The sequence below is a fragment of the Actinokineospora sp. NPDC051303 genome (assembly GCF_055586285.1).
The window spans coordinates 1-56,842 of record NZ_JBVJIN010000002.1; the positions used below are offsets into that span (position 1 = coordinate 1).

Annotated in this window: 50 protein-coding genes and 1 tRNA gene (1 of these 51 cut by a window edge); 24 read left to right on the forward strand and 27 right to left on the reverse strand. The window is 70.2% G+C overall.

Annotation, left to right across the window (positions count from 1 at the left end; all coding sequences use genetic code 11):
* Window positions 1-507: 507 nt before the first annotated feature.
* Complete coding sequence (locus ACZ6SD_RS01720; RefSeq protein ID WP_465314961.1) at window positions 508-1,326, forward strand: hypothetical protein; 819 nt, start codon at window positions 508-510, stop codon at window positions 1,324-1,326.
* A gap of 20 nt (window positions 1,327-1,346) precedes the next feature.
* Here the strand turns inward: ACZ6SD_RS01720 and ACZ6SD_RS01725 are convergent, their stop codons facing one another.
* From ACZ6SD_RS01725 to ACZ6SD_RS01745, 5 genes are all read right to left on the reverse strand, one after another.
* Window positions 1,347-1,772, reverse strand: a complete 426-nt coding sequence (locus ACZ6SD_RS01725; protein WP_465314962.1) for a heat shock protein transcriptional repressor HspR — start codon at window positions 1,770-1,772, stop codon at window positions 1,347-1,349.
* Window positions 1,769-2,950 (reverse strand): molecular chaperone DnaJ, encoded by a 1,182-nt coding sequence (dnaJ, locus tag ACZ6SD_RS01730; protein WP_465314963.1) that lies wholly within the window; start codon window positions 2,948-2,950, stop codon window positions 1,769-1,771. Before dnaJ ends, ACZ6SD_RS01725 begins: the two co-directional genes overlap by 4 nt.
* Before the next feature lie 21 nt (window positions 2,951-2,971).
* Window positions 2,972-3,625 (reverse strand): nucleotide exchange factor GrpE, encoded by a 654-nt coding sequence (gene grpE / locus ACZ6SD_RS01735; protein WP_465314964.1) that lies wholly within the window; start codon window positions 3,623-3,625, stop codon window positions 2,972-2,974.
* A 49-nt stretch (window positions 3,626-3,674) separates the two neighbouring features.
* A complete protein-coding gene (gene dnaK / locus ACZ6SD_RS01740) occupies window positions 3,675-5,531 on the reverse strand; it encodes a molecular chaperone DnaK (RefSeq protein WP_465314965.1) in 1,857 nt (618 codons plus the stop codon).
* Between the two features lie 152 nt (window positions 5,532-5,683).
* The gene (locus tag ACZ6SD_RS01745; protein WP_465315237.1) at window positions 5,684-6,484 is read right to left on the reverse strand and encodes a DUF4097 family beta strand repeat-containing protein; all 801 of its coding nucleotides are present in this window, start codon (window positions 6,482-6,484) and stop codon (window positions 5,684-5,686) included.
* 389 nt (window positions 6,485-6,873) lie between these two features.
* Here ACZ6SD_RS01745 and ACZ6SD_RS01750 point away from each other — a divergent pair, with 389 nt between their 5' ends.
* The gene (locus tag ACZ6SD_RS01750; RefSeq protein ID WP_465314966.1) at window positions 6,874-7,683 is read left to right on the forward strand and encodes an alpha/beta hydrolase family protein; all 810 of its coding nucleotides are present in this window, start codon (window positions 6,874-6,876) and stop codon (window positions 7,681-7,683) included.
* A 3-nt stretch (window positions 7,684-7,686) separates the two neighbouring features.
* On the opposite strand, the gene ACZ6SD_RS01755 is transcribed toward ACZ6SD_RS01750, so the two are convergent.
* Window positions 7,687-8,259 (reverse strand): TetR/AcrR family transcriptional regulator, encoded by a 573-nt coding sequence (locus tag ACZ6SD_RS01755; RefSeq protein ID WP_465314967.1) that lies wholly within the window; start codon window positions 8,257-8,259, stop codon window positions 7,687-7,689.
* A gap of 199 nt (window positions 8,260-8,458) precedes the next feature.
* Between ACZ6SD_RS01755 and ACZ6SD_RS01760 the strand changes: the two genes are divergently transcribed.
* Together ACZ6SD_RS01760 and ACZ6SD_RS01765 are read left to right on the forward strand one after the other, a co-directional pair.
* Window positions 8,459-10,717 carry a (Fe-S)-binding protein gene (locus ACZ6SD_RS01760; RefSeq protein ID WP_465314968.1) on the forward strand — a complete coding sequence of 753 codons (2,259 nt, stop codon included), beginning with the start codon at window positions 8,459-8,461 and terminating at the stop codon, window positions 10,715-10,717.
* 109 nt (window positions 10,718-10,826) lie between these two features.
* Window positions 10,827-11,993: an MFS transporter gene (locus tag ACZ6SD_RS01765; protein ID WP_465314969.1), complete on the forward strand. Its 1,167-nt coding sequence runs from the start codon at window positions 10,827-10,829 to the stop codon at window positions 11,991-11,993.
* Here ACZ6SD_RS01765 and ACZ6SD_RS01770 read toward each other — a convergent pair.
* Together ACZ6SD_RS01770 and dcd are read right to left on the reverse strand one after the other, a co-directional pair.
* Entirely contained in the window at window positions 11,990-14,191 is a 2,202-nt protein-coding gene (locus ACZ6SD_RS01770) for an esterase-like activity of phytase family protein (RefSeq protein ID WP_465314970.1), read from the reverse strand. The two genes, ACZ6SD_RS01765 and ACZ6SD_RS01770, sit on opposite strands and share 4 nt — an antisense overlap.
* A gap of 64 nt (window positions 14,192-14,255) precedes the next feature.
* Window positions 14,256-14,840: a dCTP deaminase gene (gene dcd / locus ACZ6SD_RS01775; protein WP_465314971.1), complete on the reverse strand. Its 585-nt coding sequence runs from the start codon at window positions 14,838-14,840 to the stop codon at window positions 14,256-14,258.
* A 79-nt stretch (window positions 14,841-14,919) separates the two neighbouring features.
* On the opposite strand from dcd, the gene ACZ6SD_RS01780 reads away from it, so the two are divergent.
* A tRNA-Gly gene (locus ACZ6SD_RS01780) sits at window positions 14,920-14,990 on the forward strand.
* A gap of 60 nt (window positions 14,991-15,050) precedes the next feature.
* Here ACZ6SD_RS01780 and ACZ6SD_RS01785 read toward each other — a convergent pair.
* Genes ACZ6SD_RS01785 through ACZ6SD_RS01795 form a run of 3 tightly spaced genes read right to left on the reverse strand, consistent with a single transcriptional unit; the run spans window position 15,051 to window position 17,560 of the window.
* Entirely contained in the window at window positions 15,051-15,935 is an 885-nt protein-coding gene (locus ACZ6SD_RS01785; RefSeq protein ID WP_465314972.1) for a glycosyltransferase family 2 protein, read from the reverse strand.
* Window positions 15,936-15,986: 51 nt separating this feature from the next.
* Complete coding sequence (locus ACZ6SD_RS01790; protein ID WP_465314973.1) at window positions 15,987-17,096, reverse strand: DNA adenine methylase; 1,110 nt, start codon at window positions 17,094-17,096, stop codon at window positions 15,987-15,989.
* Between the two features lie 5 nt (window positions 17,097-17,101).
* Window positions 17,102-17,560, reverse strand: a complete 459-nt coding sequence (locus ACZ6SD_RS01795; RefSeq protein ID WP_465314974.1) for a DUF4304 domain-containing protein — start codon at window positions 17,558-17,560, stop codon at window positions 17,102-17,104.
* Between the two features lie 330 nt (window positions 17,561-17,890).
* Between ACZ6SD_RS01795 and ACZ6SD_RS01800 the strand changes: the two genes are divergently transcribed.
* From ACZ6SD_RS01800 to ACZ6SD_RS01810, 3 genes are all read left to right on the forward strand, one after another.
* Window positions 17,891-18,628, forward strand: a complete 738-nt coding sequence (locus ACZ6SD_RS01800) for a LuxR C-terminal-related transcriptional regulator (protein ID WP_465314975.1) — start codon at window positions 17,891-17,893, stop codon at window positions 18,626-18,628.
* Window positions 18,629-18,774: 146 nt separating this feature from the next.
* On the forward strand, window positions 18,775-20,607 hold the full coding sequence (locus ACZ6SD_RS01805; RefSeq protein WP_465314976.1) for an acyl-CoA dehydrogenase: 1,833 nt from the start codon (window positions 18,775-18,777) through the stop codon (window positions 20,605-20,607).
* Between the two features lie 203 nt (window positions 20,608-20,810).
* The gene (locus ACZ6SD_RS01810) at window positions 20,811-21,098 is read left to right on the forward strand and encodes a GlsB/YeaQ/YmgE family stress response membrane protein (protein WP_465314977.1); all 288 of its coding nucleotides are present in this window, start codon (window positions 20,811-20,813) and stop codon (window positions 21,096-21,098) included.
* A 182-nt stretch (window positions 21,099-21,280) separates the two neighbouring features.
* Here the strand turns inward: ACZ6SD_RS01810 and ACZ6SD_RS01815 are convergent, their stop codons facing one another.
* The 9 genes from ACZ6SD_RS01815 to ACZ6SD_RS01855 form a co-directional block, all read right to left on the reverse strand.
* A complete protein-coding gene (locus ACZ6SD_RS01815) occupies window positions 21,281-23,152 on the reverse strand; it encodes a VanW family protein (protein ID WP_465314978.1) in 1,872 nt (623 codons plus the stop codon).
* Between the two features lie 14 nt (window positions 23,153-23,166).
* Window positions 23,167-23,460 carry a GroES family chaperonin gene (locus ACZ6SD_RS01820; protein WP_465315238.1) on the reverse strand — a complete coding sequence of 98 codons (294 nt, stop codon included), beginning with the start codon at window positions 23,458-23,460 and terminating at the stop codon, window positions 23,167-23,169.
* Between the two features lie 183 nt (window positions 23,461-23,643).
* A complete protein-coding gene (locus ACZ6SD_RS01825) occupies window positions 23,644-25,485 on the reverse strand; it encodes an NHL domain-containing thioredoxin family protein (RefSeq protein ID WP_465314979.1) in 1,842 nt (613 codons plus the stop codon).
* 303 nt (window positions 25,486-25,788) lie between these two features.
* Window positions 25,789-26,244: an SRPBCC family protein gene (locus ACZ6SD_RS01830; protein ID WP_465314980.1), complete on the reverse strand. Its 456-nt coding sequence runs from the start codon at window positions 26,242-26,244 to the stop codon at window positions 25,789-25,791.
* A gap of 77 nt (window positions 26,245-26,321) precedes the next feature.
* Window positions 26,322-28,559: a hypothetical protein gene (locus ACZ6SD_RS01835; protein ID WP_465314981.1), complete on the reverse strand. Its 2,238-nt coding sequence runs from the start codon at window positions 28,557-28,559 to the stop codon at window positions 26,322-26,324.
* A 21-nt stretch (window positions 28,560-28,580) separates the two neighbouring features.
* Entirely contained in the window at window positions 28,581-29,348 is a 768-nt protein-coding gene (locus ACZ6SD_RS01840) for an amino acid ABC transporter ATP-binding protein (protein WP_465314982.1), read from the reverse strand.
* Window positions 29,345-30,178 carry an amino acid ABC transporter permease gene (locus tag ACZ6SD_RS01845; RefSeq protein WP_465314983.1) on the reverse strand — a complete coding sequence of 278 codons (834 nt, stop codon included), beginning with the start codon at window positions 30,176-30,178 and terminating at the stop codon, window positions 29,345-29,347. Before ACZ6SD_RS01845 ends, ACZ6SD_RS01840 begins: the two co-directional genes overlap by 4 nt.
* A 6-nt stretch (window positions 30,179-30,184) precedes the next feature.
* The gene (locus ACZ6SD_RS01850) at window positions 30,185-31,012 is read right to left on the reverse strand and encodes an ABC transporter substrate-binding protein (RefSeq protein ID WP_465314984.1); all 828 of its coding nucleotides are present in this window, start codon (window positions 31,010-31,012) and stop codon (window positions 30,185-30,187) included.
* 128 nt (window positions 31,013-31,140) lie between these two features.
* Window positions 31,141-33,825, reverse strand: coding sequence for an MGH1-like glycoside hydrolase domain-containing protein (locus ACZ6SD_RS01855; protein ID WP_465314985.1), 2,685 nt, complete (start codon window positions 33,823-33,825; stop codon window positions 31,141-31,143).
* Between the two features lie 107 nt (window positions 33,826-33,932).
* Between ACZ6SD_RS01855 and ACZ6SD_RS01860 the strand changes: the two genes are divergently transcribed.
* From ACZ6SD_RS01860 to ACZ6SD_RS01885, 6 genes are read left to right on the forward strand one after another with little or no spacing between them, the layout of a single operon-like run.
* Window positions 33,933-34,400, forward strand: a complete 468-nt coding sequence (locus ACZ6SD_RS01860; protein ID WP_465314986.1) for a hypothetical protein — start codon at window positions 33,933-33,935, stop codon at window positions 34,398-34,400.
* 1 nt (window position 34,401) lies between these two features.
* Window positions 34,402-35,043, forward strand: a complete 642-nt coding sequence (locus tag ACZ6SD_RS01865) for a DUF3558 domain-containing protein (RefSeq protein WP_465314987.1) — start codon at window positions 34,402-34,404, stop codon at window positions 35,041-35,043.
* Window positions 35,044-35,060: 17 nt separating this feature from the next.
* Entirely contained in the window at window positions 35,061-36,299 is a 1,239-nt protein-coding gene (locus ACZ6SD_RS01870; RefSeq protein WP_465314988.1) for a hypothetical protein, read from the forward strand.
* A gap of 2 nt (window positions 36,300-36,301) precedes the next feature.
* Entirely contained in the window at window positions 36,302-37,066 is a 765-nt protein-coding gene (locus tag ACZ6SD_RS01875) for an ESX secretion-associated protein EspG (protein WP_465314989.1), read from the forward strand.
* Window positions 37,067-37,109: 43 nt separating this feature from the next.
* Window positions 37,110-38,228, forward strand: coding sequence for an ADP-ribosylglycohydrolase family protein (locus ACZ6SD_RS01880; protein WP_465314990.1), 1,119 nt, complete (start codon window positions 37,110-37,112; stop codon window positions 38,226-38,228).
* A 31-nt stretch (window positions 38,229-38,259) separates the two neighbouring features.
* Window positions 38,260-38,865 carry an endonuclease V gene (locus ACZ6SD_RS01885; RefSeq protein ID WP_465314991.1) on the forward strand — a complete coding sequence of 202 codons (606 nt, stop codon included), beginning with the start codon at window positions 38,260-38,262 and terminating at the stop codon, window positions 38,863-38,865.
* On the opposite strand, the gene ACZ6SD_RS01890 is transcribed toward ACZ6SD_RS01885, so the two are convergent.
* Window positions 38,851-40,278 (reverse strand): M20/M25/M40 family metallo-hydrolase, encoded by a 1,428-nt coding sequence (locus tag ACZ6SD_RS01890; RefSeq protein ID WP_465314992.1) that lies wholly within the window; start codon window positions 40,276-40,278, stop codon window positions 38,851-38,853. The genes ACZ6SD_RS01885 and ACZ6SD_RS01890 overlap by 15 nt on opposite strands.
* Before the next feature lie 441 nt (window positions 40,279-40,719).
* On the opposite strand from ACZ6SD_RS01890, the gene pdhA reads away from it, so the two are divergent.
* From pdhA to ACZ6SD_RS01905, 3 genes are read left to right on the forward strand one after another with little or no spacing between them, the layout of a single operon-like run.
* On the forward strand, window positions 40,720-41,925 hold the full coding sequence (gene pdhA / locus ACZ6SD_RS01895) for a pyruvate dehydrogenase (acetyl-transferring) E1 component subunit alpha (RefSeq protein ID WP_465314993.1): 1,206 nt from the start codon (window positions 40,720-40,722) through the stop codon (window positions 41,923-41,925).
* Window positions 41,925-42,953, forward strand: a complete 1,029-nt coding sequence (locus ACZ6SD_RS01900) for an alpha-ketoacid dehydrogenase subunit beta (protein ID WP_465314994.1) — start codon at window positions 41,925-41,927, stop codon at window positions 42,951-42,953. Before pdhA ends, ACZ6SD_RS01900 begins: the two co-directional genes overlap by 1 nt.
* Before the next feature lie 3 nt (window positions 42,954-42,956).
* On the forward strand, window positions 42,957-44,423 hold the full coding sequence (locus ACZ6SD_RS01905; protein WP_465314995.1) for a dihydrolipoamide acetyltransferase family protein: 1,467 nt from the start codon (window positions 42,957-42,959) through the stop codon (window positions 44,421-44,423).
* Here ACZ6SD_RS01905 and ACZ6SD_RS01910 read toward each other — a convergent pair.
* The 3 genes from ACZ6SD_RS01910 to ACZ6SD_RS01920 are packed head-to-tail and all read right to left on the reverse strand — an operon-like array spanning window position 44,420 to window position 47,048.
* Entirely contained in the window at window positions 44,420-45,724 is a 1,305-nt protein-coding gene (locus tag ACZ6SD_RS01910; protein ID WP_465314996.1) for a pentapeptide repeat-containing protein, read from the reverse strand. The genes ACZ6SD_RS01905 and ACZ6SD_RS01910 overlap by 4 nt on opposite strands.
* A 36-nt stretch (window positions 45,725-45,760) precedes the next feature.
* On the reverse strand, window positions 45,761-46,363 hold the full coding sequence (locus ACZ6SD_RS01915; protein ID WP_465314997.1) for an SCP2 sterol-binding domain-containing protein: 603 nt from the start codon (window positions 46,361-46,363) through the stop codon (window positions 45,761-45,763).
* A gap of 31 nt (window positions 46,364-46,394) precedes the next feature.
* Window positions 46,395-47,048: an SCP2 sterol-binding domain-containing protein gene (locus tag ACZ6SD_RS01920; protein ID WP_465314998.1), complete on the reverse strand. Its 654-nt coding sequence runs from the start codon at window positions 47,046-47,048 to the stop codon at window positions 46,395-46,397.
* A 92-nt stretch (window positions 47,049-47,140) separates the two neighbouring features.
* Between ACZ6SD_RS01920 and ACZ6SD_RS01925 the strand changes: the two genes are divergently transcribed.
* Entirely contained in the window at window positions 47,141-47,812 is a 672-nt protein-coding gene (locus ACZ6SD_RS01925) for a TetR/AcrR family transcriptional regulator (RefSeq protein WP_465314999.1), read from the forward strand.
* 66 nt (window positions 47,813-47,878) lie between these two features.
* On the opposite strand, the gene ACZ6SD_RS01930 is transcribed toward ACZ6SD_RS01925, so the two are convergent.
* Both ACZ6SD_RS01930 and ACZ6SD_RS01935 read right to left on the reverse strand, forming a co-directional pair.
* Complete coding sequence (locus tag ACZ6SD_RS01930) at window positions 47,879-48,727, reverse strand: MaoC family dehydratase (RefSeq protein ID WP_465315000.1); 849 nt, start codon at window positions 48,725-48,727, stop codon at window positions 47,879-47,881.
* Window positions 48,727-50,091 carry a 3-oxoacyl-ACP reductase gene (locus ACZ6SD_RS01935; RefSeq protein ID WP_465315001.1) on the reverse strand — a complete coding sequence of 455 codons (1,365 nt, stop codon included), beginning with the start codon at window positions 50,089-50,091 and terminating at the stop codon, window positions 48,727-48,729. The genes ACZ6SD_RS01930 and ACZ6SD_RS01935 overlap by 1 nt, the downstream gene beginning before the upstream one ends.
* An 89-nt stretch (window positions 50,092-50,180) precedes the next feature.
* On the opposite strand from ACZ6SD_RS01935, the gene ACZ6SD_RS01940 reads away from it, so the two are divergent.
* From ACZ6SD_RS01940 to ACZ6SD_RS01965, 6 genes are all read left to right on the forward strand, one after another.
* Window positions 50,181-51,461: an acetyl-CoA C-acetyltransferase gene (locus ACZ6SD_RS01940; RefSeq protein ID WP_465315002.1), complete on the forward strand. Its 1,281-nt coding sequence runs from the start codon at window positions 50,181-50,183 to the stop codon at window positions 51,459-51,461.
* Window positions 51,462-51,602: 141 nt separating this feature from the next.
* Window positions 51,603-52,193: a hypothetical protein gene (locus tag ACZ6SD_RS01945; protein ID WP_465315003.1), complete on the forward strand. Its 591-nt coding sequence runs from the start codon at window positions 51,603-51,605 to the stop codon at window positions 52,191-52,193.
* A gap of 53 nt (window positions 52,194-52,246) precedes the next feature.
* A complete protein-coding gene (locus ACZ6SD_RS01950) occupies window positions 52,247-53,440 on the forward strand; it encodes an AAA family ATPase (protein ID WP_465315004.1) in 1,194 nt (397 codons plus the stop codon).
* A gap of 191 nt (window positions 53,441-53,631) precedes the next feature.
* Window positions 53,632-53,775: a hypothetical protein gene (locus ACZ6SD_RS01955; RefSeq protein WP_465315005.1), complete on the forward strand. Its 144-nt coding sequence runs from the start codon at window positions 53,632-53,634 to the stop codon at window positions 53,773-53,775.
* 437 nt (window positions 53,776-54,212) lie between these two features.
* A complete protein-coding gene (locus tag ACZ6SD_RS01960; RefSeq protein ID WP_465315006.1) occupies window positions 54,213-55,175 on the forward strand; it encodes an ROK family protein in 963 nt (320 codons plus the stop codon).
* A gap of 437 nt (window positions 55,176-55,612) precedes the next feature.
* Window positions 55,613-55,933, forward strand: a complete 321-nt coding sequence (locus ACZ6SD_RS01965; protein ID WP_465315007.1) for a hypothetical protein — start codon at window positions 55,613-55,615, stop codon at window positions 55,931-55,933.
* Between the two features lie 60 nt (window positions 55,934-55,993).
* Here ACZ6SD_RS01965 and mctP read toward each other — a convergent pair whose 3' ends face one another.
* On the reverse strand, window positions 55,994-56,842 hold the 3' portion of the coding sequence (gene mctP / locus ACZ6SD_RS01970; protein ID WP_465315008.1) for a monocarboxylate uptake permease MctP. Its footprint extends 786 nt past the window's final position; the window shows 849 of its 1,635 coding nt (coding positions 787-1,635); its start codon lies off the right edge, out of view; its stop codon occupies window positions 55,994-55,996.

The following is a 56,842-nucleotide window of genomic DNA, read 5'->3' on the forward strand; positions in this document are numbered from 1 at the left end:
GGGGCCGAAGGCTCCCCACCCGTCTTTCCCACGACGGGATCTTCCTTCGTAGGGGCCCCAAAGAAACCACTCCACCCCATCGAGCAACCCCACACCCAGCCGCCCCGAGACCCCGCTCATCCCATCGAGCAACCAGCCCCCCAATCGAGCGAACCCCGCTAACGCGAACACCCAACACAAACGACCCACTTACCAAGTGAAACATCACTGGGAAGTGATCAACATGCCCAAGCGAACAGCGACCGCAGCACTGATCATCCTGACCACCGCGCTATCCGGCTGCCACGGCAACGATTCCCCAGCAGTCCCCGACACACCCAGCACAAACACGCCAGCCGACCCCACCACAACCCGAACCAAAACGTCAGCAGGCACCAAACCCACCACGACAACACCCCCAGAACCCGACGACATCCCAGGCGTAAGCACGGTCATCGAGCCAACAGAGATCCCCGGAGTGCCCCCGTCACCCACGGTCGCGGAAACAACCACTCCGCCAATCACGACATGACCGAGCCCGACGGCGCGAGCGCGGCCCGCACCGTATGGGAAACCGCCAGCCTGATCGTCGCGCCGACCACGGCCATCACCGCCGTGCTGCTCTACTTCGGCTGGAACCGCCAGAACGCCCTCTACGGCTATTTCGGCCTCGACCAGGCAGCGCTACGGCTTTCCGTCCAGGACTACCTGCTCCGCAGCGTAGGCGTGATCTTCAAACCCGCCGCGATCGTCCTGGGCTGCCTCATCCTGCTAACCCTCACGAACCGGCTCGCCAAACGATTCACCGAAAGCACCCTGCTCATCCGGGGCCAGCGACTCCGCGTGCCACTCGCGATTCAAGTGATCACCACGCTGGCCCTGCTGCTCTGGGCGGTAGTCGCGCTCTCCGGGCACGCGGAACCGCTGGTAGGGGCGTTCGCGCTCGCCGCGAGCGCCGTCGTCGGAGCCCCGCTGCTCCACGGCCAACGCCTAGGGCGAGTGATCGTCGCCGCCATCGTCGGATTCGCTGTTTTCTGGGCCACCGCCGTCTACGCGGGCCGCAGCGGAACAGCCCTTGCCGAGTACATCAACCGCTATCCCTCGACCCGCCCCGCGCTCACCGTCCACAGCGCGACCCGGTTGGCCTTCACCGACACCCAGGTCACCGAAACCCGACTCACCGACGACCAGGGAAAACCCCACTACCGATACACCGGTCTACGCCTGCTGTCCTACGCCAACAACCGCTGGGTAGTGATCGTCGGCCGCGAACCCGGCCGCGCGCGGCTCACCCTTACCCTGCTCCACGACACCGACACCCTCCGCGTCGACATCCTCAACGACTAGCGAACGACAGCGGCAACCGACTAGCGCCGCTTCTGCGGCCGCCAGACAACCAGCGCGGTCTCCTGCCGAACCGGCACCAACTCATGCCGGTAGGACTTGTGGATAGCAGCCGCCGCCTGCTCAGCCGCCGCGTAAGCCGACGCCAGCTCCTCGGTCAACTCCGCGACCCGGGTCCGCAGCGCGTCGACCTCGTTCTCCAGTTCGATGATGCGCTTGATGCCCGCCAGGTTGACCCCGGCCTCCTGCGAGAGCCGCTGCACCTCGCGCAGCAGGGCGATGTCGCGCATGGAGTAGCGGCGCCCGCCGCCGGGGGTTCGGCCGGGGGAGACCAGGCCGAGCCGGTCGTAGCTGCGCAGCGTCTGGGCGTGCAGGCCGGAGAGCTGGGCGGCCACGGAGATCACGAAGACCGGGGTGTCCTCGTCGGCTCCCGGCGGGAAGGGGTTCATGACGACTGCCTCGCCTTCTGCACCAGAGCGGTCAGTTCCGGCCTCGGGTCGTGCTCGGCGATCTCCGCGTACGACTTGAGGGCCGACTTAGCCTCCTCCGACAGTGTGCCCGGAACCGCCACCTGGAGGGTGACCAGCAGGTGGCCGACCTGGCCGTCGCGTTTGGCCACGCCCTTGCCGCGCACGCGCAGGACCCGGCCGGACGCGGTGCCCGGGGGGACCTGGAGGCTGACGACGCCGTCGAGGGTGGGGACGGTCAGGGTGGTGCCCAGGGCGAGTTCGGTGAAGGTGACCGGCACTTTCAGCGTCAGGTCGTTGCCGCTGCGGCCGAACACCGGGTGCGGGGTGACGTGCACGCGGACGTACAGGTCGCCCGCGCTCGCGCCCTGCCTGCCGGGTTCGCCCTGGCCCGCGAGGCGGATGCGCTGGTCGTCCTCGACGCCCGCGGGGATGCGGACGGTGAGGGTGCGGGTTTTGGTGTTGACGCCTTCGCCGCCGCAGTCGGGGCAGGGGTCGTCGATGATGCGGCCGGTGCCCCGGCAGTCGCGGCACGGCTCGCTGAAGGCGAACGCGCCCTGGCTGCGGCTCACCAGTCCGACGCCGCCGCAGGTGGCGCACGTCTTGGGGGCGCTGCCCGGTCGGGCACCCGAGCCGCGGCAGGTGTCGCAGGTGGCCGGGCTGGACAGCCGCAGGGGCACGGTCGCGCCCTTGACCGCCTCCACGAAGTCGATGCGGACTTCGGTTTCGACGTCCGCGCCGCGCCGGGGGCGGGGGGTGGCGCCCGCGCCGCCGCCGCGGGCGCGGTTGAACAGGTTGCCGAACAGGTCGCCGAGACCGCCGCCCTGGTTGAAGCCGCCGCCGCCCGCCTGGCCGCCGAACATGTCGCCGAAGTCGAAGCCGCCGTTGCCGCCGCCGAAGCCGCCGGGGCGGAAGCCGCCGGAGCCGAACATGGCGCGGGCCTCGTCGTACTGCTTGCGCTTGTCCGGGTCGCCGATCACCCCGTACGCCTCGGACACCGATTTGAACCGGGCCTCGGCGGTCGCGTCGCCCGGGTTGGCGTCCGGGTGCAGCTCACGGGCGAGCTTGCGGTACGCCTTCTTGATCTCCGCGTCCGAGGCGTCGGAGGAGACGCCCAGCTCGCGATAGAAGTCCTTGTCGATCCAGTCCCTGGCACTCACCGGACGTCCCCTCCTCTCGCCTTATTCCTGGTCTTGCGCCGCGGCTGGCGGCGGCCCGGCCTCGGCGTCGGTGACCGCGACGAGCGCGGCCCGCACGACGCGGTCGCCGAACCGGTAGCCCCGGCGCAGCACGCCGGTGACCGTCGGCCCGGCCACCTCGGTGGAGGTGTTGTGCTGCACGGCCTCGTGCACCGACGGGTCGAACGGCTCGCCCTCGTGGCCGAACGGTTCGAGGCCCGTCTTCTGCAGCGTCGCGGTCAGCTTCTCGGCGACGGCCTTGAACGCGCCGGTGAGGTCGCCGTGCGCCTCGGCGCGCTCCAGGTCGTCGAGCACCGAGAGCAGGTCCGTCACGATCTGCGCCTTCGCCGCGGTGGCGACGACCTCGCGGTCGCGGTCGACCCGCTTGCGGTAGTTGGCGTACTCGGCCTGCAGGCGCTGCAGGTCGGCGGTGCGCTCGTCAAGCTGGGCTTGGACGGCGGCCGAGGTGTCGACCACCGGCTCCCCGTCCTGCTCGTCGGCCGCGTGCCTGCCCGCGGGCTCGGCCGGGGCGGCCTGCGCGGCCGCCCCGTTCTCGCCCGGCCGGACTTCCCCGGTCTCCGGGTCGATCCGCCGCCGATCGCGCACCACGACCTGAGGCTCCTCGCCGGAGTTCTCGCCGTTGTGCTGATCAGTCACTCTGCCACCTCGCTGACACTCGTCGGTCGGAAGCTCGAACTGGCCCGGCTCAACGCTTGGCGTCCTTGTCCTCGTCCACGATCTCGGCATCCACCACATCGTCGGCGCCGTCGGCCTTGGCCTCCGACGACGCGGAGCCCGCGCCGTCGCCCGACGCGGCGGCGCCGGTGTCGGCGTAGAGGGCGGCGCCCATGGTCTGCGACTCGGTGGCCAGCTTCTCCATCGCGGCCTTGATGGCCGAGATGTCGGTGCCCTTGAGCGCCTCGTTCGCCTCGGCGATCGCGGAGTTGACCTTCTCCTTGGCCTCGGCCGGGATCTTCTCGTCGTTGTCCTTGACGAACTTCTCCGTCTGGTAGACGAGGGTCTCGGCCTGGTTGCGGACCTCGGCCTCTTCGCGCCGCTTCTTGTCCTCCTCGGCGTGCGCCTCGGCGTCGCGGACCATCCGGTCGATGTCCTCCTTGGGCAGCGCGGAGCCGCCGGTGATGGTCATCGACTGCTCCTTGCCGGTGCCCAGGTCCTTCGCGTTGACGTGCACGATGCCGTTCGCGTCGATGTCGAAGGTGACCTCGATCTGCGGCACGCCCCGGGGGGCGGGCGGCAGGCCGGTGAGGTCGAACGTGCCGAGCTTCTTGTTGTCGGCGGCGAAGTCGCGCTCACCCTGGAACACCTGGATGCCCACGGTGGTCTGGTTGTCGTCGGCGGTGGAGAAGATCTCCGAGCGCTTGGTCGGGATGGTGGTGTTGCGCTCGATGAGCTTGGTGAACACCCCGCCCTTGGTCTCGATGCCCAGCGACAGCGGGGTCACGTCGAGCAGCAGGACGTCCTTGACCTCGCCCTTGAGCACACCGGCCTGCAGGGCGGCGCCGACCGCGACGACCTCGTCGGGGTTGACGCCCTTGTTGGCCTCGCGGCCGCCGGTCAGCTCCTTGACCAGCTCGGCGACGGCGGGCATCCGGGTGGAGCCGCCGACGAGCACCACGTGGTCGATCTCGCCCACGGAGATGCCCGCGTCCTTGACCACGTTGTTGAACGGGGTGCGGGTGCGGTCGAGCAGGTCGGCGGTGATCCGCTGGAACTCCGCGCGGGAGAGGTTCTCGTCGAGGAACAGCGGGTTCTTGTCCGCGTCGACGGTGATGTAGGGCAGGTTGATGTTGGCGCTGTTCGAGCTGGACAGCTCGATCTTCGCCTTCTCGGCCGCCTCACGGATGCGCTGCAGCGCCATCTTGTCCTTGGTGAGGTCGATGCCGTTGGACGCCTTGAACTTCTCGACCAGCCAGTCGACGATGCGCTGGTCCCAGTCGTCGCCGCCGAGGTGGTTGTCACCGCTGGTCGCGCGGACCTCAACGACGCCGTCGCCGATCTCCAGCAGGGAGACGTCGAAGGTGCCGCCGCCGAGGTCGAAGACCAGGATGGTCTGCTCCTTGGCACCCTTGTCCAGGCCGTAGGCCAGCGCCGCCGCGGTCGGCTCGTTCACGATCCGCAGCACGTTGAGGCCCGCGATCTGCCCAGCCTCCTTGGTGGCCTGCCGCTGCGCGTCCTCGAAGTACGCCGGGACGGTGATCACCGCGTCGGTGATCGTCTCGCCCAGGTACGCCTCGGCGTCGCGCTTGAGCTTCATCAGCACGCGGGCGCTGATCTCCTGCGCGGTGTAGCCCTTGCCGTCGATCTCGGTCTTCCAGTCGGTGCCGATGTGCCGCTTGACCGACCGGACCGTGCGATCCACGTTCGTGACAGCCTGGTTCTTCGCGGGCTGCCCGACCAGCACTTCGCCGTTCTTGGCGAACGCCACGATGGACGGGGTCGTCCGCGAGCCCTCCGAGTTGGCGATAACCGTCGGTTCACCGCCTTCGAGGACGGCGACGACGGAGTTGGTCGTCCCCAGGTCGATGCCGACCGCTCGCGCCATTTCTTCCTCCTGCTGTTGCTGTGCTGTCGTTGGTCGTGCGCCTGACTGAGTTGAGCGTACCGGACTCAGTTTCCAGACTTGAGCCGTCCCCGCTCAACCTTCCTGCACCCTCAACGCGCGTCCCGCGGCGAGTGTTCCCGAGGGCCGTCCGCTCAACCGAAGGCGACCGTGACGTCGCCGCTGTCGGCGGTCACGTCGATGCGATGGGCCGCGGCGGGGTCGTGGCCGACGGTGTTGGCGACCTCGCCGCTGTCCGCGGTCGCGGTCACCTGGTAGCCCCCGCGCGGGACGCTGACCTCGACCGAGCCGCTGCCCGCGCGGGCCCGGACGTCGCCCGCCTCGGCCAGCCGGACGGCGATGTCGCCGGATGAGGTGGCCACGTCGACCTTGCCGCGCGCGCCCTGCGCCTCGACGCGGCCGGACTCCACCTGGGCGGTGAGGTCGCCGCGGACGTCGCGGGCAAGCACGTCGCCGGAGTCGGCGTCGATCGTGACGCGCTCGCCGATGTCGGTCAGGTCGACCGTCCCGGAGTTCGCGACCAGGTTGACCGTCCCCGACACCCGGCGCGCCCGCACGTCCCCGGACGACGAGCGCAGGTTCACCGAGGACGCCCCCTCGATGTCGACCGAGCCGGAGTCGACGTCGCCGGACACCGTCACCCCTTCGGGCACGACGACGTCGTAGTCGACCCAGCAGTCGCGGATCGGGCAGCCTTCCAGGACCAGCACGTCCCCCTCGACGCGGTGCGTCGCGCCGGGCTTGGCGCCCGCGTGCGACACCTGCCGGTGCACCGTCGTCGTGTTCCCCGCCCGCAGCCGCACCGCGCCACTGGCGCTGGCGAGCCGCACGCCGCGCACGGTCTGCCCGATCACCGCGTCGTCGGAGTACCCGTGGACGGCGGTCCCGCAGGCCCCCACCGTCGCGGCGATGGCCACCGCCCCCGCGACTGCCATTCCCAGCACGACTCTCCGCTGTGTCCTCGCGGCCATTGCACACCCCTCGTCGGCGAACCTGCTACGGCCCCGACGCTATGGCCGCCCCGCCCCGCGGCGGATCAGGGACGCCCCGGACCCGGCCCCTGAGGCGCCCCTGACCGGCGCGCCCAAGATCGCTATTTCACTATCCCGAAAAGATCAAAAAGAACGGCCATCCTCAACCGGGTTAATTAAGCACCTTGTGAACCCTCAAGTTCTTGTTTGAGGGTAGCTAACTACTTAAAGTCCGCAGCGGGGTCCGCACCATTGATCAACATTTCGAGACGCGCGAACCAGGAGTTCCACCCGTGAGATTCACAAAGTCTTTCCTTGCGATTCCAGCGCTTCTCACCATCGCGGCCGGACTGGTGACACCCACCTCCGCCGCGACCGCTGCCACCACCTCCTACCAGCGAGGACCCAACCCAACCGAGCAGAGCGTGCGGGCCGCCGACGGGCCGTTCAACTATTCCCAGTTCGCCATTCCCGACGCGGAAGCGACCGGTTTCGGCAAAGGCACGATCTACTACCCCAACAACACCAGCGTGGGCACTTTCGGTGGCGTGGTCATCTCTCCGGGATTCCAGGCCGACCAGAACTCGATCGTCTGGCTCGGCAAGCGACTCGCCTCGCACGGGTTCATCGCGGTCACCATCACCACGAATGAACTCAACGACCAGCCGTTCGAGCGCGGCAAGCAGATCGTCGCCGCGCTGGACTACCTCACCGGCCAGTCGCCCGCCTACGTCCGGTCCCGGCTCGACCCGCAGCGGCTGGCCGCGGTCGGCCACTCGATGGGCGGCGGCGGCACGCTCTTCGCCGCCGCGCAGCGGCCCAGCCTGAAGGCGATCGTGCCGCTGGCGCCGTGGGCGATGGACAAGACCTGGTCGGAAATCCAGGTGCCCACCATGATCCTCAGCGGCGCCCAGGACCAGAGCGCCCCGCCCGCGGAGCACGCCGAGAAGTTCTACGCGAGCATCACCCGGCCCGAGAAGGCCTACGCCAAGCTCGACGTCAACCACGTGCGGTTCACCTGGGAGCACCAGGTGATCGGCAAGCTCACCGTCTCCTGGCTCAAGCGGTTCGTGGACCAGGACACCCGCTACACCCAGTTCCTGTGCCCGACCGCGACCGGTGACGTGCTGGTCGACTACCGCGCCACCTGCCCGCTGGGCTGACCTTCAGCGCAACGGCTCCAACAGACGGGCGACCACCGGCAGCAGCTCAGCCGCTGTCGGTGGTTCGTCATCGATGAGCCCCTGCATGAGCAGCCCGTCGACCCCGGCGAGGAACGCCCGGACCCGGACCTCGTCGGGCTGGCGGGCCAGGCTGGTCAGCACGTCGAGCCACAGCCGCGCGGCGGGGCGCAGGGTGGGGCGGCGCGCGGCGAGCAGGCACAGCTCGTACTCGGCCATGGTCCGGCCGCGGCGGGGGCCGAGCGCCTCGGCGAGCATCTCGGCGACCGCGCCAGCGGGGCTGCTGCCCTTGATGCGGCTCGACTCGATCTGGTCGCGCACCTCGACGGCCATGCTCTCGGCGGAGAGCAGCAGGGTGGCCACCAGCAGGTCGTCCAGCCCGGGGAAGTGGTAGGTGATCGACGCGGGCGGCACGTCGGCCTCCTTGGCGACCGTCCGGTGGGTGACTCCGGCGACGCCGTCGCGCTCGATCACCCGCAGGGTGGCCTCGATGATCGCGGCGCGCCGCCGGTCGCCGCGGGCCTTGCGGCCGTCGACCCGGCGGTAGCCGCGGGTCACCGGGGGACCGGCGCGCCCGCGTGGGCGATCGGGGGCAGGATGGGTGCGCACATGTCGGCCAAACTACCTGAACTATCGTCCAGATAGTTTCGGAGACGTGCGCCACACCTGCGACCCCGGACTTCTCAGACTGGTTACTCACGAGTAAGAAGGCGTAAGGTTCCGCCCCAAACCGAACTGAACGGAAGGTCACCACGACATGGGTGCCGTGCAGCTAACCCTGGGCCTGATCGCGGTCGCGGTCAGCCTCGTGGCCTGGAGCATGTTTATTCGCACGATCGTGCGGATGGTCTCGATCGTGCGTCTCGGGCAGCCCGACGCCACCCGCAACGGCCCGTTCATCCCGCGGCTCAAGACGCTGATCACCGAGTTCGCCGCGCACACCAGGATGAACAAGTTCCGGCACGTCGGCTTCTGGCACTGGCTGGTGATGTGGGGCTTCCTCATCGGCTCCGCCGCGCTGTTCGAGGCCTACGGCGAGGTGTTCGTCCCCACCTGGGGCTGGCCGATCCTCGACCACATCAACCTGTGGCACCTGCTGATGGAGCTGCTGGGCCTGGGCACCATCGCGGGCGGCGTGGCCCTGGCGATCATCCGCCAGCGCAACCACCCGCGCCGCGCCGACCGGCAGTCGCGCTTCCAGGGCTCCAACTTCTGGCAGGCGTACTTCGTCGAGGCCGTGGTGATCTTCGAGGGCATCGGCATCCTCGGCGTCCGGGCCAGCAAGGCCGCCCTCGGCGCGCACGAGCTTCCGCTGTGGGCCGCGTTCGTCAGCAACCCGCTCGGCGAGATCCTGCCCGCCAGCGAGAACCTGGTCTCCGGCCTGGCGTTCGTCAAGCTCATGGGCGCGATGGTGTGGGTCTACGTCGTGGCCAAGTACATGACCATGGGCGTGGCCTGGCACCGGTTCAGCGCGTTCTTCAACATCTACTTCAAGCGCGAGGCCGACGGCGGGGTGGCGCTGGGCGCGCTCAAGCCGATGATGTCCGGCGGCAAGGTGCTCGACCTGGAGGAAGCCGACCCGGAGGTCGACGCGTTCGGCGCGGGCAAGGTCGAGGACTTCTCCTGGAAGGGCTGGCTCGACTTCACCACCTGCACCGAGTGCGGCCGGTGCCAGTCGCAGTGCCCGGCGTGGAACACCGGCAAGCCGCTGTCGCCGAAGCTGGTCATCACCCAGCTCCGCGACCACGCGTACGCCAAGGCTCCGTACCTGCTCGCGGGCGGCAAGAAGGACATGGCGGGCGAAGAGATCGGCCTGACCGGCGACAACCCGCACGCGGGCATCGACGTGCTGGCCCTCGCCGAGGCTGAGCGGCCGCTCATCGGCGGCGTGGACGAGCTCGGCGTCATCGACCCCGAGGTCCTGTGGTCCTGCACCACCTGCGGCGCCTGCGTCGAGCAGTGCCCGGTGGACATCGAGCACGTCGACCACATTGTCGACATGCGCCGCTACCAGGTGCTCATCGAGTCGAACTTCCCGTCCGAGCTGGGCGGCATGTTCAAGAACCTGGAGAACAAGGGCAACCCGTGGGGCCAGAACGCCAAGGACCGGCTCGCCTGGACCGAGGAGCTGGACTTCGAGGTCCCGGTGTTCGACGGCGAGCTGGCCGCTGACACCGAGTACCTGTTCTGGGTCGGCTGCGCGGGCGCGTTCGAGGACCGCGCGAAGAAGACCACCCGCGCGGTGGCCGAGCTGCTGCACACCGCCGAGGTCAAGTACGTCGTGCTCGGCTCGGAGGAGACCTGCACCGGCGACCCGGCGCGGCGCGCGGGCAACGAGTTCCTGTTCCAGATGCTGGCGCAGCAGAACGTCGAGGTCATCAACTCGGTGTTCGAGGGCCGCGAGGCCGGTAAGCGCAAGGTCGTCGTGACCTGCGCGCACTGCTTCAACACGCTGGCCAACGAGTACCCGCAGCTGGGCGGCAAGTACGAGGTCGTGCACCACACGCAGCTGCTGAACAAGCTGGTCCGCGAGCGGCGCCTGGTGCCGGTGGCCCCGGTCGCCGAGGACATCACCTACCACGACCCGTGCTACCTGGGCCGCCACAACAAGGTCTACGACGCGCCGCGTGAGCTGGTCGGCGCGTCCGGGGCGACGCTGCGGGAGATGCCGCGGCACGCCGACCGCGCGATGTGCTGCGGCGCCGGTGGCGCCCGGATGTGGATGGAAGAGCGCATCGGCAAGCGGATCAACGTCGAGCGGGTGGACGAGGCGCTGGGGACCGCGCCGTCGAAGATCGCGACCGGCTGCCCGTTCTGCCGCGTGATGCTCACCGACGGCCTCACCGCCCGGCAGTCGGACGGCATCGCGGGCGAGAACGTCGAGGTCGTGGACGTCGCGCAGCTTCTGCTGACGGCGGTGCGGCGGGGCAAGGAGCCGCAGGACACCCCGACCGACGAGGTCGGCACCGGCACTCCGCTGCCCGACGAGGACAAGGCGCCGACCGCGGGCAACTGACGCTCGGCCTGCTCGAAGGGGCTCGACCCACTGGGGTCGGGCCCCTTCGGCGTTTCAGGATGCGGGAAGGTTGTTCCGCCATCCAAGAATCGTTAGCTATGTTAACGATATGTCGAGACGTCGTTGGGTGATCTTGGCCGTGGCCGTCGCCGCCCAAGCGGCCACCAGCGCCCTGGTCTACGGGCTGCCCTTCGTCATACCGGCTCTGCGCGCGGCGGAAAACCTGACACTCGCCGAGGCGGGCACGCTGTCCGTCATCCCCATCCTCGGCCTCTTGCTCGCCCTGATCGCGTGGGGCGCGGCGGCGGACCGCTTCGGCGAGCGCGTCGTCATGGCCATCGGCATGGCGGGCTCCGGGGCGGCGACCCTGGCCGCCGCTGTGGTGCCGGGGATCGTGCCGTTGGGCGCGCTGCTGGTGGTCGCCGGGGCGTTCGCGGCGGCGATCAGCGCGGCCAGCGGCCGGGCGGTGCTCGGCTGGTTCGACGTGCGAGAACGCGGGCTCGCCATGGGCATCCGGCAAACCTGCCAGCCGATCGGCGTCGGCATCGCCGCGCTTACCCTGCCCCCGGCGGCGCAGGCGTGGGGCTACCGCTCGGCGCTGCTGATTCCCGCCGCGTTATGCCTGGCCATGGCCGTGCTGGTCGCCGTCGCCCTGCTCGACCCGCCCCGGAAACCGCGCGCCGAACTGCGGGCCTCCCGCTCGCCGTACCGGTTCCCACGGCTGTGGCGGGTGCACCTGGCCAGCGCCCTGCTGGTCGGCCCACAGTTCGTCGCGGGCACGTTCGCCCTGACCTACCTGGTCACCGAGCAGGGCTGGCCCGCGGTGACCGCGGGCGCGGCGCTGGCCGTGGTCCAGGTCGCCGGGGCCGCTGGCCGCGTCGGCGCGGGCGTCTGGTCCGACCGGGTGGCCAGCCGGATGCGCCCGATGCGAACCATCGCGGTGGCCGCGGCCCTGGCGATGCTGGTCTGGGCCGTCGGCGATGCGGTGGCGCCCTGGCTGGCCGCGGTGGGCCTGATCGCCGCGATGATCATCTCGGTCACCGACAACGGCCTCGCCTTCACCGCCACCGCCGAACTCGCGGGCCCGGCGTGGGCGGGCCGGGCCCTGGGAGTCCAGAGCACCGGTCAGAACGGCATGGGCCTAGCCGTCGCCCCGGCGTTCGCCACCGTCGTCACCGCCATCGGCTGGCCCTGGGCGCTGGCAGTGGCCGCCGCCCTCCCGGCGGCGGCCGTCCTGCTCACTCCCGTGCGCGGTGAAACCCTGGAACCCCTCTAGAACACGAAGCCCAGGCGCAGGAACACCGACTCGCCGGGGGCGTCGTCCAGGCCGTCGTTGTCGACGACGCCGACGAGGCGGGCGAACGGCCCCTTGCCGACGACCGCGAGACCCTCGGGCTTGTCGTGGACGGCGCCGCCGCCCGCGCGCAGCGCCGGGATCAGGTCGCGCACCGGCCGCTTGGCCAGCACCGGCTTCGGCTGGCCCTCGGCGGCGGGCGTGACGCGGCTGATGTCGACCCGGTAGACCTTCTTGAGAGTCGCCGCGTCACCGCGCTGGTTGTCGCGTTCCAGGACAAGCAGGGTGTGGCCGTCAAGAGCGGTCAGCTCCGACAGTCCTACCCAGGCGCCGGTAGGAGCGGTGTCGAGCGGGTAAGCGACGAACGCCCACTCGCCGGTGGCCGGGGTGAAGCGGGCGAGAGTCGCCTGGCCGGGGACGTCGGCCTTCCACTCACGCTGCACCGCGACCCACACGTGCTCGCCGACGACGGCGACGCCCTCGAACCCGTTGCCGGTCGCGGTGGCGGCGACCCCCGCGGGCAGCGGGACCTCGCGCACGACCGCGCCCCCGGCGTCGACCTCGACCAGCAGGTTCACGGTCTTCTTCGCGTCGCCCTCCGCGGCCAGCCAGTACCCGCCGCCGGGACGGGCGGTGATGCCCTCGCCGTCGTAGCCCACCGGCTTGCCGTCCTTGGTGACGGTCAACTCGCGCTCCACGCGCGCGGGCAGCGCCGCCGTGTCGATGGTGAGGACGCGGGTCGGGGTGTACGCGGAGTCGGTGACGGCGACAACGCGGCTGGCGTCGCCCGGGATGGCGGACAGGCCGGACAGCGCGCCGAAGCCGATGCCGTCGGACACGATCGACGGCGCGGCCTGGTTGGCCTGAAGCGCGATCCCGTTGGGCACACCGGTCAGCCGGTAAGAGGTGAGGGACGACCGCACACCGTCCTCGGCGGAGTCCTCTTCGGACGAGACGACCAGCGTGCCGGTCGCCGGAATCGGCAGCACGCCCTCCGGGCCGACCCCGGTCGGCAGCCCCTGCACCAGCTTCGGCGCGCGCGGGTCGTCAACCTGGTAGACGGCGACGAGGTTGGCGCGTTCCAGGCTGACGAACGCGTACCGGTGGCCGCCGTAGGTCGCCACGGCCAGCCCCTCCGGCTCGACGCCCTTCTTGCCCGCGCGCTTCTCCGGGTACTGCCCCTGCCGGATCGCCAGGTCCTCCAGCTCAGTGCCGGAGGAGAACGCGACCGCGCCGGTCAGCGCGTCGAAGACCGTCCACGTGCGGGTGCCGCCGAGGTAGTCGCCCTCGTCGGCGGTGGCGAGGTGGCCGTCGCCGAGCCAGGCGATCGAGTCGGGCTCGCGGGCCGCGGTGACCGTGCCGGTCGGGGCGATGCGCCCGTCGGTCTTGGTGTCCACCCCGGACACGGTGGCGCTGCCCGCGGGAAAGTGCCGCACGACCGCGCCGGTGGGCAAGTCGACGATGGCGATGTGATTGTTCTCCTGGAGGGTCACCGCGACCTGGCCGCGGTCGTTGACGCTGACGTACTCCGGCTCCGGGTCCTCGGGGGCGACCTGGGCGAGCCCGGTCAGCTCCGTCCGTCGGACCGCCCACGCGGTCGGCGCGCCCACGAGGTCCACAATCGCCAGGAAACCGGCGGGCGCCTGCGGGATCGCGCCGCCGTTGACGTCCTCGTCGCGCTCGTTCTCGATGGCGATCGCCGCGTGGCGGCCGTCCGGGGACAGGTCGACGGAGTCGGGCTGCCCGCCGAGGTCGTGCCGGGCGACGACGGCCCGCTCGGCGATGTCGACCACGACGAGTTCCCCAGCGGGCGCGGCGAACGACGGCGAGGTGTTGACCGCGACCAGGGCGAGGCCGCCGCGGATGTCGACCGAGGTCGGCTCACCCGGCATGGCCAGCACCCCGGCGGGCGCCAGCTCCCCACGCCCGTTCACCTGGGCGAACCCGATCCGCTCACCGGGGGAGTCGGTGTAGACGACGGTGCGCCCGTCCGGTGTCGCCGCGGCGATCTCGGCGGCGGTGTGCTGGTCGGCCGAGGTGTTGTGGAACACCGACAGGGTGTCGACCCGCTGGAACCGGTCCCCGCCGCGCGCGTACGCCGACGTGGGTAAGGACACCAGGGAAACCACGAGTCCACCGGCGACCACGCTCACCAGGACTCGACGGGGCAGAACCGGCACAGGGCCTCCAAGCTCGAAGTGGGCCCCGGTTTGTAACCCAGTCGAGCGAAGCCCACCTGAACTCTCAGCGACGCGTGGTGTCGACCCGGTGGAAGTTCAGGTAGGCGCGGGACGGCGTCGGCCCCCGCTGCCCCTGGTAGCGGGACCCGGCTTCCTTCGAGCCGTAGGGGAACTCGGCCGAGGAACTGAGCCGGAACAGGCACAGCTGCCCAATCTTCATCCCCGGCCACAGCGTGATCGGCAGGTTCGCCACGTTCGACAGCTCCAGGGTGATGTGCCCGGTGAACCCCGGGTCGATGAACCCGGCTGTCGAGTGCGTCAACAACCCCAACCGCCCCAGCGACGACTTCCCCTCCAGCCGCCCAGCCAGATCATCCGGCAACGTCACCGACTCGAACGTCGACCCCAGCACGAACTCCCCCGGGTGCAGCACGAACGGCTCATCCCCATCCGCCTCCACCAGCGACGTCAGGTCGTCCTGCTGCTGCCGAGGATCGATATGCGTGTACCGAGTGTTGTTGAACACCCGGAAGAACCGGTCCAACCGCACATCCAGACTCGACGGCTGCACCATCAACGGCTCGAACGGCTCCACCCCCAGCCGCCCCGAGTCCAGTTCTTTCCGCAGGTCACGATCGCTCAGCAGCACAGCCCCACCATAGCCGCGCCCCCACCCGGTGACGCCCTCGGCCGGTCCGTGTAAGCTATGACCGTTCTGGCGTGATCATGCGGATGTAGTTCAATGGTAGAACATCAGCTTCCCAAGCTGAATACGCGGGTTCGATTCCCGTCATCCGCTCGGAACGCGAAATGGGTTGTCACCGGCAGCGGTGGCAACCCATTTTCTTTTTCCCTGGAATCAGCTCAACGCGTGGCGCAGCAGGGAACGGACGGTGTCGGTTTGGCGAGCTGAGGCGGCGCCGGGGAGTTGGCTGAGGGCGTTGAGGCGGGAGAAGACTCGGTGGCGGGCGGCGGCGGCGGCCTTGTGCCAACCGCGGGTGCGGAGTTCGGATTCCATGTCGATGAAGTAGGCGCGTTCCTGGGCGAAGCGTTCGCCGCTGCGGGCGACGGTGCTGGAGTGGCTTTGCTTGTGCCTGCGGTAGCGGAAGGCAACCTCGGTGCCGAGGACCAGGGTGCCGCCGCGCAGGAGGATGTCCACGACCATGGCCAGGTCGTGGACGGCGTCGCTCTCGGGGCGCTCGACCAAGTCTTGGGCGAGGTCGCGGCGGTAGGTGAGGGCGGGGGTGTAGAGCCAGTTGCCGCGTAGGAGGCTGGCCACCGCCGTCTCGCCGGAGAGGATGCCGTCGGGGGTGGTGGGCCTGGCCCAGCTTTTCACCCGGTCCGGCAGGGGGAGGTGGGGGACGTCGCGTTCGTCGATGACCTCGACGGCCGGTTGGAGGAGGGCGGCGTCGGGGCGGCGGGCGATGAGGGCGGCGATCTGCTTGCCGTAGGTGGGCAGCATGAGGTCGTCCGCATCCAGAACCGTGAAGTACTCGCGGGTGGCTTCGCGGATGGTGCGGTGCTTGTTGCCCGCGACGCCGAGGTTCTTCTCGTTGCGCAGGTAGCGGATGCGGTCGTCGCCGATGGCCTCGATGCGGCGCTGGACGGCCTCGCCGCCGGGGTAGCAGTCCTCGACGATCGTCATGCGCCAGTCGGTGTCCTCCAGGGCGCGGACGCTGTCGACGGCCCGGTACAGGTATTCGGGGTCGCCGTGGTAGGGCGTGAGGACGTCCAGCGAAATCATCGGCAGCTTGCTCCTTGTGCGCCCGCAGTGAACAGCCGCGATTGTGCCACGCTAATAAACGTCCTTGTCCACCAGGTACAGGTGCTCGGTGACATGGATATTGCGGGTGCGCAGGTTTCGGCTTCCCCGATAGGCGTTGTACTGGGTGGTGAACTCGGTGACGGCGCCGACCGGGCGGAGGATTTCGTGGATTTCCGCTGGTGTGATGAAGCCTTCGTCGTTGAACGACAGCAGCAGGTGCCGGGCGGGGAGCCGGGTGACCAGGTCGGCCAGCAGGGCGGGGGCGGCGCGGCGGATGTTGTACGGGGAGCGCCGCCAGTCGGCGGGGATGCCGGAGACCGGGCTGATTCGCTCTGGCTCACGGTAGGTGGTGAGCAGGTTGAGCATGAAGTAGTTGGAGCCGTACGGGTGCTGGTTGTACGGCGGGTCGATATAGGCCAGGTCGATCTCGCCGACGGATTCGGGGAGCGTGTTGGCGTGTTGTTGGCGTACTTGCCGGGCGCAGTCGAAATTGCTGAGCACCGGCGGTCGTAAGCGAATCTCGCCCTTGATTCTGGACAGCGCCTCGTTGGTCCGGCCGCCGAAGTGGCCGACCCCGGTCTCCCGGTTCTTGTAGAAGCCTTTGAACACGCCCGCGGTGTTCGCGTGGATCGAGGCCGCCGACAGCAGCGGCCCGAGCAGCAGCGCGCGGACGGCCGGGTCGACCTGCTGGATCAGGGACGCGTACCCGTCGAGCCGGGCGGCGTTGGCCGCGGTGTAGAAGACGCGCTCGCCGGGCTGGATGTCGTTGTCGTCGCGGGGGGAGTAGAGCCTGCGGATGAATCCCTCCACCGGGGACTGGTCGACTTTGCGGTTCAGGTCGTCCACAAGAGCGGCCAGTTCGACGTGGTTTACCTCGCTCGCGTTAGTCAGGTAGCACTCGCTTACCGCGCGGGCGTAGTCCTCGATGTCGTTGGCGATGATCTCCGACGCGTGCTGTTTGAGGACCCGGGAGACGACGCCGGTCCCGGAGAAGGCGTCGAGGACCCGCAGGCCGCGGCCCATCCGGTCCCGGAGGCCGCGCACGACCGCGTCGATCGGGCCGAGCAGGTTGCGCTTGTTGCCGAGGTAGGTGACCAGTTGCGACCGCAGGTAGTCGGGGTTCTCCTCGGCCACCGGCATGGCTTTCAGTTCACACGGGCGCGGATCTGGTCGACCAGGGCGGGCAGGCCGAACTCGCGGACCGCGGTCAGGACCTCGTTGGCCAGCGTGCGGAACGGCTTCCCGGCTTCGACGTTCCACCAGAGGTCGCCGATCGGGGTTCCGCCGCCGACGCGGATCAGGTTGCCGATGCGCTCCTGCCAGCCGGTGCCCGGGTGGCCCGCCGCGCGCAGGTAGGGCCGGATGCGTAACTGGGCGGACCACTCGTCGGTGGCGGTGACGCTCAGCACGAGGGTGAACCGGGTCGACTCCGGCGCGCCCCGGCTGGACTGGAGGATCGACACCTGCCCGACGTGCGCGTCCTGGGTCAGCCGGTAGCGGCGGCCGCTGCCGGAGAACCCCAGGGCCCGCAGGCCAGGGGCGAGGTCGGTCTCGACCATGAGCCGAAACCACTCGTCCGCATTGCGCACCGCGCCCGCTTCCACGTCGCCCCCCTGTCCGACCGCGTCACGGCCCGGCCGCGCCGTCCGCCCAGCTTTCCCCGCCCGACTTTCCCCACGCTGGGCATCCGACCGGTCACCGCGCGGTCATCTCGACTTTAGCTGCGACCACCGACAGTCCCGAAATATTCCCGCCGCCACCTGCCAGTTCCCGCGACGGGCTGGACATCGCCGCACGACAGAGGACGATGTATGTAACCCGGATCACACATCAGCCCCCGTGTCACCCGCGTGGGGGATTTGGTCCGAAACCCGCAGGAGGACGTCACGAGAGGGGAGCCCGGTCGTCGCAGTACGGGAGACTGGAGGAGCACGATGCCACGCACTATCGACCATCGGGCCACGTTCGGCAGACCGTACGGCCCGACTGTCGCGCTCGTCGACGGGGTGCCGCTATTCCGCGAGGGCCTGTCCGCGTTGATCATGCGAACACCGGGTTTGCGCTGGTTGGGCGCGACCGACACGCCGCAGGGCGCCCTGCAGTTCGCCGAGCGGTACCGGCCGAATGTCGTGCTCATCGATTCCGGGCTCGACCCGCGCAACCACCTCAGCGGAATGCTGGCCACCGGCAACCCGGGCGGGATCGTGCTGGTCCTGGTGCGCGACGCGCATCGGACGACGCAGTACGTGGCCAGCGCGATCGCCTCGGGGGTGCACGGGGTGCTGCCGCGCTCGGTGGAGCCGCCGCAGCTCATCGAGGCGATCCGGGCCGCGCACGACACGCGCCGCTACATCGATCCGTCGTTGGCGCAGATCGTCGCGGCTCCGCGCGGCAAGCTCGTGCGGGTGCCCGACAGCACGCAGCAGCCGCTGTCGCGGCGGGAGTTCCAGGTCTTACAGCTCATCGCCGACGGGCTGGAGAACCAGGCGATCGCGAAGATCCTCTACGTCTCGGTGGAGACCGTGCGCACGCACGTCAAGAGCATCTTGCGCAAGCTCGCCGCCCGGGACCGCACGCACGCGGTCGCGGTGGCGTTCCGGTCCGGTGTGCTGATTCCGTCGTCGGAGCCGCTGGTGCCACCCGTTCGGCCGCAGCCGCGCACCGGCACGTGAGCGGAACCACTCAGACATGTGAGTGATCCCGCGCCGTTTCCTTGCTGAAGTTACCGGTGGGTAATAGACTGCTTGTTACCGGTGAGTAGCAGAACTCTGCTCGCGGGCGGCCTACCCGCATCAGCGTGAGGACACGGAGCAACGAGATGGGTCACTACAAGAGCAACGTCCGCGATCTGGAGTTCAACCTCTTCGAGGTGTTCAAGGTCCAGGATCGCTTGGGCAAGGGCGTCTTGGCGGAGTCGGACGAGGACACCGCGCGCGGCGTGCTCGCCGAGCTGAACAACCTGGCGGTCGGCCCGCTGGCGGAGTCCTTCGCCGACGCGGACCGCAACCCGCCCGTCTACGACCCCAAGACCTTCAGCGCGACCCTGCCCGAGTCGTTCAAGAAGTCCTACAAGGCGCTCTGGGACGGCGAGTGGTGGCGCCTGGGCCTGCCCAACGAGCTGGGCGGCTTCGGCCTCCCGCCGACCGTGCAGTGGGCGGCGGCGGAGCTGATCCTGGGCGCGAACCCGGCGCTGTTCATGTACATGGCTGGCCCCAACTTCGCCATGATCGTGCACAAGAACGGCACGGAAGAGCAGAAGCGCTGGGCGCAGATCATGATCGACCGCGCGTGGGGCGCGACCATGGTGCTGACCGAGCCGGACGCCGGTTCCGACGTCGGCGCCGGGCGCACCAAGGCGGTCAAGCAGGAGGACGGCTCCTGGCACATCGACGGGGTGAAGCGGTTCATCACCTCCGGCGACCAGGACCTGACCGAGAACATCATGCACCTGGTGCTGGCCCGCCCCGAGGGCCACGGCCCGGGCACCAAGGGCCTGAGCCTGTTCCTGGTGCCGAAGTTCCACTTCGACTCCGAGACCGGCGAGCTGGGCGAGCGCAACGGCGCCTTCGTCACCAACGTCGAGCACAAGATGGGCCTGAAGGTCTCCACGACCTGCGAGCTGACCTTCGGCCAGCACGGCACCCCGGCCAAGGGCTGGCTGCTCGGCGAGGTGCACGACGGCATCGCGCAGATGTTCCAGGTCATCGAGTACGCCCGGATGATGGTCGGCACCAAGGCCATCGCCACCCTGTCCACCGGCTACCTCAACGCGCTGGACTACGCCAAGGAGCGCGTCCAGGGCGCCGACCTGCCGAACATGCTCGACAAGGCCGCCCCCCGGGTCACCATCACCCACCACCCGGACGTGCGCCGCAGCCTCATGCTGCAGAAGTGCTACGCCGAGGGCCTGCGCGCGGTCTACCTCTACAACGCGACCTTCCAGGACCAGGTCTGGACCCAGGAGGGCGACGAGGCGGCCACCAAGCTGGCCGAGCGGGTCAACGACCTGCTGCTGCCCATCGTCAAGGGCGTCGGCTCCGAGCGGGCCACCGAGCAGCTGGTGCAGTCGCTGCAGACCTTCGGCGGCTCCGGCTTCCTGCAGGACTACCCGATCGAGCAGTACATCCGCGACGCCAAGATCGACTCGCTGTACGAGGGCACCACCGCGATCCAGTCGCTGGACTTCTTCTTCCGCAAGATCGTCCGGGACAAGGGCCAGGGCCTGGCGTTCCTCGCGGGCGAGATCACCAAGTTCATCGAGGCCGAGGGCGGCAACGGGCGGCTCAAGCAGGAGCGCGCGCTGCTCAAGCAGGCGCTGGAGGACGTCCAGGGCATCCTGGGCGCGCTCATCGGGTACCTGACCTCCTCCCAGGAAGACCCGCGCAACATCTACAAGGTCGGCCAGCACAGCGTCCGGCTGCTGATGGCCGCGGGCGATCTGGTGGTGGGCTGGCTGCTGCAGCGCCAGGCCGAGATCGCCATCGCCCGGCTGGACGAGGGCGTCAGCGCCAAGGACAAGGGCTTCTACGAGGGCAAGGTCGTGGCGGCGGCGTTCTTCGCCAAGAACGTCCTCCCGGAGCTTTCCGCGGCCCGCAAGATCGTTGAGTCGGCGGACAACGACCTGATGGACGCCGACGAGTCGGTGTTCTAAGCCGGTTCCCACAAGCGCGATAACGGCGGCGGTCCCACTTCGGGACCGCCGCCGTTCGCGTCTGTCCGCTCCCTGTCACCCGGGATCGCGCCCCCTAATCGAGTGATGCTATTGCCAAGGAAGTGTCATTGGCGAGCGCGATGAAACATCCGGTGCGAGGCTGGAGACCCGTGGGTCGAATGATCGAAGATCAAGGAGCCGATATGGGCATCGGAGGCATTTTCAGCGCGATCATCGTCGGGGCGATCCTCGGCGTCGTGGGTCGGGCCATCGCGCCTGGCCAACAGAAGATTCCCTGGTGGCTGACGATTATCACCGGCATCATCGCCGCCTTCATCGGCACCTTGCTCGCCAAGCCGTTCGGCTGGGACAAGACCTCCGGAATCGATTTCCTGGAGATAGTGCTCCAAGTGATCGTCGCCGTGATCGCGGTGACCCTTGTCGCGGGGCTCTATGCGAAAGCCAAAGGCGGCCAAACGGCGCGGCATTGAGGCCAGGCGAAGCGATGCGCACGCTGACCAAACCGCGCCGAACCGGCGCGGCGAACACCCGGCCGCCCACCTCGGCCGCCTCCCGGCCCGCCACACGGAAAACGGCAGGCCCGGAAGTCCGGGGCCTGCCGTGTGGTTCCGCGCGCCGTGGTCGTTCGACTCGTGCGTCTTCTACTCGCCGGTCAGCCACCCGGGGGCGGCGCCGGGCAGACGATCTTGGGCTGGGGGTTGTACTTGACCGTGCGGGTGTCGCGGCGGACCTCCCGGCCGGTGGCCGCGTCCCGCAGGATCCGGGTGTCGGAGGTGGTGAAGCCCGGCGAGCCGTTGCTCGGCGAGCACTTGCCCGTGGTGGGCCCCGGCTTCTCGTGCGGCGGGGTCTCGGCGCTGCGGCCGCCGGGCACCGACTCGACGGTGTAGCGCTTCGTGCCCCAGATCCGCACCGTGATCGACTGCGGCGTCCAGATCGTCTGGATGGCCACGCCGGTCGGGGCGTCGTTGGTGAACTTGAGGTCGATGACGCTGCTGCCGTCGTGGTTCTGGAAGACCGTCGCTTCCCGGGCGGGCGGGTAGCGGCTGATGTAGTAGCTGTGCTCCTTGTGCCCGGCGTCCTTGAGGCCCGCGAAGTACGCCGCGTTGTAGAGCGTCGTCGCGAACTGCGAGATGCCGCCGCCGACCTCCCGGCCCGGCGCGCCCTCCTTGATCACGCCCGCCTCGACGTACCCCTGCGCGGCGGTGCGCGGGCCGGTGAACCCGTTCAGGCTGAACGTCTCGTTCGGCTTCACGATGGCGCCGTTGACCTTCTCGGCCACCGTGCGGATGTTGACCCCGGAGTCGGCGGCGAAGCCCTTGGTGCTGAACTCGCCGATGACCTCCTTGATGCCGAGCTGGTTGGCCTGCTCGGTGGTCACCTTCGCGGGCTTCTTGGTGTACTCGACCTTGATCTCGCGGCCCTCGGTCTTCTTCACCACGTCCAACAGGTTCGCGAACGCGGTGTCGTACTTGATGCCCATGCCGTCCTCGGACGGGCTCACGGTCGGCTGGCCGCCCTCGAACACGACCTGCGCGTCCTTGCCCTCCTTCTCGGTGGACGCGAGCTGCGGCTGCACCGCGGCGACGATCTTGCCCACGTCGATCTTGGGGTTGAGCGCTCCGCCGTCCACCGGCTCGAAGCTGAGCGCGCCCGCGATGACCTCGGGCTTGATGGTCGCGTCCTTGCCCTCGCCCTTGACGATCACCGGCGCGGACACGGCGACCTTCGCGACCTGGTCGAACGCGGCCCGGACCCCCTCACTGGTGGTCTTGACCGGCGTCGTGGTGACCGGCAGGTCCAGCGCCTCGCCGCGCACCCACCCGTCCACGATGACCTGCCGCGCCCGCGCCACGTCGAGTTCCTGGCCGGGCACCGGCTCGACGGCGACCGGGGTGGCGCCGTCGAAGGTGATGCCGCCCTCGACCGGCGTGCGGGCCGCCGAGGCCCGCAACCGCTCGACGGCCGCGGTGAGCCCGGCGTCGTCGGTGCCGGTGACCACGCCGACCTCGCGGCTGCTGAACAGCGAGCTGATCCGGGTGAACGGGTTCAGCGGCTGGTCGCCCGCCTGGGCGAGCGTGGCGTCCCAGTCGAGCTTGAGCCCGGCCTTGGTCGGGTCCAGCTTCTCCTCGACCGTGCCCGCCCGCAGCGTCACCGGCTGGGTGAGCCTCGGCTCGATCTGCTCCCGCAGCCGCCGCTCGGCCTCGTCGTGGGCCAGCCCGCCGACCTCGACCCCGGCGACGGTCACCCCGCGCGGCACCTCGCCGCCGCTGAGGACCAGATCGAGGCCGTAGAGCAGGGCGAGAGCGCCGACGACCGCGCCCGCGATGATCGCGGGCTTGCGCAGGCTCCTGCCCTTCTCCGGCTCGTCATCGGGGACCGGCAGGGTCCCGGACGACGGCGCGAACCGCTCGGTCTCGACGTCCCACGAGTTCCCCGAAGGGGGCACCCGAGGCAGCAGATCGGTCTGCTCGGCGTGCGACTCGGGCCATCTGTGCTCACCCGGCCAGTTGGGGTCGTCCGGCACGACTCACCTTTCCCTCACAAGTACAACCCGGTGCCCTGCTCGATGCGCTCACTGGCGATGGCGTGCACGTCCCGCTCGCGCATCACCAGGTAGGTCTGCCCGTGGACCTCGACCTCGTACTGGTCCTCGGGATTGAACAGCACCCGGTCGGCGACCTTCACGGTGCGCACTCCCGCGCCCACTCCGTGCACGTCCCCCCACGCCAGCCGCTTGGCCATCTGGGCGGTCGCCGGAATGACGATCCCGCCGGTGCTGCGCCGTTCCCCCTCTTCCGGGGTGAGCCGCACGAGAACCCGATCGTGCAGCATCTGGATTTCGAGCTTCGGTTCCGGCACTGAGGAATGGTAACCGCCTGCTCGCGCGGCGGATGAGGCCGTGCTGGGTGTCCGATTTCCGTGAGACTCATCGGCGCCCACCGTCAATTCCGAAACCGCATCGACCGTGGTCGCCGCGGTCGACTCCGTTCCATCATGACACGACCGGGGGCCGCGTCACCCGTTTGGCGCGGCGGGCTGGTCGTCCAGTCCGCCCATCACCAACGGGAGCCGCCGGTCGCCGGTCTCGGTGACGCGGACGGGAACGCCCCAGTCCTGCCGGGTGAGGTGGCACGCGGCGTGCTCGCTGCCGTCGTCGTCGCAACTGGCCGCCTGGGCGACGACGTGCAGGACGCCTTCGGGCACGTCGGCGGCGAGGACCAGCGTCCGGGCCAGATCGGCGCCGACGCCCGCGCCATCGACGAGCAGGTGCGGCGGCGACGCGGTGACCTCAAGGCGGGTCGAGGGGCCCCACCGGTCGTCAAGCTTCTGCCCCGGCGGCGGGGCGAACACCACGACCAAGTCGACCGTCCCCGCCGCGACCTCCGCCTGCGGCCTGCGGACCTGGTGGGCGGCCCCCGCGACCAGGTGCGCCGCGGCGACCGGCCGCTCCAGCCGGTGCGCGGCGGAGGCGACGACCACGAGTTCGCCGTCGACCAGCGCGGCCCCGGACGGCTCGGCCAACCCGGTGGCCAGGGTCGTGACCTCCCGCGTCGCCGGGTCATAGCGGCGGATGGCGCCGTTGTAGGTGTCGGCGACCGCGACCGCGCCATCGGCCAGCACTGTCACCCCGAGCGGGTGCTGGAGCAGAGCCTGGTCTGCCGGGCCGTCGCGGTGGCCGAAGTCGAACAGGCCAGCGCCGACCGCGGTGTGGACGGTGAAACCCGCCTGTCCCGGCTCGACCCACCGCAACGCGGACGTCTCGGAGTCGACCAGCCAGAGCCGGTCCCCGGCCGCGGCCAGCCCGGAGGTCTGCGCGAAGAACGCCTCCTCGGCGGGCCCGTCGTGCAGCCCCTCGACCGTGGTGCCCGCGAAGCGCCGGACCGTGTCGGCAAGCGGGTCGAACAATCCGAGCGTGTGGTTGCCCGCCATGGCGATGACGACGCCGCCCGCGCGCTCCCACCAGACGACGTCCCACGGGCTGGTGAGGTCGATGGTGAGCGCCGGGCCGTCGGTCGGGCCGTCGCGCCACTGCGTGCCGGTGCCCGCGACGGTCGTCACGGCGCCCGTGTCGGTGTTGATGCCGCGCAAGAGGTGATTGACCGTGTCGGCGACCACCAGGTGATACCCGACCCGCTTAGCGACGGCCAAGGGCAGGATCGCGATCCCGGACGGCTCGGAGAAGGTCGCCTCGACACCGTCTCGCCTGCCCCGCTCCCCGGTGCCGTACGCCCTGACGACGCTCTCACCGTCGATCTCCACGACCCGGTGATGCGCGGTGTCCGCGACGAGCACCGTGCCGTTGTTGGTCGCCACCGCCTTCGCGGGGAAACGCAACTCGGTCTCCACCGGAACCGGCGGCACATACGGCCCGTCCCCCCGATGCAACGTCCCCTTCGCGTCGTGCTCGGCCACCACCTCGCGAACCACCCGCCGAAGCGCCTCAGCATGCCCCTCCCCAGCGGCGACGTGCACGACGTAGCCCTCGGGATCGATGACGACCAACGTCGGCCACGCCTTGACGGCATACGCCTGCCAGGTGGTCAGATCCGGATCGTCCAGCACCGGATGGTGCACGTCATACCGCTCAACCGCCGCCCGCAGCGCCTCCGCGTCGGCCTCATGCGCGAACTTCGGCGAATGCACCCCCACGGTGACCAGCACATCAGCGAACTCGGCCTCGACGGGACGCAGCTCATCGAGGACGTGCAAGCAGTTGATGCAGCAGAACGTCCAGAAATCCAGAAGCAGGACCTTGCCCCGGAAGTCGCCGAGGTGCAGATCCCTGCCCCCGGTGTTCAGCCAGCCACGACCGACCAGCTCGGCCGCACGCACCCGGCCCCGCATCAGAGAAGTCATGTGGACAGTCAACCGGATTCGGCGCACCGGTGATTCCAGTTGTCCACAGGCTGGCGAAGTTGTCCACAGGGCTCATCAGAGGGTGGCGACGACGACCGCCATGGGGTCACTCTGGGGAGCAGGCGGCTTGCCCGGCAGGTTCGCCCTGAGGTCGAAGACGTTCACGGCGAGCACGAGTTGCTGGTGGAAGGGAAGGGGGTCAGAAGATTACGGCGGTGAAGTCGTCCCCTGAGGCCTGCGGCAAGACCGGCGGCTGGCGACAGAGCCGACGGTGAATCGACGGCCCGGGGCGCGCGGGGACAGCTAGGACTCGGCGGCCTGCTTCAGGCGGGCGAGGGTGCGTTCGATGTTGCGCTGGTTCTCGGTCGAGCGGTCGCTGACGCCGGTGGCGAGGATGGTGATGGGGCGGTACCAGGCGGGCCTGCGGTCCCAGGTGCTCTCGGTGACCCGGCAGCCGGTGTCGGTGGGCTCGATGTCGTACTGCCAGCGCGACACCGGCAGCCCGAGGGAGCGCACGTCGAAGGCGAACCGGGTCGGGTCGGCGTCGGTCACCGTGGAGACCGTGGACCACCAGCGGATGCCGCGGCGGTTGGCGCCGCGGAAGCGGGCGCCCACCTTCGCTTCCGTGACGCCGCCGAGCCAGTTGCCGCGCTGGAACTCCTCCGACAGGGTTGCCAGCCCGGGCAGGTCGCTGACCAGCGCGTACACGCGTTCGGCTGGGGCGGCCACGTCGATCTGGGCGTGCGCGTCTGGCTGCATCGGGGGACGCTCCTCTGGACTCGGCGGCGAGACCTACCGAAAGTAGCCTACTGACGGTAGGGAAAACAGGGGATCATTCACGACGTCCGGCGCAGCATCCGGCTGACGCCCGCGGCCACCGTGGTCGCCAAAATCCAGCCTAGGGCGATGAACGCGGCCGAGATCCACTGGGACGCGCCGGGCACCGTCCACTTGTTCTTGTGGCCGAAGTCCACGATCGGGACCAGCAGGTCCAGCGTGTACAGCACCGGGTTCCACACCAGGTGGTCGTCGGAGTTGGCCTCGTGCGGCCGGGGAATCAGCGCGAACCACACCGTGCCGAGCACCAGGAACGCGATCAGCCACGCCAGTGCCCGGGTCGGCCGGTAGCCGTACCCGACCATCCACCGCTGCAACCAGCTCCACACCTGGATGCCGGGCCGCGCGAGCCGGGCGCCCTCGGCCAGCGCGACGTACCGCCGCCGCTGCTTCTCGACCAGGACCGTGGCCGCGTGCTCCTCGTTGCCGCAGGCGCGCAGCATGGCGGCGAACTGGTCGTACGGGCCGGGGCGGTAGCGCTCGCGCATCCCCTGCCGCAGCCAGCGCAGGCGGCGCATGACCTCGGTGTCGTCGTCCAGTTCGATCGGGGTGGCCAGGGCGTCGTAGCGGAAGTCCTCCAGCTCGATGCGGCCCTGGGCGTCCCAGAAGCGCTCGTTGTCCGACAGGGACGCGCAGCGCAGGTGCCGCAGGTCGACGCGGCCGCGGGGCGGGGCGCCGACGTCGAGCCGCAGCTCCTGGGTCTGCACGCCGAACGCGTTGAGGGCCACCACGTTGCGGCCGTTGCCCAGTTCGGCGCCGTGGAAGTTCAGCTCCCGGCTCACCACGGCGCGGCGGATGCGGACCTCGCCGTGCGCGGAGAACGGCTCGTCGCCGTCCGCGCAGACCAGGTCGCGGCCGATGTGGGCGACGCGCAGGTCCAGCGAGGGCTTGGGGGACTTGTCGCGCGGGTAGCGGCCCGGGGCGACCAGGCGGCTGCCGCGCAGGTCGAGGTTGGAGCCGATTTTCGCGCCGGGCAGCAGGACCGAGCCGAACACCAGCAGCGCGCGGCCGTCGAGGTTGCCGCCCACTGCGAACCGGCGCCCTTCCAACGCGTCGCCGCCTCGGTTGCTCAGGACCGCGCGGTCGAGCAGGACGCTGCCCTGCACCTGCATGTCCACCAGCCGCGTCTGGCCTGCCACCCGCATGTCGCGGGCGTCGATGCCGCCGCGGACCTCGGTGCCGTCCAGGTGCAGCGCCCGGTCGGGGTACGGACCGGGCGGCGCTGGGCCGGAGCCGACCCGCTCGACGAACGGCTCCCGCCCGCCGGACAGGTCGATCCGGGCGTGCGCCAGGCGCAGCGAGCCGCCGATGTGCGCGTTGACGATCCGGACGGTGCCGGTGCTGACGAACCCGAGGTCGAGGCTGACATTGCCGTCCACTTTGGACCGGTCGGCGACCAGGGTGGCGTTGGGGTCGAAGAACGGGTCGTCCGGCGGCGTCGGGCGGAAGCGCTCCGGGCGCGGCGAGAGTTGCGCGCCGCGCAGGGAGAAGTCGCTGTCGACGCGGGCGCTGGGCAGGAACACCTGGCCGACGCTGCGGAACGCGGCCCCCGTGCGCGGGTCCGTCGTGAAGTGCAGGTTCCCGCCGACGTGCAGCCCGTTGCCGTTCATGGCCAGGCCGCTCGGGTTGTCCAGCAGCGCGCCCGCGAAGTTGACGTTGCCGCCGCTGCGTAGGCCCGCGATGCGGATTTCGCCGTGCGCCTCAAGGCCTGCCGCCAGCAGCGCGCCCACCAGGTGCAGCCGGTCCGCGTGCAGCGCCGGGCCGTCCACGGCGGTCAGGGTGCTGTCGCGCAGCACCAGCGACCCGTGGATCTCCCCGTCGGTCAGGTCGACCGTGCCGCGCACGACGGTGCCCGCGACCAGTCGCACGTCGTTGTCGCTGCGCAGGTTGCGTCCTTGCAGGCCAGGCAGCCAGCAGTCGCGGAACTCGACGCCCGCGAGCCGGGCCTGCCGCAGGTCCGGGGGCTGCTCGAACCGGCAGCGCTCGAACTCCAGCAGGTAGGGGAACTCCACTGCGCGCAGGTCGAGCGGGCCGACGAGGTACCGGTCTGTGACGCGGACGACCGGGGCGATGCTGGGTTTGCGCCTGCGCAGCACGCCGCCGCTGTCCGGTTCGGCGGCGCGGCGCACGACGTCGGCGGCGGGCATCCGCGCCCACGAAGGCGGGTTCGGCGCGCGCGGGTCGAGCACGCCGTCAGCGGGCTCGTCCGCGACTTCCTTGGTTTCCTTGCCTGCCATCGGTCCCCCCTACCCGAGAAGCTACCCGGTGGGGTCCTGGTGGGTCGGGTCGAGGACGCGCCGCAGGAACGTCTTAGTCCGCTCGTGCCTCGGGTCGCTGATGACCCGCGCCGCTGGCCCCTCCTCCACGATGACGCCGCCGTCCATGAACAGGACCTTGTCGGCGACCTCCCGCGCGAACTGCATCTCGTGGGTGACCACCAGCATCGTCATGCCCTCGTCGGCGAGGGTGCGCATGACCCCGAGCACGTCGCCGACGAGTTCCGGGTCGAGCGCGGACGTCGGCTCGTCAAACAGCATGACCCGCGGGTTCATCGACAGCGCGCGGGCGATGGCGACCCGCTGCTGCTGCCCGCCGGACAGCTTGGCCGGGAAGACGCGGGCCTTGTCCGCGACGCCGACCTTCTCCAGGTTCTCGAAGGCGACCGCCTCCGCCTCGGCCTTGCCCCGGCGCAGGACCTTGCGCTGCGCGATGGTCAGGTTGTCCAGGACGGTCAGGTGCGGGAACAGGTTGAACTGCTGGAACACCATGCCGACCCGGCGGCGGGCCGCGTCGATGTCGACGTCGGGGTCGGTCAGCTCGACGCCGTCAACGATCACCTTGCCCTCGTCGGGTTCCTCCAGCAGGTTCACGCAGCGCAGCAGCGTCGACTTGCCCGAGCCGGACGGCCCGATGACACACACGACGTCACCGGGCTCGACGGTCGCGTCGATGCCCTTGAGGACCGTCAGGTCCCCGAACGACTTGTGCAGGCCGACGATCTTGACCGCGGGGGCCACGGACGTCACCTCGCCTTCCGTTGCTTGGCTTCCAGGCGCCGGACCACGTAGCCGAGCGGCACCGTGATCACCAGGTAGGTCGCGCCCGCGAGCACCAGCGGGGTCGAGTCGGCGTGCTCGGCGGCGAGGTCGCCGCCGAACTTGGACAGCTCGGTCGTCAGCGACGTGACCCCCAGGACGAACACCAGCGACGAGTCCTTGAACAGCAGGATCAGCTCGTTGGTCAGCGGCGGGATCACCACCCGCAGCGCCTGCGGGATGATGATCGACACCATCGCCCTGGTTTTCGGCATCCCCAGCGACCGGGCCGCTTCCATCTGCCCGTTGGGCACCGCCTGGATGCCCGCGCGGAACGTCTCGGCCATGTACGCCGCGGCGACCAAGCCCAGCGCGACGGCGACCGTGCCGTACTGCTCGAACGGGAACTCCAGGCCGGGGAACGCCACCGGCAGGCCGAACCCGAAGATCAGGAACACCACCAGGGCGGGCAAGCCGCGGAAGACCTCGATGTAGACCAGCGCCACGCCGCGGTACACCGCGACCGACGACAGCCGCATGAGCGCGACTATGAGCCCGAGGACGAACCCGACCACGTACGCCGAGAGCGTGTAGATGACGGTGTTCTTCAGCGCCACCGTGATGAGCTCGGGGAACGCCTCCTTGGCGACGTCGAGGTCGGCGAAGTACTCGGCCAGCGACGCCCAGTCGGCGCCGAAGCCGACCGCGGCGACCGCGGCGGCGAAGACGGCGTACTGGATGCCGCGGCTGATGCGCTGGCGTTTGCGCGGGCTGAGGCGGGCCCGGGGGACCGCCTCAGCCCGCGGTGTCGTGTCGGCCATGGACGCTTACTTGCCCGGCGTGGACTTGGGCTTCGAGCCCATCCACTGCTCGTACAGCCGCGCCCAGGTGCCGTCGGCGATGGCCGCGCCCAGGGCGTCGTTGATCGTCTTGAGCAGCTCGCCGTTGCCGCCCTTCTTCACCGCGAAGCCGTACTGGGCGCCGGTCTCGATCTCCGCGCCGATCTCGTACTTGTCGCTGAGGCCCTGCTTCTTGAGCCACTCGTTGACCACCGGCAGGTCCTGCAGCACCACGTCGACCTGGCCGGACTGGAACGCCTGCAACTGCTTGCCGGAGTCCTCGAACTCGGTCGGCGTGAAGCCCTTCTCAGTGGCGTAGTCGAGGCTGGTGGTGGCCTTCTGCACGCCGAGTTTCTTGTCCTTGACCTGGTCGAGGCTGGTGATGCCGGAGCCCTTGGGCACCAGCAGGGCGATGACCTCGTCCATGTAGGGGTTGGAGAAGTCCAGGTTCTGCTTGCGCTCGTCGGTGATCGTCATGCCCGCGGCGGCCACGTCGCACTTGTTCGAGTTGAGGGCGGCGCCGCTCTTGATGACGTCGAACTGGATGTCGACGATTTCCTGTTTCGCGCCGACCTTGCCCGCGACGAGGTCGAGCAGGTCGACGTCGAACCCGACCGTCTTGCCGCCCTGGGTGAACTGGAACGGCGGGTACGGCAGGTTCGTGCAGGTCTTGAGCTTGCCCGCCTCGACCAGCGTGACCCCGGGCGCGGTGTTTCCGCTGGTGGGTCCGCTGTCGGTGGTGCTTCCGCAGGCCGCGACCGCCAGGGCCAGCGCGGGCAGCAGGGCGAGCACCTTCAGCTTGGATCGTCGCGCCACGGTGTCACTCCTTGAGTCGTCTCGGTTCGAGTGTCCGCATCCTGCCACCGGGAGCGCGGGCTGTGCACTCTTCGCCCATTTGTCACAGGGATGCGGCGTATTTGTCGCGTGTTGGTGACGCGGGCGGACTATTTCCCGCGCATACCGGGCCATCCGGCAAGAAGCACGGCGACCAGGGCTGTCCACCCGGTCTGGTGGGCGGCGCCGAGGCCCTCACCCGTGTCCCCATCGAAATACTCGCTGAACGTCACATGCTCGCGCCACAGCGGCGAGTCGGTGGCCTCGATCCGCTTGCCGTCGGCAGGCCTTGCGCCATCCGGCCCAGGCAGGAACAACGCCGCGAGCCTGCGGGAGAGATCACGAGCGGCTTCACCGGCGGTCACCCGGTTGCCCGAGCCGGTGGGCAACTCCACCGTGACCGCGCCGTGGTGGAACGCGTCGAGCGCGCACAGCGCCTGCACCAGCAGCGCGTTCGTCGGGAACCACACCGGCCCGCGCCAGTTGGAGTTGCCGCCGAACATCGCCGTGCGCGACTCGCCTGGCTCGTACTCGATCCGGTGCGGCGCGCCCGCGATCTCCACCTCCAAGCCGCCGCGGTGCGCGGCGGACAGCGACCGGATGCCGTGCGGGGACAGGAACTCCGCCTCATCGAACATGCGGCTCAGCACCCGGCGCAGCTTGCGGTCGTCCAACAGCGACAGCAGCGCGCTGCGCTCGCCGTCCGCGCCGGTGTGCCAGGTCAGGAACTGGCCGAACTCGGGCTGGCGGCGCAGCAGGTAGTTGAGCCTGCCCGCGAAACCGGGCAGCTCGGCGAACACCCACGGCTCCAGTTGCGCGCAGGCCAGGACCGGGATCAGCCCCACCATCGACCGCACCCGAACCGGCTGCGCCTCGACGTGGCCGCCGTCGAGGGTGCGGGAGACCAGGTCGTAGCAGAACCCGTCCTCCTCGTCCCAGATCGGCCGCCGCGCCGAGCCGAAATGCGTCGACGCCTGCGCGATGCTCAGGAAGTGCTCCACGAACTTCGTGGCCACGTCCTCGTACGCCTCGTCGTGGCGGGCCAGCTCCAGCGCGATCTGCATGAGGTGCAACGCGTACGTGGCCATCCACGACGTCGCGTCGGACTGCTCGAACCGCCACCCGCCCGCCAGCGGGGCCGACCGGTTGACCGGGCCGATGTTGTCCATGCCGAGGAAGCCGCCCTCGAACAGGTAGTTGCCGCCGGGGTCCTTGCGGTTGACCCACCACGAGAAGTTCAGCAGCAGCTTGTGGAACACCCGGGCCAGGAACACCCGGTCGCCGCTGCCGGTGGCCTCCTGCTCGGCGCGGTACACCTGCAACGTCGCCCACGCGTGCACCGGCGGGTTCACGTCGCCGAACTCCCACTCATATGCGGGAAGCTGCCCGTCCGGGTGCATCAGCCATTCCCGGCACAGCAGCAGCAGCTGGTCCTTGGCAAACGCCGGGTCGACCAGGGCGAACGGAACCATGTGGAACGCCAGGTCCCACGCGGCGAACCACGGGTACTCCCACTCGTCGGGCATGGACAGCACGTCGGCGACGTCCATGTGCTTCCAGTGCGCGTTGCGCGCGTGCGGGCCCTGCCGCTCGTGCGGCGACGGCGGGTGCGCCGGGTCGCCCTCCAGCCACTCGCGCACCCGGAACCGGTAGTGCTGCTTTGTCCACAGCAGACCCGCGAACGCCCGCCGCGCCACCTTCTTCTCCTCAGGCGAGATGTCGGGGACCACGTCGGCGTAGAACTCGTCCGCGTCGTGTTCCCGTTGCGCCATAGTGGAAGCGAACGTCGACCCGAACGCGCTGCCGTGCCCGTCGCCCGCGACCAGCCGCACCCGGACCGTGACCGACTCACCCGGCGCGACGGAGTCGAAGCGGTACCAGGCCGCGGCTTTCGTCCCCGGCTGCGACGCGCCTCCGGCCGGAACCACCTGGCACACATCGGTTCTGCCCTCGACGACGTGGTCGCCGATCCCCGCTTTGGTGTACCGGCTGGGATTCACCGCCCGCCCGAACAACTGCGCCTCGTCGGTCTCGTTGTCGGTGACCAGAAGCGTTGGCGCGCCGTCGAAATGCGCCGTGTACCGCCCCAACAGCGCGTGCTCGGCGACCACCCGCGGCCAACCATCCACAGTGGACCCGATCAGCGCGGGCCGCCGCGCGTCCCGCCCCCACGACCACGTGTTGCGGAACCACAACTGCGGCAACAGATGCAGCGGAGCCGCCGTCGGCCCGTGGTTGGTCGCCTCGATCTCCACACAGATGTCGTCCGGCGCGGCCTTGGCGTAGGTGACCCGCACGTCAAAGAACCGGTCGCCGTCGAGCACCCCCGTGTCCGACAGCTCCGGCTCCCGCTGGTCCCGCCCCGCGTGCGCGGCCAACTCCCGCAGCCGCGCGTACGGAAACGCCCGCTGCGGGTACCGGTAGAGCACCCTCATCCACGAGTGCGTCGGCGTGCCATCGGTGATCCACCAGTGCTCCTTGACGTCCTCACCGTGGTTGCCCTCGGAGTTCGCCAACCCGAAGTACCGCTCCTTGAGGATCTCGTCCTGCCCGTTCCACAACGCCAGACTGAAGTTGAGAAACCCATGCCGGTCGCAGATCCCCGCGATCCCGTCCTCACCCCACCGGTACACCCGCATCCGAGCCTGGTCGAACGAGAAGTACCCCCAAGCGTCCCCATTCCCCGAGTAATCCTCGCGAACCGTCCCCCACTGCCGCGCGGCCAAATACGGCCCCCACAGCCGCCACGGCGACTCCGCGGACGGGGACTCGGCCAACCGCTCGTGCTCGCTCACCCGCCCCAGTGTGGTCGAATCCCCTTTTCGAGGAAACCGCACCTCGGATCACGCGACTGCCGTATCCTCGGGCACGCACAGCCACGGTCGGGACACAGGGGGACTCGATGACGTCCGCGTACGACAGCATCGGCGCGTCGATCGGCCACATCGCCGACGCGCCCGCCACCAGCGGCCCACCCCCCATGCCCGGCAGCGGCGGCGGCACCGCGCCGCCCGGCGGCGGCGCCCCGGGTGGCGGCGGCCAGTTCTCCTTCGACCCCGACGAGATCCGCGCGATCATCAACGACTGGAAGGCTCTCGCGGAAGACTACTTCGCGACAAGGGAAATCGAGCGCGGGCGGGCGCTGCTTGAGCCTCCTGGCAAAGATTACGCCAGCGAAGCTCACACGCAGGCGACAAGCGCGTCCACGGCGCTGTACTTGAAATCGCTTGACGAGAAAGTCAGGTACTGCGCGACACAGGCCCAGAAGTTCCAAGACGCGCTGAGCGATTACCTCGGCACCGATCGACAGAACGTCTGGACACTCGACCAAACGGGGCACTCCTTGCCCGACAATCCCGGAAGGATCTGAGGTGCTCCGCCGACCGCTCACCTACCTGGTCGCGGTGATCGCGCTGACCGCGTGCACCGCTCAGGAGCCTGGCAGCCCCAGCGCCAAGTCCGGCCCTTCCACCCCGCCGTCCAAGGCAACGGAAGCCCCTCCTGGCACCACTTCCACACCCGCCGGAGACTTGCCGGGATACGGTGCGCCCAAGGTCACCGCGCCGATCGATGTCTCCCGGTTCGCCCAAGACCCCTGCCTGAGCCTCACTCCCGCGCAGGCGGACGAACTCGTCGGCGCCCCCGGCAAGCCAAGCGACGAAACCGAGGAAGACGGGAAGGCATGCCAGTGGGCCAACTCCGAGTCCCTTGCTTCCATCACGGTATTTTTTCCTCAGACCGACAAGGGTCTTACCACTTACTATCGCAACCGTGATCAAATGGCGTTCTTCGATCCGGTTCCGGAGATCGCGGGCCTGCCCGCGGTCAAGCTCGACCGTGTGGATTTCCGCGAACGCGGGGGGTGTTCCGTTGCTGTCGGGGCGTCCGACACGGTCACGTTCACGGTGATAACTCAACAGTCCATGGACAAAGTCAGCCCGAACGTCGACCCCTGCGGTGTTCCTGTTCGCGTCGCCGAGCAAGTTATCAAGACCATGAGAGCGGAAGGCTGACGACCGCCATGATAGGAATGTCCGGAGCCGAGATCTACCGCGCGCTGACCAGTGGCCCTGGGGTCGGTGCGCTCGTCGCCGTCCAGCGGTCGGCAGGCCAGGAGTCGGACGCCGAGGTTCGGCGCGCCAAGATGATTGAGAAGCTCGCCGAGAAGATCAGCGCGGGCTGGCAGGGGAAGGCCGGTGCCGCCGCGTACGGGGCCGCGCAGCCGCTCGCCGAGGTCACCATGATCGGCGCCGAGAACATGCGGCTCACCGAGCAGCTGTTGAACGAGCAGAGTCACACGTTCGGGTACGCCTCGAAAACGGTCGTGCCGGTGGCGGACAACCCCCCGGACACCGGGTTCCTGGACGAGGTGTCGCCGTGGGACACCGACACCGAGGACGAGCTGAGCAAGCACCAGGCGGACTCGGAGCACAACATCCGCGTCTACCAGCAGTACGACGAGCAGAGCTGGGCCAATGAGACGGCCCTGCCCATGGACTACCCGCCGATCGACGACCCGGGCGGCGAGATCATCATTCCCGGGCCGGACGACCCGCCGACGCCGCCGGGGCACCCCGGGGACCCGAGGGACCCGGTGACTCCGCCGGGGCGGAACGGGACGGATCCGGGGGATGAGTGGGCCACGCCGCGGCTGCCGCCGGATCAGCCGCCGCCGTTGCCGCCGGATCAGCCGGAGCGGCCCACTGACCCGTGGACGCCGCCGCAGCAGGACAAGCCGCAGCAGACGCGGCCGCATGACTGGACGCCGCCGCAGACGCCCGTGCAGCCGCCCAACCGGCCGGTTGGGCCGCCGCTTCCCATCCAGCCGCCGGTCGCCGATCCGCTGCTGCCCTTCGGGGGCGGACGGTTCGGCGGTGGCGCCGATGGCGGTAGTGGCCGGGCAGGCGGTGCGGGCCGTGGTGGCGCGGGTGGATTCGGCGCGCGCGGTGGCGGTGCGGGCGGATTCGGCGCGGGTGGCGCGGGCGAGCACGGAGCAGGGGCGCGGCCGGGTGGTCCGGCGACTGGGGCCGAGCACGGGCCTGGTGGACGGCCGGGTGGCGCGGGCGCGGCGGCAGCCGCGGCGGGCGCTGGCGGCGCGGGCACCGGTGGCCGCGGCGGGCAGCCCGGCATGGGCGCCGGTGCGGGTGGCGGGCGCGGCCAGGGCGAGGAGGACACCGAGCACACGCGCGCGTCCTTCCTGCTTGAAGACGACCCCGAGGCGATCTTCGGCACCGACCAGATGACCGCGCCCCCGGTCATCGGGGAATGACGATGCGCACCCAGTCGAGAGTCGAGCTGTCCGTCGACACCCTGTACCGCCTGCTCAAGCAGGAGAACCTGGGCGACCCGCACACCCTGTTCACCGGCGGTGAGCGCTACTACTCGCCGCGGTTCAAGCAGGAGACCGACGCCCAGTTCCGGCGGGAGTTGGACCGCGCCGGGCTGAGCACGCCGCAGGGGGTGGCCGAGGACTTCCTCGACCTGCTCGCGGTGATCCAGCGCGGCGCCGTCGAGTACTACGGGTGGCTACAGGACTCCGAAGGGCCGTACTCGGTGCTGGTCGCCGCGTCGGGGCGGTCGGCGGCGTTGGCACAGCGGGTGAACGAGGTGGTCACCTTCGAGTGGATCGACGCGTCCCGGGCGTTGGAGGCGTTCGTGTTCCGGTTGCCGAACGTGGCCGCCGCGCGGGGCGAGGCGATCTCGGTGCGGGCCGAGGACTACGGCAAGCCGGTGCGGCGGGACGTCGGCGGGTTCAGCATGAGCGACCCCCATTCGGCGACCCGGCCGGAGGCGCGGCGGCTGGCCGCGCTGATGAAGGCGCCCCGGGTGGGTGGCGGCAAGCTGTACACCGCCAAGCGGGACCACCGCGGCAAGCGGACCCGCGCGAAGGACTGGATCTCGTTCATCGACCTCGCCGACGGCCGGTGGGCCCTCTACACGACCGAGGGGCGCGGGGAGAAGTCGATCACCGCGGTCCCCGGCACGCCCCAGCTGATCGCGCGCCGACTTTCCGAGTTGCACGCGTCTATCGGCTGACCGTTAGCGACTCGACCGGGTGACGCCAGTACCCTTGCCGGACGTGGACGGCGATCTCCCCTATGAGCGCGTGATTCCCGCCGACAAGTGGCTCGGCGTTCTCTTGGCTGGGGCGGTGGGCGACGCTTTGGGAGCGCCGATCGAGTTCCTGTCCATCGAGGACATCCGCGCCCGGTTCGGCCCCTCCGGTGTCACCGGGTATGAGGAGGCGTACGGCGGGCGGGGCCGGATCACCGACGACACGCAGATGACGCTGTTCACCGTGGAGGCGATGATCCGCGGGCACCTGGGCCGCCGCCTGATGTTCTTCGAGCAGCAGCCCGCGTCGGTCGTGCAGCACGCCTACCAGCGGTGGTTCCACACGCAGGGCACGCCGTGGCACCGGGCGGGCGGGTCGTACGCCATGGAGGCCGAGCCGGACGGGTGGCTGATCGGCGAGCGCGGCCTGTTCCACCGCCGCGCCCCCGGCGCCACCGTGCTCACCGCGCTCAAGGGTTTCGCGGGCGGGGCGGAGCGGGGCACCCTGTCGCACAAGCTCAACGACTCCAAGGGCTGCGGCGCGGTCATGCGGGCGGCGCCGTGCGCGCTGTGGTCGGAGGACCCGCTGGACTCGTTCGTGGTGGCCGCGCAGTCCGGGGCGCTCACCCACGGTCACCCCAGTGGGTACTTGAGCGCGGGTGTGCTGGCGTTCGTGGTGCACCGGCTGCTCGACGGCGCCACGCTCCCCGACGCGCTGGTGGAGGTGCGCGCGGAGCTGGTCACCTGGGAGGAGTCCGCCGAGACAGTCCACGCGCTCGACGCCGCGGTCGCGCTGGCGCAGCGGGGGCGGCCGACACCGGAGCTGCTGGCAGCGGAGCTGGGCGGCGGCTGGGTCGGCGAGGAGGCCCTGGCGATCGGCGTGTGCGCCGCGCTGGTCGCCGAGGACCTGGCCGATGGGCTGCTGTTGGCGGTCAACCACTCCGGCGACAGCGACTCGACCGGCTCCATCTGCGGGAACCTGCTGGGCGCCGTCCACGGTGTCGACGCGATCCCTCAGCCGTGGCTGGACGACCTGGAGCTGCGCGAAGTCATCGAGACCCTGGGGCGGGACGCGCTGATCGAGTTCAGCCCCGCGAACTCCCTCAACGACCCGGCCTGGCGAGACCGCTATCCGGCCTGGTGACCGCGCCTGGCCGACCACCGAGGCCGAGGCGGTGGCCGAGCAGGAACGCCTTCGGACCCGCGTCGAGCCCCGGCCGCCTGCAGGTTTCGCGCCGCGCACGGCCGCGGGCCTCGACGTCGGCTACGGCGAACGGCTGACCGCCGCGGTGTGCGTCCTGGATCTGGCCACGCTCGACGTCGTCGACCAGGCGGTGGTCGAGGCGGACGAGTCGTTTCCCTACGTGCCGGGCCTGTTCGCCTTCCGGGAGCTGCCGCCGCTGCTGGCCGCGCTGGACCGGCTGGGCACGCCCCCGGACGTGCTGGTCTGCGACGGGCAGGGACTCGCGCACCCCCGCCGGTTCGGCCTGGCGTGCCATGCGGGCGTGCTTACCGGCATCCCGTCTCTCGGGGTGGGCAAGACGGCGTTGGGCGCGTTCGAGCCGCCCGGCCCGCGCCGGGGCGCGTGGACGCCGCTGGTGGACGGCGGCGAGGTCGTCGGCCGGGCGCTGCGGACCCGGGCGGGCGTCAAGCCGGTGTTCGTCTCAATCGGGCACCTGGTGGACCTAGACACCGCGACGGACCTGGTGCTGCGGCTGACCCCGCGCTACCGCCTGCCCGAGACGACCCGGCAGGCGGACCGGCTCTCACGGGGCCGCTAGCGAGGCGTGGGCGTTGAGGATGTGGGCGACGGCCTCGGTGACCCGCTCGGCTTGTTTCACGTGAAGCCACTCGTCGGGCACGTGGGCGTTGCTGTCGGGCCCGAGCGCGCCGGTGATGACGAACTGGGCGTCCGGGTAGCGCTGGGCGAGCAGGCCCATGAAGGGGATGGAGCCGCCGAGGCCGAGCGTGCGCCACGGGTTGCCGAAGACCTGGTCGGACACGGTGTCGAGGGTTTCGCGGAGCCAGGGGGCGAGCGCGGGCGCGTTCCAGCCGTTCGCGGTTTCCGTGCGGGTCAGCTCGACGGTGGCGTTGTACGGGACGTCGGAGGTAAGAGCGTCGCGGACAGCGGCCAGGGCGGCTTCCCCGTCCGCGGTGGGCGGGAGGCGGAAGCTCAGGGTGAGGGTCGTGAACGGGCGCAAGACGTTGCCCGCGTCGGCGGGCTCGGGGAACCCGGACGCGCCGATCACCGACAGGGTGGGCCGCCAGGAGCTGTTGAGCACCAGGTCCACCTCGTCCTCGCTGACCGGCTTCGTGTCGTCCACCAGCGGGAACGCGTCGCGGAACGCCCCGGGGGCCGCCGCGACCGAGGCCGCGGCCTCGGCGGCGCGGTCGGCCGGGATGTCGACGTGCATCTCCTTGATCAGGATCTCGCCGGTCTCGGCGTCCTCGACGCGGTCGAGCAGCGCCCGGATCACCCGGAACGAACTGGGCACGACGCCGCTCGCGAGCCCTGAGTGCTGCCCGGAACGCAAGACCCGCACGGTCAGGTCTACCGCCATAAGACCGCGCAGAGAGGTCGTGAGCCAGAGGCGTTCGTAGTCGTTGCCACCGGAGTCCAGGCAAATGACAAGAGAGACGCGGCCGAGTTGGTCGCCAAGATGGTCCAGGTAAGCGGGCAAGTCCGGGCTGCCGGACTCCTCACCGGTCTCCAAGAGCACCACGCACCGGCTGTGCGCGCCGCCCGCCGCGCGCACCGCCTCGATGGCGGCGGTGGCCGCGTAGCCCGCGTACCCGTCGTCGGCCGCGCCGCGCCCGAACAGCTTGCCGTCGCGCAGCACCGGCTGCCACGGGCCCAGTCCCTCGGACCAGCCGCCGACCGGGGGCTGCTTGTCCAGGTGGCCGTAGAGCAGGACGGTCCCGGTGTCGGGCACGCCCTCGGTGGCCGGGACGTCGAGCAGCAGCACGGGTGTCCGGCCGGGTAGCCGGACGACGTCGATGCGGGCGCCGGGGATCGCGCGCTCGGCGATCCAGGCCCGCAGGTGCCCGACCGCGGCGTCCAGCGCGCCGGTGGCGGCCCAGTCCGCGTCGAAGTTCGGGGAGAGGGCGGGAATCGCGACGAACTCCCGCAGGCTGGGCAGGATCTCCGCGTCCCACAGCCGCCGGACGGTCCGCTGAACTGCTGTCGTGTCCACACCACGATCCTGCCACCCGCGCGTCCCGGCGGCCGGAACCTGAAGGACTCTCAGGGGCGGTCGGGCAAGGTCCACGGTGGGCTGGTGGCCGGGGCCGTTCCCGCACCCGCGCCACCGGCCCGCCTAGTCTTTGTGACTCAGATCACCAATGTGAACCAATCGCCCTTCCGGTCCCGGGTGGACGGTGCTGAGCTGGCCCGACCCCGCCCTGCTCTGACCCCCGAACGTCGGTGGTCCAACGTTTTCCCTGCTCAGAAGCCCCCTGTGGACAACTTCCGACGCGCCGACCCTCGTGAGGCCACACTCGGCCGTGTCAGGATGAGAACACCAAGCCGTCAACGTCGACGGTGGCCAACGCCCTACCAACGGCGGTGGCACCGGCGGCGCGGCCGTAGCCGACGCCACGAGCGTCTGCGCGGCCCGGACACGAGGAGAACGCGCATGTCGTCCCCAGAACAGTGGACGCACCCGGAGCCCCGGGAAGGCCCTGCCGCCACCGCCGCCGCCCCCACAGCGGAGCAGGTGATCGCGGGTTTGCGTGCGACCAGCGAAGGCGGTCCGGAGCTGGTCCAGCTTCTGACGCCCGAAGGTGAGCGGGTCGAGAACCCGCGGTTCGACCGGTACGTCGCCGAGGTGACCTCGGCCGACCTGCGCGCGCTGTACCGCGACATGGTCCTGGTGCGCCGGGCCGACCGCGAGGCCAACGCCCTGCAACGGCAGGGCCAGCTCGGCATCTGGGTCCCGCTGCTGGGCCAGGAGGCAGCGCAGATCGGCGCGGGCCGGGCGATGCGGCCCACCGACATGGCGTTCCCCAGCTACCGGGAACACGGCGTCGCGTGGACCAAGGGCATCCACCCCAGGGAGCTGCTGGGCATTTTCCGCGGCACCGACCACGGGAGCTGGGACTCCGCGGCGACCCGCTTCCACCCGTACACGATCGTGATCGGCAACCAGGTCCTCAACGCCGCCGGGTACGCGATGGGGCAGCGGTTCGACGGCAAGGTCGGCGACGACGACGGCGAGGCCACCATGGTCTTCTTCGGCGACGGCGCCACCAGCCAGGGCGACGTGCACGAGGGCTTCGTCTGGGCCGCGGTCTACGACGCCCCGCTGGTGTTCTTCTGCCAGAACAACCAGTGGGCGATTTCGGAGCCCACCGAGCGCCAGTCCCGGCTGCCGCTCTACCAGCGGGCGCGCGGCTACGGCTTCCCCGGCATCCGGGTCGACGGCAACGACGTCCTCGCCACCCTCGCGGTGAGCCGGTGGGCGCTCGACGAGTGCCGCCACGGCAACGGCCCGGTCCTGATCGAGGCGTTCACCTACCGGATGGACGCGCACACCACGACCGACGACCCGACCCGGTACCGGCACTCCGACGAGTTGGAGGCGTGGAAGCTCAAGGACCCGATCGAGCGCGTGCGGGTCCACCTGGTCCGCAACGGCGGCGTCGACCCGGGCTTCTTCGAGTCGGTGCAGGCCGAGGCCGACGCGCTGGCCGTCGAGCTGCGCGAGTTCTGCTTCGCCATGCCCGACCCGCCGCCGAGGCACATGTTCGACCACGTCTACGCCGAGCCCAGCCCGGTGCTCGACGCGCAGCGCGACGAGTTCCTGGCCTACACGGCCGGGTTTGCCGGAGGTGAGCGCTGATGGCCGCGCCGGTGCTCAACAAGGCCGAGGGCGCCGCGCCGTCGGTCCAGTCGCTCACCTTGGGCAAGGCGCTCAACCTCGGTCTGCGGGCCGCGATGGAGGCCGATCCCAAGGTCCTCGTCATGGGTGAGGACGTCGGCAAGCTCGGCGGCGTCTTCCGGATCACCGACGGCCTGCAGAAGGACTTCGGCGAGCACCGCGTGCTGGACACGCCGCTGGCCGAGTCCGGGATCATCGGCACTGCGGTCGGCCTGGCCGTGCGCGGGTTCCGGCCGGTGTGCGAGATCCAGTTCGACGGGTTCGTCTTTCCCGCGTTCGACCAGATCGTCTCCCAGGTCGCGAAGCTGCACGCGCGCACCATGGGGCGGGTGAAGGTGCCGATGGTCATCCGGGTGCCCTTCGGCGGCGGGATCGGCGCGGTCGAGCACCACTCGGAGTCGCCGGAGTCGTACTTCGCGCACACCGCCGGGCTCAAGGTCGTCGCGTGCTCCAACGCCGTCGACGCGTACTGGATGATCCAGCAGGCCATCCGGTGCGACGACCCGGTGCTGTTCTTCGAGCCGAAGCGGTTCTACCACTCGGGGTTCCTCAAGGCCGAGGTCGATCCCGCGGCAACGCCCGCGCCGCTGTTCGCCTCCCGGGTGGTCCGCGCGGGCGACACGGCCACGGTCGTCGCGTACGGCCCGTCGATCAAGGTGGCGCTCGACGCCGCCACGGCCGCCGAGGAGGAGGGGCACACGCTGGAGGTCATCGACCTGCGGACGCTGTCCCCGCTCGATCTCGGCCCGGTGTTCGACTCGGTCCGGCGCACCGGCAGGCTCGTCGTGGTCAGCGAGGCCCCGGCGGAGTCGTCGCTGACCTCGGAGATCGCCGCCCGCGTCCAGCAGGAGTGCTTCTACTCGCTGGAGGCTCCGGTGCTGCGGGTGACCGGGTTCGACACGCCCTACCCGGCGGCGAAGCTGGAGGAGCACTTCCTCCCCGACCTGGATCGGGTGCTCGACGCCGTCGACCGATCGCTGGCGTGGTGAGCGATGCCTGAGTACAAGAGCTTCCCGCTCCCGGACACCGCGGAGGGGCTGACCGAGGCCGAGATCCTGACCTGGCACGTGAAACCAGGTGACACGGTCACGGTCAACCAGATCATCGTGGAGATCGAGACCGCCAAGGCCGCCGTCGAGCTTCCCTGCCCGTGGGCGGGGGTGGTCACCGAGTTGCACGTGCGGCCGGGGCAGACGGTGGACGTCGGCACGCCGATCCTCACCATCGACACCGATCCTGGCGGGGCCGCCGCCCCACCCCCGGCGTCGAGCAACGGCTCCGCGCCCGCCGCCGGGGAGGAGGAGATGAAGCCCCTGGTCGGCTACGGCGCGAAGGCGGTCAGCGCCAAGCGCCGTCCGCGCCGGGGCCCGGCCGTCCCCACCGAGCCCGCGGCCGCCGCCGCTCAGAGCACGGTGGGCGCCGCCTTCGCCCGCACCCAGGGCCCCGACCCGACCGCGGGCCAGGCCCCGGAAGCGATCCCCACCGCCCGACAACCGCAAAGCCCTGGTCGAACGAGGGCAGGCGCCAGCGGAACAACCGACGACACCGGAACGCAGAGCGCTGGAACCGGCTCGGCTTCCGGCGCGCCGGAGCGCGCGCGTGGGGGGCACGTGCCGCTGGCCAAGCCCCCGGTGCGCAAGCTGGCCAAGGACCTCGGGGTCGACCTGCGCTCGCTCACGGGTTCCGGGGGCGGCGGCGTGATCACCCGCGCCGACGTGGAGCGCGCGGCCGCCGAGCCCGAGCCCGAGCCCGCCGCGCGGGCCGGGGAGCGGCGGGCGCCGATCAAGGGGGTCCGGAAAGCGACCGCGCAGGCCATGGTCGCCAGCGCGTTCACCGCGCCGCACGTCACGGAGTTCCTGACCATCGACGTGACGCCGATGATGGACCTGCGGGCGCGGCTGGCGGCCCACCCGGACTTCCGCGACGTCCGGCTCACCCCGTTGGCGTTCTGCGCCAAGGCGGTGGCGATGGCGGTCGCGCGGACGCCGGAGGTCAACAGCGCCTGGGACGACGCGGCGCAGGAGATCGTCTTCAAGGATTATGTGCACCTGGGCATCGCGGCGGCGACGCCGCGCGGCCTGATCGTGCCGAAGGTCCGGAACGCGGAGACGCTGTCGCTGCGTGAGCTGGCCCTGGCCTTGGAGACGCTGACCACGACCGCCCGGGACGGCAAGACCCAGCCCGCCGACCTGGTCGACGGCACCATCACGATCACCAACGTCGGCGTCTTCGGCGTCGACACCGGAACCCCGATCATCAACCCGGGCGAGGCCGCGATCCTGGCGTTCGGCGCCATCCGCGACATGCCGTGGGTGGTGGCCGGGGACATCGTGGTCCGCAAGGTTTGCCAGCTCGCGCTGAGCTTCGACCACCGCCTGGTCGACGGCCAGCAGGGCTCGCGGTTCCTGGCCGACGTCGGCGCCCTCCTGGCCGACCCCGCGGTCGCGTTCACCTACTAGCCCGTGGGTGGTGGGGAGCCCGCCCGGCTCCCCACCACCTCGTCGGGCACATCGGACTCGTCGTCCGCGGTGTTCGCGGTGGTCACGACCGCGCGTTCGCCGAAGTCGGCCCCGGCCGCCAGCACCGCCGTCCGCCGGAAGTCGTTGCGCTGCAACCGCAGCCTGCCCCGCGGGAACGCCATCCGGGAAAAGTCCACAACGGACAGATCAAACCGGCAGTCGGTGAAGACCAGACTCGCGACGACGCCGTCTACGTACCGGTCGCCGTGCCCGAACAAGATGTCCTCGCCGACGGCGACGCCGCCGAAGTCGACCTCGGTCCCGCTGAACTCGCACCGGTCGAACCAGAGGTGGCCGGTGGGCCACCAGGGCGCCAGGTCCGCGGTGACGTCGGTGAACACGCAGCGGTAGAAGTCGACCTCGCCGCCGGTGAACTCCGACCGCCGCAGGTCCAGGCGGGTTCCGGTGAACTCGGCGCCGACGAACTCGGCCTTGCCGTCGAACCGGGCCGCGCCGAAGTCGGTCCACTCGGCGTGGAACCGGGTGCCGTGGCAGCTCAGCGTGCGGGTGAACACGGCGCCGCCGAACGAGGTGAGCGTTCCGGTGAACACCGCCCGGTCGAACATCGCCGCCCCGCCGAACCGCAGCCCGCTGAAGTCGGCGTTGACGAACTCGACGTCGGTGAAGTCGAAGTCGAGGTCCGACCACCGGCCGCCCGACAGCCGCTCCCGGATCACCCGCAGCACGGTCCGGATGACTTCGTCCTCCGCGTCGTCGGCGGACCCCGGCAGCCGCAGGTAGGCGCACAGCACGTCCACGCACGTCTGCCGCTGCGCCAGCCAGTCGTCGGCGAGCCCGGCCATCGCGTACACCCCGGCGAGCCGCACCGCCGCGCCACCGTGGGCCAACTGCTCAGCCGCCGACCCGAAGCGCTCGTTGAACAGCTTGGTGCGCTCGCGTTCGTCCTGCTTGACGGTGAGGTCGTGGCCTTCCTCGGTGACCTTCTGCTTGCGGTAGTTGACCGCCAGCGCCACCACACCGCCGAACCCGGCCACCACCGCCAGCCCGATCTTGAGCAGGTCCAGCAGCTCAGCGGTGCCGAACGTGGTCGCCTGGGGCAGCGCGGGCAGCCCGAGCAGCCACAGCAGCCCCGCCCCGGTCGCCGCCGCCAGCCCCACCGCGACCAGGCACCACACCACCACCGCCCGCGCGATGGCTCCCCGCCGCGCGATCGCCCACAGCGCCAGCGGCGCCAGGACCAGGGCCGCCCACGGCCAGTCGCGCTCGATGATCACCCCCACGCGGGCAACCTAACCTGGGCGGCCCCGCGCGCCCGGTCAGGGGCGGGGGAGGTCGAAGTACTCGATGAGGGTGGCCGCGAAGGCGATGTCGCCTTTGACCTTGACCTTGCTCGACAGGAACAGCATGGGCAGGCTCACCGCGCCCATGACCGCGCGGAGGAAGTCGGCCGGGGCGATGGTGATGGTGACCCGGGGGTCGTCGGTGGGCTCGTCGCCGGTGGTGCAGCGCCCGCCCGCGATGACGGTCTCGAAGCGGTCGTAGCCGTCTTCGCCCGTGCCGCCGGTGAACCGCCAGTGCAGGACGGCCCGCAGGCCCGCGGCGCGGTCGGCGGCGATGTGGTCGGACATGCGCCGGAAGACCTCGGCGAACACCACGTGCCGCAGGTGGGGGTGGGCGGTCAGCGCGTCGAGTTGGGCGCGGCTGGCGCGGGCGAGGAAGCGCAGGAACGTCTCGGTCCGCATACCCGCCAGGTCGATGCCGGTGCCCGCGGCGCCGAGCATGTCGAGGGTCTCGACCAGTTGGACGAACTGGGCCGGGTCGAGCTTGGCCGGGTCGACGGCATCGGCGAAGCCGTCGAGGTCGACCACGGCGACCGGGGGGAGGCGGTGCCACTTGCCACGCCTGCGTGCGATGCGCATGAGGGCAGTGTGCCCGCTGACGCGGCCACGCTCACGGTTTGGGCAGGTCGAACAGCCCGGTCAGGCCAGCCGCGAAGGCGAGGTCGCCGCGCACCTTCAGCTTCCCGGTCATGAACAGCACCGGGGCGGAGACGTTGTTGGTGATGAGCTTGAGGAAGTCGGTGGGGGAGAGAGTGACGGTGACCTTCGGCGACGCGGTCATCTCCGTGCCGCCGACGCAGCCGCCGTCGGCGATGACCGTCTCGTAGCGGTCGTAGCCGTCCTCGCCCGCGCCGCCGGTGAGCCGCCAGTGGATGACGGCTTTGAGGTCCTTGATCCGTTCTTTGCGCGGGTGGTCGCTCAGGTGCCGGAACATCTCGCCCAGGACCCGGGCGCGCAGGCCGGGCTCGGCCATGATCGACTGGATCTGGTCGGTGGAGGCGTGGGTGAGGATGCGGACGAAGGTCTTGGGCGACATGGCGGCGAGATCGACGGGCGCGCCCGCCTCGGCGAGCCGGGTGATGGCGCGCAGGGCGGTGGCGAGGTCGTTTCGGCCGAGCTTCCTCGGGTTGAGGGCGCGCCCGATAGCATCCACGTCGATGTTCATCGCGGTCACGTCAGCGGCGTTCATCCGATCGAGCAGTTCGACCAGTGCCCGTGGCTTGAGCGCGCCGATCGCCGCACCGGTGTGACCAGAGTCGGGCATGAACACCTCCCCGTTATACCTACTCACGAGTAGGCTACGGGTGAGTAAGTTGGCTGACAAGGGGATCGATACCTACGATCGGGAGGTTCGGCGTGAGCGTCGACGAACAGCGTCGACCGGCGCGCGTGAAGCGCCTGCCCCGGGAAGTGCGGGAGCGCCAGATCCTCGACGCCGCCGTCCGGGTGTTTTCCCAGCACGGCTACCACAACGCGTCGATGGACGAGATCTCCGATGTGGCGGGCGTCTCCAAACCGATGATCTACGCCTATCTCGGCCACAAGGAAGACCTCTTCGCCGCCTGCATCCGGCGGGAGGCGAGCCTGCTGATGGACGCCATCGCGGGCGGGGTGCGGGCCGAGTCGCCACCGGACATGCAGCTGTGGCACGGCCTGCGCGCGTTCTTCGCGTTCGTCGCCGCGCAGCGGGAGAGCTGGAAGGTCCTGCACCGGCAGGCGACCTCGCAGGGCGGCCCGTTCAGTGAGGAACTGCACGCGATGCGCGGGCGCGCGATCAACCTGGTCGACGCGCTGCTGGTGCGCTCGGCGACCAGCCGCGGCCTCGGCGAGACCGCGACCAAGGCCACCGAGGCGCTGGCCGCGGCCCTGGTCGGCGCGGGCGAGTCGCTGGCCGACTGGTGGCTCGACCACCCGGACGTGCCGGAGAAGGTCGTCGCGTCCTGGCTGATGAACCTGGTCTGGATGGGCCTGGGCGACCTGGTCGACGGCGCGGTCTGGACACCGACGCCCGAGGCGGCGCCCGAGTGACGCCGAAGGGCCTCCGGGAAGCCCCGGAGGCCCTTCGAGCAGGTCTACCTTTACAGCTTTACCGCCTTACAGCGCGGTGATCGTGCCCTCGATGTGCGGCTTGGGCTTGCGCGCGTCGAACAGGTCGAAGTGCCACCCGTCCGAGGTCTGCTCGGCGTGGAAGCCGACCTTCGCGGGCAGGAACACCGGCAGCTTGAAGCGCACGTCGACCGTGTACGCCTCCGGCAGCCTGCCCTCGAACGCGGCCAGGCAGCGCGCCTTGGTCCACATGCCGTGGGCGATGGCCTTCGGGAACCCGAACAGCTTCGCGCTGAGCGGGTGCAGGTGGATCGGGTTGCGGTCGCCGGAGACCTCGGCGTAGCGCCTGCCGATGTCCTCAGGCGCCCGCCAGACCGCCGACGCCGAGGGCAGCTCGCGGCGTTCGTCGTTCGTGCCGGACTCGCCAGAGCCGCCGGAACCCCGCCGCAGGTAGGTGCTGACGTCGTGCCAGATCACCTCACCGTCGACCAGGGCCTCGCTGACCATGTCGAACTGGCGGCCCTTGGGGTGCGGCCGCAGGTTCTCCACGTGCACCCGCAGGTCGAACGTCTCGTCCACCCGCAGCGCCCGGGTCTGGGTGATCCGGTTGGCCACGTGCACCGAGCCAACCAGCGGGAACGGGAAGTCCGCGTCCGTCATCAGCTTCACCTGCATGGGGAAGGTGAGCATGTGCGGGTAGGTCGCGGGCAGCTCGTCGGTCAGCCGGAACTCGCAGACCCGGTTGTAGTCGGCGAGGTGCTTGGCGTCGACCCGCACGCCGGTGCGCCGGTAGGTGCGGTCGGGCAGCTCCCCGCCCTTTTTGGAGAACCCGGAGATGACGGCCTTGGGGAACAGGACGCCCAGGTTCGGCGACTCGCGGAGTTCCAGCACGGACATCACGCCCCCAGCAGGCTCTGGCCGCAGACCCGCACGACGTTGCCGTTGACCGCGCCCGAGGCCGGGTTGGCGTACCAGGCGATCGTCTCGGCGACGTCGACCGGCAGGCCGCCCTGGGCCATGCTGTTCATCCGGCGACCGGCTTCCCGGATGAACAGCGGGACCGCGGCGGTCATCTTGGTCTCGATGAAGCCGGGGGCGACCGCGTTGATGGTGATGCCGCGCTCGGCGAGGACCGGGGCGAAGGCGTTGACCATGCCGATGACGCCCGCCTTGCTGGCGCCGTAGTTGGTCTGGCCGAGGTTGCCCGCGATGCCCGCGATCGAGGAGACGCCGATGATCCGGCCGCCTTCGCGGAGCACACCCTGGGACAGCAGCGCGTCGTTGACCTTGAGCTGGCTGGCGAGGTTCACCGACAGGACGGAGTCCCAGGCGGCTTCCTTCATGTTGGCCAGCTTCTTGTCGCGGGTGATGCCCGCGTTGTGCACGACGATGTCGACGCCGCCGTGCCTGCCGCTGAGGTACTCGACCAGCTTCGTCGGCGCGTCGGCGGAGGTGATGTCGAGCTGGAACGACGAGCCGCCGACCCGGTTGGCGACCTTGGCCAGGTCGTCGCCCATGGCGGGGATGTCCAGGGCGACCACGTGCGCGCCGTCGCGGGCGAGGACGTCGGCGATGGCCGCGCCGATGCCCCGGGACGCGCCGGTGACCAGGGCGACCTTGCCCGCGAGGGGCGCGCTCCAGTCGTCGGGCTCGACGGCGTTGCCGCCGTGCGTGCCGATCCGGATGACCTGGGCGTCGACGTACGCGGACTTGCCCGAGAGCAGGAAGCGCAGCGTGGACTCGGTCTTGTCCTCCGCGCCCGCCTCGACGTAGACGAGCTGCGCGGTCGCGCCGCGCACGAGCTCCTTGCCGAGCGAGCGGACGAAGCCCTCAAGCGCGCGCTGGGCGATGAGCTCGCCCGCGTCGGCCACCTTCTCCGGCGGGGTGCCGAGCACCACGATCCGTCCGCAGGCGCCGACGGATCGGACGACTGGGTGGAAGAAGTCATAGAGCGCCCGAAGCTGCTCTACGCTGGAGATACCGGTGGCGTCGAAGACCAGACCGCCATAGCTCGGGCCGCGTTCCCCGCCTTGGGGCACCGGCAGCGCGCTGGTCAGCACCTCGATGCCCGAGGCCTTCAACACACTGCTGACCTGGTCGAGCAGCCGCCCTCCGGGGGCGCCGCCGATCAGTGCGGGGCCGTCCAGCGCGGGCTCGCCGCGCTTGTACCTCCGCAAGGGGGTGGGGTTCGGCAGTCCGAGACGCTTCACGAGAAGTCGTCCGACGCCGGAAGTGCTGAACTGCTGATAGCGGTCAGTCATCTGAGTGCGCCTCCCTACTCGCTAGTAAACTTACTCCAGAGTAGGTTAGGATGCTACCTCAGTTGCAAACCTGTGCTCAGGAGGATGGAATGGCCCCGAGTCGCGTGCGCCGAGTGGCGGTCCTTGGTGGGAACCGCATCCCCTTCGCGCGGTCCAATGGTCCGTACGCCAAGGCGTCGAACCAGGACATGTTCACCGCCGCCCTGGACGGACTGGTCGCGCGTTTCGGCCTGCAGGACGTCCGGCTGGGTGAAGTGGCCGCTGGCGCGGTCCTCAAGCACAGCCGGGACTTCAACCTGGCCCGCGAGAGCGTGCTGGGCAGCAAGCTCTCCCCGGAAACCCCCGCTTACGACATCCAGCAGGCCTGCGGCACCGGCCTGCAGGCGATCATGCAGGTCGCCAACAAGATCGCCCTCGGGCAGATCGACTCGGGCGTGGCTGGCGGTGTCGACACCACCAGCGACGCGCCGCTCGCGCTCAACGACGACCTGCGCCGCATCCTGATCGCGGTCAACAACGCCAAGACCGTCGGCCAGCGGCTCGCGCTGCTCGCCAAGATCCGGCCCGCGCACCTGGCGCCGGAGCGCCCGGAGAACGCGGAGCCGCGCACCGGCCTGTCGATGGGCCAGCACGCGGCGCTGACCGCCAAGGAGTGGGGCATCACCCGCGAGGCGCAGGACGAGCTGGCGGCCGCGAGCCACCAGAAGCTCGCCGCCGCCTACCAGCGCGGCTTCTTCGACGACCTGATCACCTCGTTCCAGGGCGTGTCGAAGGACCACAACCTGCGGCCGGACTCCACCGCGGAGAAGCTCGCCAAGCTCAAGCCGGTCTTCGGCGGCCCGGACGGCACCATGACCGCCGGCAACTCCACCCCGCTGACCGATGGCGCCTCCACGGTGCTGCTGGCCAGCGAGCAGTGGGCCAAGGAGCGCAACCTGCCGGTGCAGGCGTACCTGACCTTCACCGAGACGGCGGCGGTCGACTACATCCACGGCGGCGAGGGCCTGCTGATGGCCCCCGCGTACGCGGTGCCGCGCATGCTGGCCCGCGCGGGCCTGACGCTCCAGGACTTCGACTACTACGAGATCCACGAGGCGTTCGCGTCCCAGGTCCTGGCCACCCTCGCGGCGTGGGAGGACGTGGCCTTCGCCAAGGAGAAGCTGGGCCTGACCGAGCCGCTTGGCTCGATCGACCGCTCGAAGCTCAACGTCAACGGCTCGTCGCTGGCCGCTGGCCACCCGTTCGCCGCGACCGGCGGCCGGATCGTGGCCACCCTGGCCAAGCTGCTGCACGAGAAGGGCTCGGGCCGCGGCCTGATCTCCATCTGCGCCGCGGGCGGCCTGGGCGTCACCGCGATCCTGGAGAAGTAACCGCTCCCTGCTGAGAGCATCGGCGGTGGCCGCCTTCCCCCCGGGGAAGGCGGCCACCGCCGTCTTTTGCCCGGTTTCGGCGGGGAAAGATCCGTCTCGCTCTACGATCGCGGTGTCGGCGCGCGCACGAGGAGTGAACACATGACCGGAGCGGGCAACCCGCAACGCAAGGGCTTCAGCGAACTCGGTCCTGTCTGGATCTCGGCGATCGCCGCCCTGCTCGTCGCCATGACCGGCGCGGGGTTCTTCGTCGGCAAGGCGAGCGAGCCGCAGGCGAAGTCCACGACGGTCACCGTCACCGTTCCCGCCGCGCCCGCCGAGCCGTCGGCGTCCGGCGCGGCCAAGGCCACCGCACCGCCCACGACCACTACCAGCGCCAAGGCCACCGAGCCTGGGGTCCTCTTCTCGGGTGAACTGGTCTGGGGCAAGTTCAGCCTCGACTTCGCCGAACCTCGTCCCCTGAACAGCGCGCAAATCAATGGACTCTCCGGCGACATGCTCTACAGCGACGGCGGCGGCTCCCTTGTCGAGTGGAAGACGGACTCGACGCCGACCAAGGACGAGTGCGCGAGGGTGGCCAAGGCCGACGGTTCCAACCAGGCGAACGGCCTGGTCAAGGGGAGCCATGTGTGCGGGCTGACGCCGCAGGGTCGGGTGTTCCGGATCGACGTCGAAGCGGTCGGCAGCGGCGGGATCGTCAGCCAGGTCACGGTCTGGGAGAACACGCCGTAGGGAAATCTCGGCAAATATTGCTTCGGCGCTAGAAACGCCGATACCGTTCGATGATGGACCCCGTTCGCAACCCGTTCGCCCCCGGCGCAGGTCAGCGGCCCCCGGAGTTGGCCGGGCGCGAGAAGGAGTTGGCCGCGTTCGAGGTCGTCCTGGAGCGGATCGCACGGGGCAGACCGGAGCGCAGCCTGGTACTCACCGGGCTAAGAGGTGTCGGTAAGACGGTCTTGCTGGGTGAGCTGCGGTCCATGGCCGTGCGGCGCGGCTGGGGCGCGGGCAAGATCGAGGCCCGTCCCGACGCGGACCTGCGCCGCCCCCTGTCGGCCGCGCTGCACCGGGCGGTCCGCGATTTGGCCGTGCGCCACCGCGCCCCCGAGCGGGTGGAGTCGGTGCTGGGCGTGCTCAAGGCGTTCGCGTTGAAGTCGAACCCGGACAACGCCAAGCTCCGCGACCGCTGGCAGCCCGGCATCGACGTCCCGGCCACCACCGGCCGCGCCGACTCCGGCGACATCGAGATCGACCTGGTCGAGCTGTTCACCGACGTCGCCGAGCTGGCCCAGGACGTCGGCACCGGGGTCGCGGTGCTGATCGATGAGATGCAGGACATCGGCGCAGACGACATCTCGGCCCTGTGCGCCGCCTGCCACGAGCTGTCCCAGTCCGGCGCCCCCTTGGTGGTCGTCGGCGCGGGGCTGCCGCATCTCCCGGCGCTGCTGTCGGCGAGCAAGTCCTACTCCGAGCGCCTCTTCCGGTACGTCCGCATCGACCGGCTTGACCGTGAAGACGCGGACCAGGCTGTCTTGATCCCGGTAGACCGCGAGCAGGCGGCCATCACCCCCGAGGCGTTGGACGCCCTGTTCGACCGTTCCGGCGGCTACCCGTACTTCATCCAGGCGTTCGCCAAGGCAGCCTGGGATGCCGCCCCCACCGACCCCATCACGGTCGAGGACGTGACCATGGCCGCCCCCGAGGCCGAGGAGGAGCTGGCGGTCGGCTTCTTCGGCTCCCGCTACGAGCGGGCCACCCCCGCAGAACGCGAGTACCTCCGGGCGATGGCGGAGCTGACCGAGGGCAAGGACGACCCGGCGGGCACCTCCGATGTGGCCGTCTTCCTGGGCCGCAAACCCTCTTCCCTGTCTCCCGCCCGCGACAGCCTGATCAAGAAGGGCTTGGTCTACTCCGCCGAACGCGGCCGCATCGCCTTCACCGTCCCCCACTTCGGCCGCTACCTGCGCGGCATGGAGGAGTAGCCCTCCCTAGACCGATCTACCAAGAACGCTAGACCCACACATACGGCGCGAGACGGCACCTAGACCGATGATTCATCGGCAAGTGCGCCGAATCACCGAATAATCGGGTGAAAGAGCGGCGAAGGAGGCGCATACTTGAGGCATGCCACTCAGCCAGAGCGGCAAGAAGACCCAAAGGGGATGCACAACCCATGAACGTCACCGCGAAGATCCGAGCCCGCCGCGCCGAGGCCCGCACTCGCAAGGCGGTGAACCGCGCCATCGACCGAGCCGCGACCCCCTCGATGCGCCACGAACTCATCACCATGGCCCAGACTCACAACATCTGGCGCTAACCCGAACAACGGTCCCCCAAACGTGATCCACGACACATTCCGTGTCCGTGTAACACCATCGGGACCCATCACGATGTTCAGGTTGACCCCGTAGTGCTGGCGGACCCCCGACCTGGCAGCACTACGGGGTTTCCCATGTCCAGACCCACCCCGCCCGGCCCACCAGACCCACCCCGCCCCAAACCCCCGAAAACCCCCAAAACCCCCGGCAGTGCCGACAGCGCCAGCACCACCCGCCACCGGCAACACCTGCCACCGGCGACGCACCCCCACCCAAGGTGCTCGATCGGGTGGACCGGCTTGATACGGGGAAGGGCGACCGTAAACTTGCCGTGGTCGTGGGGGCGAAGCCTCCCCACCCAGCTTTTCCCACGACGGTCGCCCGAGGGGTCCCCGTGTCAAGCCGGTCCACCCGATCGAGCCAACGCGCACAAAGCGTGTCAAGCCGATCCACCCGACCGAGCCAGCACACCCAAACTGAGCCACAGCCCTCCCGCGCACAAAGCCCCACCGCACGCACCGAGTTCATCGGCATAGACATAGGCGGCACCAAGATCGCCGCAGGCGGCGTCACCCCAACCGGCCAGATCACCTGGCGCCGCCAAACCCCCACCCCCAAGGCTGGCCCAGAGGAAGTCTTCGCCGCCCTAGCCACCCTCCTCCACGACACCACCCCCGCAGCCATCGGCATCGGCTGCGCAGGCCCAATCGACCTCACCACCGGCGCCGTCTCCCCGGTGAACATCCCCGGCTGGCGCGACTTCCCCCTCAAAGCCCGCGTGCAAGACCTCTTCCGCACCCCCGTAGAGCTGGCAGGCGACGGCCTCTGCATGGCCGTCGCCGAACACTGGGCAGGCGCGGGCCGCGAAACGAACAACATGGTCGGCCTGGTCGTCTCCACCGGCGTAGGCGGCGGCCTGGTGCTGGGTGGCCGAGGCCACCCGGGACGAACCGGCAACGCGGGCCACATCGGCCACATCGTGGTCGACGACAGCGGCATCCCATGCCCATGCGGCGGCCGGGGCTGCGTCGAGACCGTCGCCAGCGGCCCCAACCTGGTCCGGTGGGCCCGTGAGCAGGGCTGGCGCGCCCCCGCGAACGCCGACGCCGCCCACTTGGCCGCCGCCGCCCTGCACGGCGACGACCTCGCCAAGGCGGCGTTTGACCGCGCGGGCCGCGCCGTCGGCCTCGCCATCCTCGCCACCGCCGTCCTCGCGGATCTGGACCTGGCCGTGGTCGGCGGCGGCGTCGCGCAGGCGGGCGACCTGCTGTTCGCTCCGATCCGGGCCGCGATCGTGGAGCACGTGGGCCTGTCGTACGTGCGGCACCTCAAGGTTGTCCCCGCTGAGCTGGGCCCGGAGGCGGGCATCGTCGGCGCGGCGGCGCTGGTCGCCCGCTAGGCCCTAGCGACCCGTGACGCCGAAGGTTCGGTTGTCGCCGAACCGCCCCGAATGAGCGGGGAGCGGCAGGTCCGAAAACCGCTGACCGATCGTTTCTGTACCTCTCACCGGGCGAACCGGACAAACTGACCACCCGTTCGGCGGCAGCGCCGGGCCCGCCACGCCCGAAAACCGGACCCCGATCGCTTATCCACCAAATGGACTGCTATTACTCCACCCGTTTAGCCCTACAGCGGCCCCAAGCCCACTCAAGTGGACCATTCGCGCGGATAACGGCCAGTAACATCACCCGATAGGTGAGGCCGGTCACACGGTGCCGTTCACCGACAGACACGCTCCGCTTATCGTCTACTACGCAGTAGATACGCGAACGTCACGTCTTGGGGTGGAAACTAGTTGCACAGCGCAGCAGCACGAAGGAGCCCGACGCTTTGGCCGTGACAGGAACGGAGTCCGTGCGAGCGGATGACCGCCAAACCCTGCACCTGACCTTCCCTGTGGATCTGACCCCGCCGCCGATGCCGCCGACCCCGGCCGTGGTGAGTGATCGGCCGCCGCCGCAGCGCACGTTCGGCGAGCGCTGCCTGCTCACCGCCGAGCGGTTCCTCGGCGGCTGGGCGCCGACGCTGCGCCAGGCCCTGCTGCTCGTGGCCGCAGGGCTCGCCGGGTTGGTCCTCATCGGGTTCTTCGCGGGCGTCGTGCCCGCGCTGATCAGCGCGGCGGTCTTGGTCGTGCTGGCCAGCAGGCGCGGCAACTGACACCTCGAACAACGCGAAGGGCCCGGACCAGCGCGGTCCGGGCCCTTCTCCTCGGGCGGGTCAGTGGACGGCCACCGGCCGCAGCTTCGGGTCGTCCTCATCGACGTGGTAGTCGGCGGGGTCGGTCTTGTCCAAGCCGTTGAACAGCCGCAGCCGCCGCGCGATCACCGTCACCACGACCGCGACCAGCAGGTTCGCCAGCAGCGCCACGATGCCGACGTAGATCTGCAGGGTGGAGCCCGCGAACGGGTGCCAGCCGAACAGGTTCAGCTCGCCCAGCCGCAGCGCGGACGCGCCGAAGTGCGCGCGCTTCCCGTCGGCGCTGGGGATGTTGTAGAGCAGCACCATCCCCCAGCCCATGCCCGCGATCCAGCCGCCGATCAGGCCCCAGACGTGGAACCAGCGGGTGTAGAGCGCGATGGCGACCGCGGGCAGGGTTTGCAGGATCATCACCCCGCCGATCAGTTGCAGGTCGATGGAGAACTGCGGGTCGATGAACAGGATGAACGCGACCGCGCCGAACTTGACCACCAGCGAGGCCAGCTTGGCCTGTTTCGCCTCGTCCTGGGCGGTGGCGTCGCGGCGGAGGTACTCCTTGTAGACGTTGCGCGTCCACAGGTTCGCCGCGGCGATGGACATGATCGCGGCGGGCACCAGGGCGCCGATGCCGATCGCGGCGAACGCGATGCCCGCGAACCAGGACGGGAACTGCTGCTCGAACAGGTTCGGGATGATCGTGTTCGTGTCCGGGTTGCCGGTGGCGTTGTTGGTCAACGGCTTGGTGCCCGCGGCGATCGCGACGTACCCGAGCAGCGCGAGCAGGCCCAGCAGCAGTGAGTACGCGGGCAGCGCGGACATGTTCCGCTTGATCACCGTGCGGCCGCGGGAGGCGAGCACGCCGGTGATCGA

Bases quoted from the DNA above. Each gene is read 5' to 3' on its own strand.
- ACZ6SD_RS01760 (WP_465314968.1), top strand. From the start codon at position 8,459: ATGGGTGCCGTGCAGCTAACCCTGGGCCTGATCGCGGTCGCGGTCAGC.
- pdhA (WP_465314993.1), top strand. From the start codon at position 40,720: ATGTCGTCCCCAGAACAGTGGACGCACCCGGAGCCCCGGGAAGGCCCT.
- ACZ6SD_RS01820 (WP_465315238.1), bottom strand. From the start codon at position 23,460: ATGCTGCACGATCGGGTTCTCGTGCGGCTCACCCCGGAAGAGGGGGAA.
- ACZ6SD_RS01765 (WP_465314969.1), top strand. From the start codon at position 10,827: ATGTCGAGACGTCGTTGGGTGATCTTGGCCGTGGCCGTCGCCGCCCAA.
- ACZ6SD_RS01790 (WP_465314973.1), bottom strand. From the start codon at position 17,096: ATGCCGGTGGCCGAGGAGAACCCCGACTACCTGCGGTCGCAACTGGTC.
- ACZ6SD_RS01920 (WP_465314998.1), bottom strand. From the start codon at position 47,048: ATGCCCGACTCTGGTCACACCGGTGCGGCGATCGGCGCGCTCAAGCCA.
- ACZ6SD_RS01940 (WP_465315002.1), top strand. From the start codon at position 50,181: ATGGCCCCGAGTCGCGTGCGCCGAGTGGCGGTCCTTGGTGGGAACCGC.
- ACZ6SD_RS01950 (WP_465315004.1), top strand. From the start codon at position 52,247: ATGGACCCCGTTCGCAACCCGTTCGCCCCCGGCGCAGGTCAGCGGCCC.
- ACZ6SD_RS01930 (WP_465315000.1), bottom strand. From the start codon at position 48,727: ATGTCCGTGCTGGAACTCCGCGAGTCGCCGAACCTGGGCGTCCTGTTC.
- ACZ6SD_RS01805 (WP_465314976.1), top strand. From the start codon at position 18,775: ATGGGTCACTACAAGAGCAACGTCCGCGATCTGGAGTTCAACCTCTTC.
- ACZ6SD_RS01945 (WP_465315003.1), top strand. From the start codon at position 51,603: ATGACCGGAGCGGGCAACCCGCAACGCAAGGGCTTCAGCGAACTCGGT.
- ACZ6SD_RS01725 (WP_465314962.1), bottom strand. From the start codon at position 1,772: ATGAACCCCTTCCCGCCGGGAGCCGACGAGGACACCCCGGTCTTCGTG.
- dnaK (WP_465314965.1), bottom strand. From the start codon at position 5,531: ATGGCGCGAGCGGTCGGCATCGACCTGGGGACGACCAACTCCGTCGTC.
- ACZ6SD_RS01860 (WP_465314986.1), top strand. From the start codon at position 33,933: ATGACGTCCGCGTACGACAGCATCGGCGCGTCGATCGGCCACATCGCC.
- ACZ6SD_RS01875 (WP_465314989.1), top strand. From the start codon at position 36,302: ATGCGCACCCAGTCGAGAGTCGAGCTGTCCGTCGACACCCTGTACCGC.
- ACZ6SD_RS01845 (WP_465314983.1), bottom strand. From the start codon at position 30,178: ATGGCCGACACGACACCGCGGGCTGAGGCGGTCCCCCGGGCCCGCCTC.
- ACZ6SD_RS01800 (WP_465314975.1), top strand. From the start codon at position 17,891: ATGCCACGCACTATCGACCATCGGGCCACGTTCGGCAGACCGTACGGC.
- ACZ6SD_RS01745 (WP_465315237.1), bottom strand. From the start codon at position 6,484: ATGGCAGTCGCGGGGGCGGTGGCCATCGCCGCGACGGTGGGGGCCTGC.
- ACZ6SD_RS01955 (WP_465315005.1), top strand. From the start codon at position 53,632: ATGAACGTCACCGCGAAGATCCGAGCCCGCCGCGCCGAGGCCCGCACT.
- ACZ6SD_RS01935 (WP_465315001.1), bottom strand. From the start codon at position 50,091: ATGACTGACCGCTATCAGCAGTTCAGCACTTCCGGCGTCGGACGACTT.
- ACZ6SD_RS01830 (WP_465314980.1), bottom strand. From the start codon at position 26,244: ATGCAGCCAGACGCGCACGCCCAGATCGACGTGGCCGCCCCAGCCGAA.
- ACZ6SD_RS01825 (WP_465314979.1), bottom strand. From the start codon at position 25,485: ATGACTTCTCTGATGCGGGGCCGGGTGCGTGCGGCCGAGCTGGTCGGT.
- ACZ6SD_RS01810 (WP_465314977.1), top strand. From the start codon at position 20,811: ATGGGCATCGGAGGCATTTTCAGCGCGATCATCGTCGGGGCGATCCTC.
- ACZ6SD_RS01905 (WP_465314995.1), top strand. From the start codon at position 42,957: ATGCCTGAGTACAAGAGCTTCCCGCTCCCGGACACCGCGGAGGGGCTG.
- ACZ6SD_RS01720 (WP_465314961.1), top strand. From the start codon at position 508: ATGACCGAGCCCGACGGCGCGAGCGCGGCCCGCACCGTATGGGAAACC.
- ACZ6SD_RS01900 (WP_465314994.1), top strand. From the start codon at position 41,925: ATGGCCGCGCCGGTGCTCAACAAGGCCGAGGGCGCCGCGCCGTCGGTC.
- ACZ6SD_RS01915 (WP_465314997.1), bottom strand. From the start codon at position 46,363: ATGCGCATCGCACGCAGGCGTGGCAAGTGGCACCGCCTCCCCCCGGTC.
- ACZ6SD_RS01870 (WP_465314988.1), top strand. From the start codon at position 35,061: ATGTCCGGAGCCGAGATCTACCGCGCGCTGACCAGTGGCCCTGGGGTC.
- ACZ6SD_RS01835 (WP_465314981.1), bottom strand. From the start codon at position 28,559: ATGGCAGGCAAGGAAACCAAGGAAGTCGCGGACGAGCCCGCTGACGGC.
- ACZ6SD_RS01785 (WP_465314972.1), bottom strand. From the start codon at position 15,935: ATGATTTCGCTGGACGTCCTCACGCCCTACCACGGCGACCCCGAATAC.